The organism is Thermosipho africanus Ob7 (assembly GCF_003351105.1).
Lineage (GTDB): Bacteria > Thermotogota > Thermotogae > Thermotogales > Fervidobacteriaceae > Thermosipho > Thermosipho africanus.
This window is the reverse complement of the sequence record NZ_NKRG01000005.1, coordinates 115,343-173,013: the sequence shown is the minus strand read 5'-3', so window position 1 is coordinate 173,013 and position 57,671 is coordinate 115,343. Positions and strand designations below refer to the sequence as shown.

The window sequence follows — 57,671 nt, the reverse complement described above, 5'->3', positions numbered from 1 at the left end:
TTAGTTTTACAGAAATATTAGGTCCTGAAAAAATGATTTCAGCATATGTAAATCCAAATGTATTTGACAAGCTTTCAAATGAAGACATTGATAGATTAATTGAAAAGTATGGTTTAAATGATCCAATGTGGACTAGATATTTTAAATGGCTTGGTGGAGTTTTAAAAGGTGAATTGGGATGGTCTGTTACAGCCAAGCAACCAGTTGCTGATGCTATTAAAGAAAGAATTCCTTATACGATCGAGCTTGCACTTTATGCATTTATACCGGTTATTGCAGTTGGTATTTGGTTAGGTGTTACGGCTGCGGTTAATAGAGATAAGTTTATAGATCATTTTATAAGGATTTTTGCAATTGTTGGTTGGTCTCTTCCTGATTTTGTTTTTGGGTTAATAGTTTTGATGATTTTCTATTCAGTTCTTGGATGGTTTCCACCAGGAACTTTGAGTGATTGGGCAGATTCAATAGTAAAATCAGATAGTTTTCATAAAATAACGCATTTATTGACAATTGATGCTTTATTGAATGGAAGACTTGATGTTTTCTGGGATGCATTGAGACACTTAATTGGACCTATTCTAACAATTTCTTGGCTTTGGTGGGCGTATTTGTTAAGAATTACAAGATCAAGTATGCTTGAAGTTCTTGGTAAAGAATATGTTAGAACGGCTAGAGCTAAAGGGGTTCCTGAAAAGGAAGTTATACACAAACATGCCAAAAAGAATGCAATGATTCCTGTTGTAACGGTTGCTGGTGCAATGGTTATTGGCTTACTTGCAGGAACTGTTATAGTTGAAGTTATTTTTAATAGAGTTGGAATGGGTAGATTTACAGCACAAGCAGCTACTCAGCTTGATTATGCAGCAATTTTAGGTAGCACTTTGTTTTATTCAACACTGCTTGTTATTGGAAATTTGATAATCGATATACTATACGCAATATTAGACCCAAGAATCAGACTAGGTTAGGGAGGTGGATGTTGATGAATACAGAGTTTAAAAGAACAATGAAAAAATTGTTTAGAAATCCTTCTGCAGTTTTAGGATTTTCATTGTTAATATTTTTTGCGTTGATTGCTGCATTTGCTCCATTACTTGCACCGCCTGTTAATCCAATGTTTCCAGATGAAAATGGAAATCCTATGAAACTTGAAGATCCGTACATAATGCCAATACTTTCTTGGAGTTCAGATCCAGTACCACCAAGCAAAGATCATCCCTTTGGTATGATTGCCGGTAGAGACATTTATTACGGGGTAATTTGGGGTACAAGAACTGCTTTTAAAATTGGTTTAACAGTTGTCACGTTATCAACAATAATTGGTTTAATAATAGGATCAATTGCTGGTTATTTTGGTGGTTGGATAGATGAAATTCTAATGAGAATTACGGATATTTTCTTATCAATACCATTTTTGTTAGCTGCAATGGTATTAACAACAATATTAGGAAGTGGTTTAGATAAAGTTATGATTGCAATGACAGTTTTTGGTTGGATGGCAGTTGCAAGATTAATTAGAGCTAATATATTGCAAGTTAAAGAAGAACAATTTGTTTTGGCTGCAAAGGCTCTTGGAATAAAAAACTTTATTATAATTGTAAGACATGTGCTTCCGAATACAATTTTTCCAGTTTTAGTTCAAGCTACAATGAGATTAGGATCTTTGGTTATTACAGCAGCTGCACTTTCATTCTTAGGGCTTGGTGCTCCAATTGGTTATGCTGATTGGGGTTCAATGCTTAACTATACAAGAAACTATATATTAGGTGCTAGTGGTCAAGCACTAGCTTATTGGTATACCGTTTTTTATCCAGGAATGGCAATGGTTTTGTTTGTATTAGCATGGAATTTAGTAGGTGATGCTTTAAGAGATGTCTTTGATCCGAAATTGAAATAAAAGGAGTGATTGAGTTGGAAAAAAAACCATTATTAGAAGTAAAGAATTTAAAGACCTATTTTCATACAGAAGATGGAGTTGTTAAAGCAGTTGACGGAGTGGATTTTGAAGTTTATCCTGGCGAGACACTTGGAATTGTTGGTGAATCTGGTAGTGGAAAAAGTGTTACCTCATTATCAATTTTAAGATTGTTGGATCCAAATGGTGAAATTTTAGAAGGAAGTCAAATAATTTTTGAAGGAAAGAATCTTTTAGATCTTTCAGAGGATGAGATGAGAAAAATTAGAGGTAATGATATTGCAATGATTTTTCAGGAACCAATGGTAGCTTTAAACCCAGTTTTTACAATTGGTGAGCAGATTATGGAAGCAATATTGTTGCACCAAGATGTTGATAAAAAGGAAGCTAGAAGAATGGCAATTGACATGCTAAGAAAAGTTGGAATACCTGAACCAGAAAAACGTGTTGATGAGTATCCACATGAATTATCTGGTGGTATGAGGCAAAGAGCGATGATTGCAATGGCACTTTCTTGTAAGCCAAAATTATTAATTGCGGATGAGCCAACAACTGCTCTTGATGTTACTATTCAAGCGCAAATACTTGATTTAATGAAGGAATTACAAAGAGAGTATGGAATGGCTATAATTTTAATTACGCATGATGTTGGTGTTATTGCAGAAAATGCTGATAGAGTTGTTGTAATGTATGGTGGAATGGTTATGGAAACTGCTGATGTAAAAGAATTATTTAAAGAAATGAGACATCCATATACTTGGGGACTTTTAAATTCAATTCCAAGATTAGATATAGAACAGGACAAACTCTATAATATACCAGGAATTGTTCCTGATCCATTACATTTTCCACCAGGATGTAGGTTTAATACCAGATGTGAGTTTGCAGATGAAAGATGTAAAAAGGAAATTCCACCTTTATATGAAGTTGGAAAAAATCATTATTCAAGATGTTTTTATTATAAAAAAGTTGAAGAGGCTCAGAAACTCAAAAAGGCTGGTGAAAGTGCATGAGTGAAAAAAAAGTATTAGTTAAAGTTGATAATCTTGTAAAGTATTTTCCAATTCGTGCAGGAGTATTTAAAAGAATAGTAGCATGGGTTAGAGCAGTAGATGACATCAGCTTTGAAATTTATGAAGGTGAGACTGTTGGGCTTGTTGGTGAATCAGGTTGTGGAAAAACTACTGCTGGAATGACGCTTTTAAGACTTTATGAGCCTACATCTGGAAGAATTATTGTAGACGGAAAGGATACAACATATTATTTTATGCCACGTTATAGAGCAAAGAAATATTTAAAGAAAATGTATATAGAGAAATTTAAAAAGGAAGATCCATCAAAATTTACAGGAATTGATAAAGAATATTATGAGTTATATGAGGAACTAGGCGAAAGTGGTTTTTATAGCAAACTTTTAGATAATATAACTGAAAAGAGAAGAGATTTTAGAAGAACGATGCAAATAGTTTTTCAGGATCCATATAGTTCTCTTAATCCAAGAATTAGAGTTAAGACAATTGTTTCTGAAGGGCCTGTATTGCATGGGCTGATAAAAAAATCTGAAGTAGTAGATAAGGTAAAAGAAGTTTTAGAAGAAGTTGGTATTCATGGAGAACATATGTATAGATTTCCTCACCAATTTTCTGGAGGACAACGTCAAAGAATAGGAATAGCAAGGGCATTATTGATGAATCCAAAGTTAATAGTTGCCGATGAAGCAGTAGCAGCACTTGATGTTTCTATAAGATCTCAAGTTATTAACTTAATGCTTGAACTTCAAAAGAAACATAATTTAACATATTTGTTTATCTCACATGACTTATCAGTCATTAAATATATTTCTGATAGGGTAGTCGTTATGTATTTAGGAAAAATTGTTGAAAATGCTTCCAAGAAAGAACTATTTGATAATCCATTACATCCCTATACAAAAGCATTAATGAGTGCTATACCGGTTCCAAATCCTGAATATAAAAAGAAAAGGATAATTTTGACAGGAGATGTTCCAAGTCCAGTAAATCCACCTAGTGGATGTAGATTCCATCCAAGATGTCCTGTAGCAAAGGAAATTTGTGCAAAAGAGGAACCACAATTGAAAGAGGTATCACCGGGTCACTTTGTAGCTTGTCACTTCCCAGGATCATTAAAATAATAAAAAATTCTTTAAAATAGCATCTCACCAGTAAGGTGAGATGCTATTTTTTTAGGAAAAAAATAATTAATAAAGAAAAATTTGTTAGAAAAAGAATAGGAGGTGTATAAAGTGAGAATAAACCATAATTTAAGCGCTTTAAATGCTTGGAGGCAAATTTCATTAACTAATTCAAATATGTCAAAAACGTTGGAAAAATTATCTTCTGGATTAAGGATTAACAGAGCAGCTGATGATGCAGCTGGACTTGCAATAAGTGAAAAGATGAGAGGTCAAATTAAAGGACTTGATATGGCAAGAAAGAATGCACAAGATGCTATATCATTAATCCAGACAGCAGAAGGTGCATTGAATGAAGTTCATTCAATACTTCAGAGAATGAGGGAACTTGCAGTTCAAGCAGCAAGTGATACAAATACTGATGTTGATAGAGAAAATATTCAAGCTGAAATAGAACAATTGCGTCAAGAAATTGATAGAATTGCTCGTTCAACCGAATTTAATACTAAAAAGCTTTTGAATGGAAATTTAGAAAGTTTTAGAGCAAATGCGGAAGCAAATATTGTAAATGGCGGAATAATAGATTTAACAATTAACACTTTAAATCAAAATGCTAAAGAAGGTACTTATTTGGTTGAAGTTGGACAATTTAGAGGTTCACCTACAAGTGCATTGGATGTAAGAATAACTTTAGTAACAACTTCATCTGTTTATAGCACAATTGTTACTTCTTTTGCTCAAGGATATGTTCTAGTAGGTGGTGTTACTCTAAGATGGGATTCAACTGTCTTATCAATTTCGAATTATAATGGATTACCAAGTGGTGAAGTTATTGATGCTGCGGTTGCAAGAATTGAAGGGAAATACACTGGTTCTGATTATTTGGTTTTCCAGATTGGTGCAAATGAGGGTGCGAATATGATTGGCGGAATTGATGCTGTTGATTCAAAAAATTTGGGACTTAACACTAGTTTAATTGATGTTACTTCGCAAGATGGAGCAGAAAGGGTAATAAGTTTAATAGATGCTGCAATTGATAAAGTAAGTGGAATTCGCTCAAAATTAGGAGCAATGCAAAACAGATTGGAACATACAATTGCTAATCTAGGTGTTTCATCAGAAAATCTAACATCGTCTGAAAGTAGAATAAGAGATGCTGATATGGCTAAGCAAATGATGTTCTTTACAAAACAGCAGATATTAATTCAATCAGGTATGGCTATGCTTGCTCAGGCAAATACACTTCCACAAAATATTTTACAGTTACTGAGAGGTTAAAAAGGATAATATTTTATAATTTTACGAATTTATTATTAAATAAGATAAAAAATCACCCTTTTTTATAAGGGTGATTTTTTTATATAATCTTCCTAAAAAGAAGGAGGGATATAATGAAAATTTATGAAATTGTTCCTGTTGCTTTAGGGAAAAAAATGCCTGATGTATTAATAAAGAATGTTAATCTTGTAAATGTTTTTACTGGAAAAATTGAAAAAACTAATATTGCTCTTTATAAAAAAAGAATTGCAGGAATTGGAGATGATTATAAAGTTGGAAAGGAAGTTATTGATGCAAAAGGTCTATTTGCAATTCCAGGACTTATAGATGCTCATGTTCATATTGAAAGTTCTATGCTTTCACCTACTGAGTTTGCCAAACTAATCCTTCCTTTTGGTACAACAACTATTATTGCTGATCCACATGAAATTGCAAATGTTTTAGGAGTAGAAGGTATTGAATACATGATTAAGTCAACTGAAGGTATACCGTTGAATGTCTATTTTGCAATTCCATCTGCAGTGCCAGCAACAAATCTTGAAACATCAGGAGCAACACTTGGTGCTGAAGATATGGTAAGCTTAGTTGAAAAATATCCGTTTAGAATTATCGCTTTAGGAGAAGTTATGAATTATCCTGGTGTTTTAGATTGTGATAGAGATTTAATTACAAAAATTGAGATATTAAGACATAAATATAAAAAGATTGATGGTCATGCACCAGGATTGACGGGAAAAGAATTAAATGCATATATTGATGCTTTTGTTCGATCTGACCATGAATGTGAAACAAAGGAAGAAGCATTAGAAAAACTTTCAAAAGGAATGCAAATATTTATTAGAGAAGGGACGGCAGCCAGAAACCTGAATGCATTACTTCCAGCAGTAAATGAAATGAACCACTTTTTCTTCTCTTTTTGTACTGATGATAGAGACCCAAATGACATAATTGAGAGAGGTCATATAAATGGAATTATTAAAAGTGCAATTGATAGTGGAATTGATCCAATAATTGCAATTAGGATGGCAACAATTAATACTGCTAAATATTTTAATTTGAGAAGTATGGGTGCAATTTCACCTGGTTATAAAGCTGATATTGTTTTTATTGATAATTTGAAAGATTTTAATATTAAGTTTGTTATTAAAGATTCAAAGATTGTAGTTGAAGATAAAAGGATTAATATGAATGTTGAAAGCATAATTCGTAATATTCCAAACACATTAGGCAAAATAAATATTGTAAAAAACTACTCTTTAAGTATTAAAAATAGGAATAGAAAAATACGTGTGATATCTGTAAAATCTGGGACTCTCTTAACAGATGAGCTAATAGTTGAACCAAATGTTGAAAAAGGTTACGTGGTTTCAGATATTGATAGAGATATTATAAAAATAGCAGTTTTTGATAGGCATAAAGCAAGTGGTTATTCAATTGGTTTTGTTCATGGACTTTCAATTAAAAATGGAGCAGTTGCAACTACAATTGGTCATGATTCTCATAATTTAACTGTTGTTGGGACAAATGATGAGGATATGAATTATGCAATAAGTAGAATAAAAGAGTTGAATGGAGGAATTGTTGTTGTAAAAAATAAAAAGCTTATAGCTTCTTTGTCGCTTCCGATAGCTGGATTAATGTCAGACAAAAACTATGGCTTTGTAGTTGAAGAATTAAGAAAATTAAAAAATTCTTTAGTAGAAATTGGTGTAAATAGTGATATTCTAATGCAAATACACTTTTTACAACTTGCTGTAATACCAAAATTAAAGATTACAGATAAAGGATTAATTGATGTTGAAAAACAGAAAATAGTTGATTTATTTGTGGAGGTGTAATTTATGAATGTAATTGGAAAGAAAGTAAAGAGAATTGATGGATTAGAAAAAGCCTATGGAACCTCAAAATACGTAGCAGATTATTATTTTGAAAATATGTTATATGCAGGAGTAGTTTATGCTAATGTTCCACATGGAATATTGAAAAATATAGATATTTCGGAAGCAAAGAAAGTTCCCGGAGTAGTATATATAGCAACATACAAAGATGTTCCAGGAGTTAATAAATTTGGCCATGTTATAGATGATATGAATTTTCTTGTTCCTGTAGGGGAAAAAATTAGGTTTGAAGGAGATGTTTTAGCACTGATTGCTGCTGAATCTATGAATGCAATTGAAGAAGCTAGAAAATTAATAAAAGTAGAAATTGAGGAGTTGCCACCTGTTTTGTCGATTGATGAAGCAATACAGGATAAAATAATTGTTAATGGGAAATCAAATATTGGTTTTCATAGAAAAATTAGAAGAGGAAATGTTGATGATGCTTTTTCAAAAGCTGATCTTATTATAGAAGAAAATTTTGAAACGGGGTATCAAGAACATGCATATTTAGAAACACAAGGAGTTGTTGCAAATTATACTCCAAGAGGGGTAATGGAAATTTATGTTAGTGCGCAATGTCCATTTTATGTTCAAAAAGACGTAGCAAAAATATTAGGAATAGAATTAAATAGATTAAATGTAATACAGACTGAAACTGGTGGAGGATTTGGCGGAAAAGAAGATGTTCCATCATACATAGCATCAAAGGCTGCTCTTTTATCATATATTACAAAAAGACCTGTAAAATTAATCTATACAAGAGAAATGGATATTAAAGAAACAAGTAAAAGACATCCTAGTAAATCATATTATAAAGTTGCATTTGCAAAAGATGGAAAAATTTTGGGAATTAAGACAAAAGTTTATTTAGATATGGGAGCTTATTCAACTCTTTCACCGATAGTTATGTATAGAACAATGGTACATGCAAGTGGAGCTTATTCGGTAAAAAACGTAAGTGTTGATGTATATGGAGTATATACAAATAAAGTTCCTTGTGGAGCTTTTAGAGGCTTTGGTTCACCTCAAGTTTTAGTAGCAATTGAATCGATAATGGATCGCGCGGCAAAAAAGTTAAATATTGATCCGTATGAAATAAGAATGAGAAATGCACTTGATAGAAATAAGGAGACATCAACCGGACATGTACTAACTCAATCAGTTGGGGCAAAAAAAACTTTAGAAAAAGTTTATAAGGCATCAAATTATGAATTTTTAAAGAAAGAAGTTTTAGAGTATAATAAAAATTCTACGTTTAAAAAACTAGGATTAGGTTGGTCTCATATTTTTTATGGTGTAAGTTTAGGAGCTGGCGGTCAACATCTTGATGGCGCTACTGCAACGATTAATGTTCAATCAGATGGTACTATTAATGTAATGATAGGTAATACCGAAATGGGGCAAGGTGCAAAAACTACAATGGCGATAATAGTATCGGAAATATTGGGACAAGATATTTCAAAAATTAGAGTTTTACAACCTGAGACATTGTTTATTCAAGATAGTGGGCCGACTGTAGCTTCAAGGACTACATTCTTTAGTGGTAATGCTTTAAAGATAGCAACTGAGAAATTAAAAGAGAACATAGTTGGATTTTTAGCTTCTTATTTTGGTGTTGGCAAAAATGAAATTATTTTTTTAGACGGGAAAGTGTTTATTAGAGAAAAAGTATTTTCTTTTGAAGAAATTGCAAAGTTATGTAATGATAATAACGTTAAGTTGTCTGAGGTTGGATGGTATAAATCTCCAAAATTACATTTTGATCACGAAAACGGAATTGGTGAGGCGTATATAACATATAGTTTTGCAACGCAACTTTCTCTTGTGGAAGTTGATTTTTTAACTGGAAAAATAGCATTGAAAAAGGCATGGGTTTGTCATGATATTGGAAAAGTTATAAACTTTGAAGGTGCCGTTGGTCAGGTCCATGGCGGGGTAATTCAAGGCATGGGGTACGCTATTATGGAAGAAATCAAGCAAAATAATGGAAAAATCCTTACTACTAATTTTAATAATTATTTGATTCCAACTATTAAAGACATTCCTGAAGAAATTCATGTTTATTTTGTGGAAGAAGAATTTTCAGAGGGACCATTCGGCGCTAAAGGATTGGGTGAACCATCGTTAATGAGTTCACCACCTTCAGTTTTAAACGCAGTTTCTAATGCTATAGGGGTTTTTTTAAATAAGATACCTGTTTCTTTAGAAGAAATAGTAAAAAATACTAAGGAGGGAAAATTATGAAAAGCAAAGTCCCTGTTATTGGACCAACTTTTGAAGAAATGCTTAATCCAGAAAAGATTGATCCAAAAATTAGGAAAAGAGCTATTGAAATGAAGAAAAAAGACCCACTTCATCCAATTAACTTGTTTAATATTACTTGGAAAGATGAAAATAATGAAATTTATTATTTTGAAGTTCCAAAAGAGATTACAGGAGTTGATGCTAATATAATTGTTTTATATGCAAAAGAATTTCCGTCAGGAAGTCATAAAGTGGGTGCAACATACTCAGTGTTGGCAGAAAAAACCGTTTATGGAGAAGTGGATCCATTGAAACATACATTAATTTGGCCATCAACCGGGAATTATGGAATTGGAGGAGCATGGGTTTCATCTAGAATGAATTATAGATCTATTGTTTTACTTCCAGAACTTATGAGTAAAGAAAGATTTGAAATTATTAAAAAATATGGTGCTGAGGTTATTGCAACGCCTGGTTGTGAATCAAATGTTAAAGAAATATATGACAAATCAAAAGAACTATATAATAAAGATCCTGAACACGTAAGAATATTAAACCAATTTGAAGAGTTTGGCAATTATAGATTCCATTACTATGTTACAGGAAATACAATGATTGAATTAGTAAAAAATAAAAAAATTGGAAATTCTAGAATTTCGGCAGTTGTTTTAGGTGTAGGTTCTGCTGGAACGATAGCATCTGGTGATAGAGTAAAACAAGAATTTTCAGAAGCTAAAGTAGTCGCTGTTGAGCCATTACAATGTCCAACGATTTCTCTTAATGGATATGGTGGACATGATATTCAAGGTATTGGAGATAAGCATGTTACATGGATTCATAATGTTATGAATAATGATGCAGTTGTTTTGGTTGATGATATGGAATCAAAGAAAATGCTACAGGTTTTAAGCGATCCAGTGGGAATTGAATTTTTGAAAGAATTTGCTCCAAAGGATATGGTTGATTTTATATCAGATAAATTTGGGATATCAGGAGTTGCTAACTTAATTGGAGCAATAAAAATAGCAAAGTATTATAACTTTACATCTGATGATAATATTTTTATAGTTGCAACTGATTCAATTGAGAGGTATTATTCGGTTATGAAAGATTTAGAGGAAAAGTTTGGAAAACTTGATAGAGCAGAAGCTAAAGCACGAACTGAAAGAATTTTATTATATAAAGAGCCTTCTTGGGTTTTTGAAGGTGATAAATATTCTAGAGAAAGATGGCATAATTTAAAATATTATACCTGGGTTGAGCAGCAAGGAAAAACTGTAGAAGAGTTAAATGCACAGAAGGATCAGAGTTATTGGATTAAGCAACAAGAAAAAGTTTATGAAGTCAATGAAAAAATACTTGAATATAGAAACAAACATTATGATGAACTTATGAAAATATATTTTGAAGATTGAAGGTGATAATGTGAGAAAATTATTTAAAAATATATCTTATATTTACACATTTGATGAAAAAATTGGAGATATTGAGAATGGTTATATTTTAGTGGAAGATAATGTAATTAGAGAGGTTGGAAGAAATTGGGAGAATATTGAAGCAGATAAAGTATATGATTTAGATGGATATATGGTTATTCCTGGTTTTGTAAATACACATCATCATATGTTTCAATCACTTACTAGAGGACTTGCTGCAGACAAAAAACTTTTTGATTGGCTTGTTTTTCACTACGAAATATGGAAATTCATAGATGAAGAGGCAATTTATATAAGTAGTTTAATAGCACTCTATGAAATGATTAAAACTGGTGTTACAGCAACAACTGATCATCTTTATCTTTACCCTTATGGAAATAACAAGCTTTTTGATGCAGAAATCGAAGCTGCAAAATTGATAGGTGTAAGGTTTCATCCTACAAGAGGAAGTATGTCGCTTAGTAGAAAAAACGGAGGTCTTCCTCCAGATAGTGTTGTTCAAACTGACGATGAAATATTGCAAGAAAGTGTTAGAGTTATAGAAAAATATCATGATCCAAGCAAATATTCTATGCTTAGAGTTGCGCTTGCGCCTTGTTCGCCGTTTTCGGTGACACCATACTTGATGAAAGAGACTGTAAAAATTGCTGATAAATATGATGTTTTACTTCATACACACCTTGCTGAAACAAGAGATGAAGAAGAATATTGTCTTGAAAAATTTGGGAAAAGGCCCGTAGATTATATGGAGGAACTTGGTTGGCTTAACAATAAAGTGTGGTTTGCTCACATGGTTTGGTTGAGTAAAGAAGATATGGAAAAACTTTCAAAAAATGATGTTGGAATGGCACATTGTCCTTCTTCAAATATGAGGTTAGGCTCTGGAATTGCTCCAGTAACTGAGTTAAAGAATAAAATCAGAATAGGAATTGCTGTGGATGGTAGTGCAAGTAATGATACAAATAACATGATAATGGAAGCAAGAAATGCACTATTACTCCAGAGAGCAAAATATGGAGCCAATGCTTTAACTGTTAGGGAAGTTTTAAGAATGGCAACAATAGGTGGAGCAAGTGTTTTAAAAATGGATGATTATATTGGAAAAATAGCACCAGAAATGGCCGCAGATTTTATAGGTTTTAAGTTAGATAAGGTTGAATTTGCTGGAGGTTTACATAATCCAATAAATTCTATATTGCTTTGTGACCCAAAACAGGTTGATTTATCTGTAATTAATGGAGAAATGAAAATATTTAATGGTGAATTTACGAGCTTTGAGATTTCTGACTTTTTAGAAAAACATAATATGATCTCAAAAAAATTGTTGAAAAAGGCAGGAATTTTATTAGAAATTTAATTGTAATATAAATGTATACTTTTGTTATTAAATTAGAAACGAGCAGCAAGGCTTGTGAATAAAAGTTTAAAAGCTGCTCGTTTTTTTTTTATTTTAATTTTGAAAAAGAATATTTAAATGTTATAGTAGATAATGAGTTATTTTAGCGGAGCGGAGCGAGAAAAGTGAGAAAATATGAAGATAAGCATATTCCAGTAATGCCTAAAGAAGTTATTGAACATCTTATTTGGAAAAAAGATGGAATATATGTTGACTGTACAGTTGGTGAAGGTGGTCATACTTCCCTTATGGCCTCAGTTTCGCCTAATATTTTTGTTATTGGTTTAGATATTGATTCTGAAGTGTTGACCATTGCAGAAAAAAATCTTTCCAGCTTTAGTAATGTTAAACTCTTCAAGTCTTCCTATGTTGACCTTCCTGTTGTTTTAAAAGCCCTTAATATTGAAAAGGTTTCTGGAATCTTGATTGACCTAGGTATATCAACTTATCAGCTGAAAGCTGAAGGTAGAGGTTTTACGTTTAATAGGGATGAGCCTCTTGATATGCGTATGAATTTAGAACAGAAAAAAACAGCATATGATGTTGTAAATTTTTATTCTGAAAAAGAACTTGCAGATATTATTTTTAAGTATGGTGAAGAAAGATTTTCTAGAAGAATTGCAAGAAGTATTGTAAATAGTAGACCAATTAATTCTACTTTAGAATTAGTTGAAGCAATAAGAAAAGCTTTACCACCTCAGGAAATAAGGAAAAGAAAAAGACATTTTGCCACAAAAACTTTTCAAGCGATTCGAATTGAAGTAAACGGTGAACTAAGTAACATTGAAAATTTTTTAAATAACGTTCCTGATTTGTTAGAAATTGGGGGTAGACTTGCAGTTATTTCATTTCATTCACTTGAGGATAGACTTGTAAAACATTTTATTAAAAATTCAAACAAATTAAGGCAAATAGTTGGTCCAATAATACCTAGTAAAGAAGAAATTGATGAGAATCCAAGAGCAAGAAGTGCAAAATTAAGAATAGCGGAGCGAATTTAGGGGGAGGGATTTTTATGGCAATTAGTGTTCAAGCGAAGCGGAGCAGAGTAGAAAAGTTATCAAAGTTATCCGTATTAGAACTTTTAAAAAAGTTTTTTCTAGTAGCTATCCCAGCATTGCTTATTTTTACGATAGTTTATGTTGTTGTTCATTTTTCCACCCTTAATGTGGAAATCCAAACACAAAAAGAAGCATATCAGAGAGAATTAGTTGAGTTAAACACTAAATTAATTAACCTCAATAAATCGATTGAATCACTTACAATTGGACTTGAAAACATAAGATAATTATATGAAAAATCCGCGAGTAATATTCTTGTATTTTATATTTGTTATTTTAATTTTTGTTGAGATAGTTAAACTTTTTGAGATTAATAAGATTGAAGAAAACACTATAGTTTATGAAAAAATACCTTCATTGAGAGGTAAAATTTATGATTGTAATAACCAACTTCTTGCAACTAGTCTTCCGTTCTATGTTGCATATTTTGATGTTGATTTTTTTAAAAGACTGTATAATCCTTCTTATGATTTAGATATAAAGCTTCTTGAAAGTCGATTTAATGTTAAAATAGACTTTAATAAAAGATTTGTTAAATTAGGAGAATCTTTTGATATAAATGTATTGAAACAAAAAATACCTGTTGAATTAAGAAAGTTTGTTAATATTAGTATAAATGAAAAAAGACTGCGATTGGAAAATTTTGGGTTAGAACAGATAATAGGAATAGTCAGAGACGGCAACGGTGTAAATGGTGTAGAAAAGTCTTTTAATGAGAAATTATCAAAGAAGCAAGATGGTGAGATTAATTTAAAAGTTTCAGGTGGTGTTACAAAAGAAGCATCAATAATTCAATATATTCCACCAATTAATGGTGAAACTCTTGTTTTATCAATAGACACGAATATACAAAAAATATTGTATGAGTTAGCATTTGATTCAAAAATTAATTATCATGCAGAGAATGTAGGAATAATTTTAATGGAAACAAAGACTGGTAAAATAAGAGCTTTAGTAACGACAAATAATTGGCCTGATTATTTTATGGGATACATTGAACCAGGTTCAGCAATGAAACCAATGTTTTATTCAGCTGCACTAGATCTTGGTGTTATTACTGAGGATTCAACATTTGTTTGCAAAGGTTATATTTATCCAGATAGTGAGTTAGATATAAAGATTAATGATATCCACCCTCATGGTTTGATAGATTTGAAAGAAGCAATTTTAGAGTCATGTAATGTTGTCGCAGTTTCAACTTCTAAAAAAATAATCGAAGAATACAATTATGAAACTTTATATAATATTTTTAAAACTTTTGGTTTTGGTGAACAAACTGGTATTGAGCTACCGAATGAAATTGAGGGAGTTTTAAATTCTCCAGATAAATGGTCAAAAATTGAATGGGCATATTTACCAATAGGATATTCAATTGGAGTAACTCCATTACAATTAATAACAGCATTTAATAGTATTTTTAATGATGGTATATTAATAAAACCAACATTAATTGAAAATGGTATTCCTAAAAAATACAGAGTAATGTCTACTAATACAGCTAATAAGATGAAAAATTTTTTGAAAGAAGTTGTAGAAAATGGTACAGGAATTTTTGCAAAAATTCCTGGAATGGATATTTATGGTAAGACCGGTACAAGCGAAATTCCAGGTAAAGAAGGGAGTTATATTATGACATTTGAGGGTAATTTTTCTTTAAATAACATAGATTATACTGCTTTAGTTTGGGTTACAAATCCTGAGGGATATTCACTTTCAAGTTATGTGGCAGCTCCAATATTTAAACAAGTAGTTTTAAAATTAAAGAAATATTATTCAAAAGATAATAGAATGATTTATGTAACACCTGGTTTGGTTCCTAATATTGTAGGATGGAATATTAGGCAAGTATTTGCTTTAGAAAAATATTTTAAAATAAAAATTGTTGGAAAAGGGTTGTATGTAAAAAAACAGTTTCCAGAGCCAGGAAGTTTTAATGAAGAAATAGTTGTTTATTTAGGTGAGTGAATATTCAAAAAAATGCAATATAAGGAAACTTATATTGCATGGTAAAGAAGGAGTGAGAAATTGGTAGTAAAATCTAGATTTGTTATCGTTCCAATGCCAGTTATGCAATTTGTAATGAAAGCAAGGCCAGCAAATGCTGGTAGAGCGTATTTATATCTTTATTCTATGTCGATTGCAGTTGGTAAAAAGGTGACTCCATGGATTTCATATAGAGATTTAGCAGATTATTTCGGTGTTAAATATGGAACTATTGAGCTTTCGATGAGGCTTTTGCAAAGATTAAATGCAATTGTACCAATTGCCAGAAAAAATAAGAAAGGATATGGTCAAAAATATATTGTAAATGTTCCTGAATATGTTAATGGTGAATTTATTTTTGTTGATTTAGAGGAATCATCAATATTTGATGATTTAGTACTGGATGAAAATTCAAAAACATTTGTATCTGTTATAAAAAGGTTTAAATCAAGAAAGGAAAAAGCTATGAAGGATCAATTAAAACTGTTTGATGATTGAATAATTTTGTCAACAAGAAAAACTGCCAAGCAATCGCTTGGCTTTTTTGTTTTTATAAAGTAGTTTGTGTAGATATATTTATATGTAAGATTAAATATAAAAAATATTATCACATATATTTGTTCAACAATATTTTATATCATCCAAAAAATATAGTATAATATATAAAAATAAAAGCAGGAGGCTAAAAAATGGCAATACTGTTATACTTATTTCTCTTTTTTGCAGGAATTTCAGCAGGTTTTATAAATGTTCTTGCTGGTGGTGGATCAATGCTTACACTACCTGTATTAACACTGCTTGGACTTGATATTTCTGTAGCAAATGGTACTAACAGGGTAGGTATTTTACTTCAAAACATAATTGCAACAAAAAATTTTAAAAAACATAGACTTTTTACGTTAAAAGAGGGATTTTCAATTGCTTTGCCTGCAACTATTGGTGCAATCTTTGGTACTTTTACTGTCTTAAATTTAAACAAAGAACTTCTTGAAAAGATTATTGGTACTATTTTTTTGTTTATGAGCTTTTTTATATTGTATAAACCAAAACTATGGGAAGAGGGAAAAAAAGTGAAAAGAAATTATCTAATCACTTTTATAGTATTTTTTGCAATAGGATTTTATGGCGGCTTTATTCAAGCTGGTGTAGGATTTTTTCTAATTCTAGGATTAGTATTGGTTGAAGGAAATAATATTATTAAAACTAATGCTTTAAAAGTATTTGTTGTTTTAAATTATACTGTATTTTCATTTCTTATTTTTTTATTAAATGGGAAAGTTGATATATTAAAAGGTCTTGTTCTTGCAGCAGGAACAATGATAGGTGCTAATTTAGGCACAAAAACAGCACTAAAAACAGGTGCCAAATTTGTTAGAATATTTGTGTTTTTGATGATTGTAATCTCAGCAATAAAATATATATTATAACTTTTTATTCAATGTGTTTTTGAAAAAATGTAAGCTTTTTCTTGCAATTACTCTTCTAAAAAAGTAGGATGATTTATGACCAGAAGGTATTGTAACTTTTCTAGCATTTTGTAATTTATTGTATAGATTATTTGATGCATTTTTAGGCATTATCTTGTCAAACATCCCTTTAAAAAATAAAACTGGCTGGTCTACAAATTTAGCGTATGATATTGGATCGTAGTGAAAGCATCCAGGCTTTAAAGAAAAAATTTCATTTATATTTTTTAATTCATTTAATTTGTTGAAACTTTCTTCTCTTAATTTTACACATTTGGTTTCATCTTTACATCCCCATTCATTGCTATACTTTTTGTATCCTTCTCTTACTGGTTCTAAATATGGCGAGTACCAATTTATCCATCGCCAATCAGCACCTGTAAAACTTAAGACACCAGCTTTTATTCTTTTATCTAAAGCCATACTTATAGTAGCTATCATTCCACCAAAGCTAAAGCCCATTATACCAATAGGTAATTTATTTTCTATCTCTTCAATTAAATCAATTGTTCTTCTAACATCCTTAACTGCTTGGTGGAATCTTACAACACAATGAGCTGGTGAATGATGATAAAACGGTTCGCCGCCTTCCCAATCAGTTTTGGCCCTCTTTTGATGGTATGGATGAATTAAAAAGTATGTTTCAAGTCCCATTTTTGAAAACTTTTCAGCAAACCACATTAAATATGGTATATGACCATTTCCAATGCCATGTAAAAATATTAATCTTCCCAATGGATTTTCTGAATTATATTTGTACACATAGATTTTTTTTGATTCAGGAATGTCTGGCTCATATACTGTATCAAATTTTAGTAGAGAATAGTTTTCATATTTTTCAATTTCAAGATTAAATGGAATTGTTTTATCGTATTCGTATATCATTTAATTCCCCCTTTAAAGCTATTTCTAGTAAAATAATATACCTAAATGTAAAATTTAGCAATTATGAATCTTGAAAAATTTAAGATTTGTGTTATATATAAATGGTAAAATAAATTAGTGGAAAATTAGAAAATTATGAAATTGTGGAGGAATAATTATGCATTATATTACAGCAATAATGTCTGCTTTTTCATCATCAGTAACTTCTATTTTTGGTAAGTTATCATTAAATGTAGGAGCATCTGCGCTTCAGATATTGTTTTTAAGATTCTTTTTTTCACTCATTATTTCAGGACTGTTTTTTGTTTTATTAAAAAAGAAAATTAACATTAAATATTTACTGTTTTTTGGGATTTTTGGAATCGTTAATTATGGAATTGCAGCTTATCTTTTCTTTTATGGGTTAAGATTTCTGAATCCGGCATATGCCACAGTTTTGTTTTTCTCAAATCCAATATTTGTATTAATATTTCAGAAACTAATATATAAAGGTAATTTCAGTGTATTTAATTTATTCGCTGTAGTTTTATCTTTTACTGGGATAATATTATCAAATTTAGCAGAAAAAAGTATAGGTGGATCCGAAAATTTAGTATTTGGAAGCTTATTAGTTATCCTTGCAGCAATTTTTAACGCATTGTTTATTACATTAGTTGGGGATAAAATAAAAAAACTACAATTAAGTCCATTTGAAAGCAGTTTTTATACATTTTTGGGAGTAACAATTTTGTATTTTATAATCTTATTTGCAAATAAAGAATTGTATTCTTTAAAACCAGATTATTACATTTACGGCTTACTACTTGCAGTATTTTCTACATTGATTCCTTTAACTCTAAATTATTTTTCATTAAGAAAAATTAATTCTACAACTTTATCTTTAATAATGCCACTTGAAATTGTTTTTGCAAGTATTTTATCATTTATATTTTTTGATGAAATGTTCAATATTTTAAAGGTTTTAGGTTTTTCATTTGTTGTTGTAGCTCCAATTTTAGAAAGAGTTAAGATAAAAAAGTGAGAATATATAGATTATTAACAAAGTAAAACCTCGCCATTTTTGGCGAGGTTTTTTAGTTAAAGAGGGGATAAACTATTATCTTTGTCTACAAGGTCTGTTTTCGTATCCACCTTGCCTTTGATTGCCTCTTTTTGACCTACCATTTTGAGTTGGTCTACCTACGTTATTTCTTTCACTCACATTACCTCTTTGGTTATTGCCTCTTTTTGCATATGTTGGAAATCCATTCTCTCTAACTACAAATTCATTTCCATCAATTACTGCCTTTTCTAAAACAACAAATGTTTCATCTTGAAGTGTAACTAACTTTCCAGAAACTTCGATAGTTTTACCAGTTTCTAAATAATCTTTGAAAAGCCAAATAGGTCCAGAATGAACTTTGTATTCCTCACCATCAGCATCAATTAGAATTTCAGAGCCTTGACCAGGTACTAAGTTAATTTTTTTAATAACACCAGAGAAAGTTATGTCTGAAATCTTAGCATCTTTTGGTAGATTTTGAAAGAGTGGGATAGAAGAATTCTGTGGTACGTTGTTTGGTTGATTAGAATTACTCCAAGGCCCATATGCAAAGATACTTGCTGATAAAACAAGTAATGATAATAAGATAACACTAAACTTTTTAAACATAATAACACCTCCAAATGATTTGATTGACGTTATTAATGATACTATTAAATACTTAATAAGTACTTAAAGTTAGCTTAGAAGTTGCTTAGAGATTTAAAATGAGATAGGTAGATATATATAAATAGAGTAATAAATAGGGGAATACGCAAATAAAGCCAATTATTTGATGAATATATACATATATATTTGTTCAACGATTTTTAATATCATCCAGAAAACAAAACATTAAAACAGCAAAAACTAATTTATTGACTTATAATAAATTAATTTGCTATAATTTAATTAACTAATAATATCAAGGGGGCGGGTTATGAAAAGGGGAGAAATTGTTGGAGCTACAACCTTATTAGGGTTAGGAATTGGATTTTTTACTAAATCATCTTCTCATTTTGTTGGTTCATTATTAATTGGAATTGGTGTCGGACTTTTAATCGACTATATTACTTTTGTTGTTTCTGAAAGGAAAAAGAAATCTTCCTCCTAATTAGGAGGAATTTTTTTAATTTAATGCATTTGATATAATTAACGTACGGGGATAAGGGGGATTAAAAGAATGAAAAAGATCATTTTTATATTATTTGTTATTATTACAACAACCTTTTTTTCAATTCAGTTCGAGATTAAATTACCTATCTTTGATAAAAATAATGGGGTTTATCAAATTTATACATTTGAACATCAAAATAAACTTGAAGTTACTGTAGTTTTCTGGGATGAAGATCATCCTAATCCATTTATTGATTTTATCTATGATATATATCGTTTTTTTAAATGGGGAAGATTTTATGATATTGAAACATTCTTTATTTTAGATGATAAAGTAATTTTTGAAGATGATTATTGCAATTCTCAATCATATTTTCAGACAGAAAAATTGCATAATTACAAAGAATTATCAACTAATACCTTTGAAAAAGATGGAGAAAAATTGGTAATATACGTTTCTACCTGGAATCATATGTTTTCAAATAAACCTCTTCCTAATACAAGCTATATAACTTATTATCCCACTGTTCTTGTTGGAACTAGAAGTGATGTTGAACAATTTTTTAGTTGGCATAAAAATAAAAAACTTATTACTACGTTTTCTTTTTCTTTAATAGTTGTTATTTTTGCTATTTTAACAATTTTTATTAAGAAAATGCCAAAAAGTAAGGTCATTTTTAAAGTGCTAACAACGTTTACAATATTTCTTATTGCACTATTGAACTCCTCAGGTTCTGAATTCTTAATTGTCACTGGGCTGCTTTTTGGAATGATAGGAGACTTTCTTTTAGAATTTGAAGATAAATTCTTACACGGAATGTTTTCATTTCTAATTGGTCATATCTTTTATTCACTATCCTTTTTAATAAAATTTGGTGTTCCAAGTATTTTAGTATTTTTTATAATACTTCCTATTTTGTTAATTCTCAATTTTGTTATTTTATTTAAAAAAGCTGAAAACTTTAAACTCCCAATTTTAGTCTATACAGTTGCCATTGGCATAATGTTTTCCTTTACATTTGCCCCTGCATTTAAAGACATATATTATTTAAGATGTATGTTGCCACTAGCAGGTGGATTATTTGTTTTCTCCGATTTTTTAATTGCTATTGAAAAGTTTGTAAGAAAAATAAAATATTCTGAGATAATTATATTAGGTACGTATTTTTTAGCTCAGCTTATAATAGCTCTATCTACTATCTTTTAAAATGAATAAATTGGAAGAATTCTTGTGTGTGATACTATGGTTGCATTGCAAAATGCAACAGTTGATGGTTCAATAATTTTTGAAAAAAATAGTTATAGAGAATCAAATGAACCTCATATAGGCGTTTATGTATAAAAAGAAAAAACATATGGAAAAACTTAGAGATAAACTAGAAAATGAAATCCCAAATACTGAAAGGAATGAAAAATTACTAATAAAAGTTTGGGATATAGCAGATATTTTAGTTAATAAATTTTTACTTTAAGGGAGGAATAACATGCAAATAGGAAATTATGTTTGCAAAGAAATAAATGGACTTTTTCTTTGTAGATCAAGCCTTTTATGTCAGTTTAATAAATTATTTCATATAGTTACAACACGAAAAGTAAATAAAAATCAATTTAATATTGATGAGCTTGACATGTCTTTTAATAATGAAAATTTTAAAGATCATTATATTTTACTTTCAGACAATTTAGGACTAGATTTAAACAAATTTATCTTCACAAATCAAGTTCATGAAAACAAAGTTGAATATGTAACTAGTAAAAACTTAAAAGGTGAATTTTATGAAAATGTAATTAGTAAAACAGATGGGCTCATTACTGATGAAAAGGGAATATTTTTAGTTACCAAATATGCAGATTGTATGCCAATAATTGCATATGATCCTATTAAAAATGTTGTAGGTGTTGCCCATTCAGGATGGCGTGGGACATTGATTGATATGCCGAAATATCTTATTATTAAGATGATGAATGAATTCGGCAGCAATCCAGAAAATATTTTTGTAAGTATAGGACCATCTATTGGACCAGAAAGCTTTGAAGTAGGCAAAGATGTAGCAGAAAGTTTTGCAAAAAAGTTTGGTGATATGTTTATCATGGAAAGTAACGATAAATATTTTGTCAATTTATGGAAAATAGCAGAAAATCAAATATATGAAATGGGAGTTAGAAATATAGAAATATCACTAATTGATACTTATAGAAATACAGATTATTTTTATTCCTATAGGAAAGAGAAGACAAAAAAAAGATTTGCTGTGATTGTTGGATTGATACCTTAATATTGAGAAATTACTTATTACACTAAATAAAAAAAGAGTAATTTGTTTATTTTTAATAATAAGAATTCCTTTATTTTTAGGAATATTCTCAAAAATTACATCATTACACAAATATTTGTATTTAAGAAAGAGTACATTCTAATAACAGCACTTTATTTTAAATTTAATATTTGCTGTATATTTTTTATCAAGTTCTTTGATTACTTTTTAAATACTAGTTCTCGTTGTATAGTGTATTTTGACGACCAATTAATGAACCATTTTTATCAATCTTTTTAATTATTTTTTCAAATTCTTCATCACTTTTAGCTTTGTAGTAATATCCATTATTACTTGAAAGCTTATACCCTGGAGCAGGTATATGTAAAGTTTTGCAATCACCACATGTAAATATTCTTGGAACTTTTTTAATTCCATCGTTTGTTTCAAAAGGATAATCATTTGGAAAAACTGTTTTCATCATTAATTTTCCACATTCTGGGCAAATATATGAAGATAGATAGAAATTTTGTGTGTAAAAATTCCAAACAGGCATTATATCATCTGGGATAAAACCAAAAAAAGGGACAGCTATTTCGTATTTAAATATCGTTTTTTTAAAAACCATAATAACCCCCTTAAAATTAAATTTTTATTTGATCATAAATATTATAAACACTTTGTTGCTAATTAACCTTTAAAAATTTGTTAAATTTAATTTTGGAATATCTCTAAAATTTCTCTAATCATTTCGTGATCTTTCAATGTAAATTTTAATTCTACTCTTCGACTTTTTGTATAATTTATTTTTCCATTCTCTATAATCGGATTGTTATATCCTTTTCCAGAAACTACTAATTTTTTGAAAAACAACTCCTGATAGGGTATTTCATCTAAATTTTCTCTTAAATATTTAAAGACTTCAAAGGCTCTTTTCATTGAAAGATCTATGTTATATTCATAAGTTCCAGTAGGATCAGAATTTCCTTCTAAATAAAATTCTGCAATATATGTTTCGTATTCAGGTTTAAGTATAACATTTAAATATGTTTTAATAACCTTTAATAAAATATTTTTACCCTTGGTTGACAGAGTGTAGTCATTATAGTTAAACAAGATATCATTATTAATTATTATTGCACCAGAATTTGGATCAACTTGAATTTCCAAATCTAAATCTTTAAAAGTATTCACTAATTCTTCAACAATTTTTGCTTTTATACCAATTATTTCTTTCAATCTTGTTTCTTTGTTTTGTATCGCATAAGTATATTGAAGCAATGTCAGCGATAATAGTAATACAAATATTAAAAGCAAAGCAGAAAATAAATCTGAGTATGAAATCCAAGGGTTAAATTTCCTATTCATTTTTTCTCTCCTCTTCATCATTAATATTGTTACTAATTTTATAATAGTCTTCCAATAATTGAACCAAAGAATTTTTAAAATCTTTTATTGCAAACTCTATATCATTTCTAATATTGTTTAAAGAATAATTAAAATACTCTAATGACTTTTCAAAATCATCAATTGTATTATTTAAGTAAACAGAAATCTCCTTAAATTTTGAGAAAAATTCTATAGTAAAATTTTCCATTTCTTCAAAAGCATTTTTGTATTTTAAAGACATTTGGTTTGGAATCTGTTGAGTAACTCTATTAATACTCGAAATAAATTCATTAAAGTTAGAATTAAATTCGTCCGTGAATCTTTTAAAATTATTAATCACTTCTAAAACATTCTCATTTAGGCTATTTAGGTCAGCTTTATTTTCAATAATACTCTGGATTAGCGTCTCCACTTTTTCTAACTTATCAACAGTATTCTTTTGTTTTTCGAAAATTTCATTAAAAGTTTCCCTACTTTTTTCAATAATTAATGAAAAGTCTTTAAGAAGTTCTTTTTCATTTTGAATAACTTTTTCCCTTTTTTCAATAAGTTCACTCTGCTGTTTAATAGAATCAAATTGTTTATATAATTCTTCTGAAATATTATGAACAATATTACTAAATCTATTTATGTTTTGCTCAAAAGTGTTATTTAAAGTTTCATTAAGCTGATTAAAACTACTAGAATATTGTTCAACTGTTTGATTTGCTTTTTCTGAGATAGTTTCAAATGGTTTGGCAAGTAATTCTTTAATATCATTTCTTATTCCTATAATTTCATCTAATAATTTTTCCTTATTTGTTTTAGTAATTTTTGACAAATCATTTACTACCGGCTTGTTTATTATTTGTGCCGCAATTGAAAAAATTACACCAATAATTGATGAAAAAAAAGCAGTTCCCATTGATGAAAGTAAAGAATTAATACTATTCTTTAATGAATTTTCATTTTCAAAATCCAGATTGATAATACCTATGATAATGCCGATAAAAGTTCCTAATATTCCTAAAGTAATAAAGAAATTAGGCCAAAAGTTTGTAAAAGAAATAATCTCTTCTTCAGTTAGTTCATTATCCTCTCGATTCAAAGAATTCTGCAATGAACCTTTTTTAAAAAGATAGTATGCAAAAAATAAAAATTCAATTAATATGTAAATAACAGTAAATGGATTTAATAAAACAGTAAAAAATCCTTTTAAAAAGCTAAGAAACATAAAGATCACACCTCCTGTTAACAATTATACCAAAATATAAAATAGTTTTTTATTTTTATAAACATTTCATTGAGTTCATTTTAAGTGCAAATGTTATATAATATAATTGAGGTGGTAAAAATAGAAAATAAAAATAACTTAATTTCTAACAAAAATGATTTTTTTTCAATCGAATTTATAAATAAATTACTAGATAAAAAATTTATAACTAAGAGTTATAAATACTTTTGGTTTTATGCTTTGTTTGAAGAAATTATTGAGGGAAATACCACAATAAAATTTAGAACTTTATCTATAAGAATGATTGCAAATGCTTGGTTAATTTTTAAAACAATTCTTGTAAAAGAAAAAAACAGGGATTTGTTCAATGAAATTGTTGGTTATTTAGATAATAACTATAATATCCCAACTAAAATTTCTAAAAATGAATTAATAAAGAAACTTGATGAAATCTATTATCAAGATAATACATTAAAAAATTTAAGTGAAAGATTACTGTTATATGTTCCTTATAGATTTTTAAGTCCATTTTTTTCAGAAACAAGAGGAATCAATGATACTTTGAAAAATGAGGAAATCGAAAAGTTATCTAAAAAGTCTTTGAATGTTTTGTATAAAATTGATTCTAAATATGAAGTTATTTATATAAACAAAGCATGGTTTGAATTCATAAATAAAAATAAGAATTTTATTTCTAAACTAATATACCAAAAATTAAGCGAGTATTATAATTTTAATTATAGTATGCTTACTACAGAAGATTTTGAAAAAATATTAAATGAGCAATTATTTCAAAACAGCAAAAATAGTTTAGAAAACAATTATTATGATTTAACAATTGAGCCAAAAAATTTGAGGAATTTTATGAAAGAATTTAATGACTTTTACAGTAAATTCAAATCAAGAGTTGAAAAATCAAAATATGACAAACTAAAAGAAATGTTTTTAAAAGATAGTATTGACACTTTGATAGAAAAAATCCCTAAGAATTATTACAAAACCATTTTAAAACTATATAAAAATGAAAATGATTTGAGAACAAAGATTCTAGAATTTATTAGTAATCAAAAATTTGAATTTAAAGAAATTATTGAAGATGAATTTCAAAATTCCTTTTTTACAGATAATGATTTTAAAAATCTTCTTATAAGTTTATATGATGATTTAAAACAAATGTACGAAAATGATCCTATTAAAAAATTGATATATTACATCAAAAACGCAAATGATTCAAACGATATTTCAAAGTATATGATGATAAAAAATAAAAAACTAAAAAATTTTGTAGAAAAAACTTTCAAAGCTTATAAATATCCTTCAAATAGTGAGTTGATAAAAAGTTATGTAAAGTTCTTGGAAGATTTTAATTATTATAAATATTATAAGAAATTAATTTTAGAAATTTTCGAAAGACATGTATTGGAAGTTGATGATTTTAATCTAAGATTTTTAGAATTAATTTTCAAACTAAATGGTTGGGAAACCTACAATTTTAGCGATACAGAATATGTATCTTCACTTTTAACAAAATTAGGTTTACCGTTACACGTGATTAATAAGATAAAAAAATATATTTTAAAAGAACACATTGAAGATTTTTTTAAAAAAGATAATGAAAGATTGGAATTTTGGAGAAACTATACAAACAAAATGATTAATGTAAAAATGAAAAACTACAATAATACCAAAGCCATTATTATGTATTTTTATAAATATGACATTGTAGAATTTGAAGATGTTGGAAATGCCCTTTACATATACAAAAAAGGAATAGTTGATGGATTATATGATTTAAAAAACAGAAATAAATGCTATGAAAGACTACCTCATAGTGGTAAAATTTGGAAAACGAAATTTTATCATAGATTAAAGGAGCTAGGTATATGAAGTATGTTATTCATAAAGATTTTATTGAGATAAAGTTAGGAATAGGAGATAGAAGATTAAAAAAATTCTACTATGTGTTTTTTAATACAAGAAACAATAAGTTTAATTTAACATATGATTTTCTGAATATGCTTTATCAAGAAGATCCTACAATTTTAGAAAAACTGGGCTTTAAAACCGACTATGAAAATTTAACAGTTAAACTTCGATTCGTTAATAAAATAGACTCTTCAACTATTAAATTTAAATATAATGAAGAAATTGATTTAGTCATCAATGAAAGATTTTTAGTAAATTCTAATAAAGGGGTTATTTTATTTTTAAATTCCGAAGTTTATGATGCTTTTTCATTTATTCTTTATAATAATTCGAAAATTGTTGAAAAAATAAATAAACTAAATCAATTGAAGAAAAAATACAATATCTCGTATATAGCACCTAAGAAAATTGAAATTATTAATAAATATAATTTAAAAGTTAATGAGGAATCTGATGGAGAAGTTATAGATTATACAATATTTGGCATTCCAAAAAAAGAAAGTTTTGTATTAAGTGGTTCACTTGTTACAAACAAAAAGGTCTACTACATAGATGAAAGCACAAAAAAAGATTTATTAATCTTAGAAAAATATAGAGATCCAAAAAGTAAAAAGATAATTATAAATGAAAATAATATTGAGAAGTTTCATGAAGATTATTTACATTCTTTTTCAGACGAATTTATTGAAAAACTTTCTGATAGAATAAAATTCCTTACTTTTCAACCTTCTAACATTCTCATACGTAAAAATGTTTCACCAATATCTAAGGAAGAACTATTTAATTATAATATAATTCATTTTCATGATTTACTTAATGGAGGAGTTGAAAATCTAGAATTAACTCCTGAATTAAAAGAAAAAATAGAAAATGCTAAGAAAGAAAATAAAAATTTTGTATTTTATAAAGGTTCCTGGATTAGGCTAGATACAATCCCAGAAGAAGTAGTTGAAGAAATAAAAACAAAAAGTTTTGAGCCACATAAGGAGCCCAAAAGCAAGCTTTTCGATTTAGAAATAAAAGAGAATATTGAGAAATTAGAATATTCAAAGTTTAAAAAAGAAGAAAAAAAGCAAACACAGGAAGAAAAATTAGATTTGAAGTATTTTGAAGGAAAGTTAAAAAAATTTCAAGAGATTGGCGTTAAAAAAGTTATTTCCGCTTATCTAGAGGGCTTTAGAGGTTTTTTACTTGCCGATGATATGGGATTGGGTAAAACAGCTCAAGCAATTGCTTTTATGACATGGCTTTTGGAAGAAAAAAAGTTGTTTCCAGTAATGATTATTGCACCAAATTCTCTTCTTGAAAATTGGAGAAAAGAATTGGAAAGGTTTAGTCCAGAGATTTATAAACATGTTAACACGGAAGATTTGGTTCTTATTAATTACGAAAAGTTGTTAAGAAATGAAAAACTATTAATTAGAGATTGGAATTTGATTATAACTGACGAAGCTCAAAGATATAAGAATTATCGTTCTAAGACTACTAGAATAATTAAAGGTTATAAATTTAAGTTCCATTTAGCTTTGACAGGTACACCAGTAGAAAACAGTATAGATGAACTTTGGAATATAATCGATGCAATAACTCCTGGATTGCTAGGAAAATTGAAAGATTTTAACAATAAGTATAATGTCATTAATTCAGATCCAACCTCAGAAGAGGCTCAAGAAAAGTCATTAGAAATATTGAATAGTATTGATCCTGTGTTTTTAAGAAGAAACAAAGAAGATAAAGAAGTTGAAATTAATTTTCCGAAAAAAGAAGAGTTTTTTATTGAAAGTTATTTAACTCAAACTCAAGAGGACAAATATCTTGATACTTATTTAAAATATAAGAAGAAAAATGCTAATAAAAAAGATTTTTTAGGATTGGCTATAAAATTACTCCAAGTATGTGATTTTGGTGCAGATTATTTTGATGAAAATTTCTACAAACATTCTGGGAAATTGAATAAATTAAAAGATTTAATGATCGAGATTAAAAATAAAAAAGAAAAAGCTTTAATTTTTACAAAATTTATAATGACTCAACAAATAATTAAAGCTTTTTTGAGTAAAGAGTTAGGCATAGAAAGTGAAATTTTGAACGGGACTCTTCCAGTTGAAACTAGAAATTATATTGTTAAACAGTTCAACGATGGAAAGATTGACGTTCTAATTATTAATCCACGAGTTGGTGGAGTAGGTTTAAATCTTGTAGCTGCTAATCATGTAATCCACTATACACCAGAATGGAATCCTGCAGTTACTTCGCAAGCAACTGATAGAGCTTATCGTATTGGGCAAGATAAAGATGTATATGTCTATTATTTCTTTTCTAAGTTTAGGAATAATCATAACAAAACAATAGAAGAATATTTTATGAAATTACTTGAAAGAAAAAAACAAATTAAGAATATTTTACTTGATAATATAATAACTAACAAAGAATTTGAAAATTTGAAGAAGGAATTTTTTGAATAATTCTTGAAGCTGGAGTGTTGAGCTCTTTAAATTTATCTGATTTTTACTATGGACGCGTTCTTTCTATGTTAATTAATAAAGGACTAAATCCGATTTTGATAGAAAACAGCGATGAAAGAAGAATATAAGGATAACATTAAAATTTCTAATTTGCCTCAAAGTAAGTTTGGAAATTTTAACAAAAGATTTATAATATGAGGAAAAATTCGAAATTTTAAAGGAATATGATTTGCCTAATGAATTTTGGAATATGGATTATTATACTTTTTTAGTTGAAAGAAGAAACCTAATGGCTAAAGGATAAAAAAATATTTTGAAAGTCTTTCATGAATCAATAAAAAATGGAGAACTTTTAAAATGAGTAGAACAAGCTTAATTGAGAAAATTATAAGACGTGTGTTATTCCTCAGTTTAATCGTTACACTTGCCCATCTAATAGCTTTAATAATAGTTTTAAAGTTTATAACTCTTATAATTAACAATTATAACAAGCAGGAAAAAATCAACAAGTAAATAATAAATATTAAAACTTTTAAAAAGGGTGATCTATGAGCTTTAAAGATTTGATTTTGAAAAGAACTTATTCTTCTGAAGTTGATGACATTTTAAATGATTTTTACATACCAGTTTTAAAAGAATCAATAAGTTATTTTCGAATATCTGGGTTCTTTACTTCGGAATCATTAGCTATTGCTGCTAGAGGAATATTAGGTTTAATAAAAAATGAAGGAAAAATGAAATTAATTGTATCACCAAGATTGACTTTTGAAGATGTAGAAACTATTAAAGAGGCAAATCAGGATCCTTCAAAATATATAAATTCTATTCTTGAAAAAAATATAGAACTTCTGGAAAACGAATTTGTTAGAGATCATTTATTTGCTTTAGGCTGGATGATAGCGAATAATAAGTTAGAAATAAAAATTGCACTATTGTATAGCCTAGAAGGTAATGTTATGTTATCAGAAGAAATAATTGATTCAGGTTTATTTCATCAAAAAATTGGAATATTTACTGACAAGGAAGGAAATATTATTTCATTTAGTGGCTCTATAAATGAAACATTATTAGGTTGGCAAAGAAATGTTGAGGAATTTAAGATATTTAGAAGTTGGATAGATGTTGAAAATGAATATGTAAAAGAAGATCTAAAAAAATTTGAAAAATATTGGAGTAATAATGCAACTAATTTAAAAGTTATTGAAATACCAGAGGCAATTAAACAAAAATTAGTCAAAATAGTTCCCAAAGATTTTGATATTAACTCTCTTGAAAAATGGTATAAAAAAGATAACGATAATAAATTAAAAAAGATAACTCTTTTTGAACACCAGAATGAAGCAATTAATAGCTGGAAATCTAATAATTTTAAGGGAATTATTTCAATGGCAACGGGTACTGGTAAAACTTATACAGCAATAGGAGCAATTGATAGAATTTTAAAGAATAATCAAAAACATTTTATTGTAATCTCTGTACCTTATTCTCATTTAATTGAGCAGTGGAATAATTCAATTAAAAAATTTGGCTTAGAAGTTAATTTTATAGTAAAGTGTTTTTCTGAAAACAGTAAATGGCATTCTGATCTTAAAAGATATGTAAGAAAGCTTTTACTGGGGCAAATTAAAAACTTATTGGTAATTTCTACACACGATACTTTAGTAAGTGGCAAAATGAAAGATATATTATTAAATATAAAAGCAGATATTAAAACAATTTTGGTTGCTGACGAAGTACATAGTATTGGTTCTTTAAATAGACGAGAGAATTTATCAAATATTTTTCGTTATAGGCTCGGACTTAGTGCCACACCTAAGAGAATGTACGATGACTTTGGGAATAGTTTTTTAAAAGAATATTTTGGTGAAATTGTATATGAATTTTCTCTTTGTGATGCTATTTATAAGATTAATCCTTTAACTTATAATACATTTTTGACTCCATATTATTATTATCCATATTTGTGTACATTAACTGAGAATGAAACAAAAAAGTATAATTACCTAACTTTAAAAATACTTAATTTAGTGAAAAATTCTTTAGATAATATTTTTGATGAAATTGATACTGATGAAAAATTAAAAATGCTTTTAATAAAGAGAAGTAAAATTATTAAAGCTGCAAGAAACAAGATAAAAGTTTTAGAAGATATAATTAGTGATATTGAAAAGAATCATGGAGAAATTAGTCATACAATAATTTTTACAGATGATAAGTTAATAAATGAAACTATTGATTTATTGAATTCAAAAAATATATATGCAGTCAAATTTACTCAAGAATTGTCTAATAAACAAAGGATTGATGTATTGGAAAATTTTGGGAAAGGGATTATTCAGGTACTTGTAGCGATGAAAATACTTGATGAAGGTGTTGATGTGCCAGAATCTAAAATTGCAATTATAATGTCAAGCAGTACAAATCCTAGAGAATTCATACAAAGAATTGGAAGAATTTTAAGGATTTCTGAAAATAAAAAGTATTCTTATATTTACGATATAATCACAAAACCAAAGTTTATAGAAGATGCGGTTCTAAACTTGGAAGACTCTTTGTTTAAAGCTGAAAAGGAAAGGGTAAAAATTATCGCAAAGTGTGCTTTAAACTACAAAGAGGTAATGGACAAAGTGAATGAAATATAAAGAAAAAGGGGGTGGGAACATGCTTAAATCTTCTGCACCAAAATTGTATGAAAGTCTAGAAAAAATGACATTTTCTAAATTTGGAGAAAAAGAAGGGGAAAAAGTATTTAATCTATTATGGGAAATTTTTTCGGAATATACTAATAGATCAGAAAGTGATGAAAATAAGTTTGTAGATTATGCTAAAAAATTAATTGATAATTACTTTGAAAATAGGGGATGATAGTTTTGAGAATTGAGAGTATAAAATTATCAAAATTCAAACAATTTAAAGATTTTAAAATTGAATTTTCTAAAGATAATAATCAAGATAATGACTTTCATGTAATTGTTGCAAAAATGGGTGTGGGAAAAAGTAATTTACTTGAATCTATTAATTGGTGTTTATATGGGAAAGAAATTTTTGGGAAAATAACAAAACCTACTGATCCTGATGTTTTAAATAATAATTGTTTAAATGATGACGGAGAACATATTGTAAGAGTTAATTTGAATTTATCAGATGGAAAAGAAAGTTATTTGATCTTAAGAGAATCAAAGTTTAAAGTAAATGACAAAAAAGCTATTTCTTTAAATGAAAGTCATCTTTCTTTTAGTAAAGAAATGGGAATAATCTTAAAAGATATAGATGCAAAAAAAGAGATTGAAAATCTTTTACCTGAAGATTTAAGAGATCAATTTTTCTTTAAAGGAGAAAGGTTGGATAATTATTTTGATGAAAATAAGGAGTAAAAATATCTTATGTGATTAAAAAGATGTCGGGACTTGATATTTTAGAAAGTTTTAAAGATACTTTAGAAAAAATTAAATCTAGATATTTGAAAGATATAAAAGTAAATGAAAATAATCTTAATAAAAAGAAAGATTTAGAAAAGAAGTTAGATCGTATAAAAGATAACAAAAAAGAAGCAGAAAAATTACTTCAATCTCAAATCTTAGATCTTGAAAAAACTAAGAAAAGGTTGGAAGATGTTAACCATGAATTAGAAAAATTAAAAGAATATGAAGTTTATAAAAAACAATTAGAAAGCATAAAAAATTTGATTCAAGAATTTGAAAATAAAAAACGTGAAATTTTAGAAAAGAAAGCACAAATTGTTTTTGAGTTAAGCACATTAATATTTGGCTGGTCAGCTATTGAGAAAGTTTATCATGAAAATAAAGACATTGAAGTTAATTATGATTATCTACCTACCGAAATCGTAAGAAATGCTTTAAATGAAAATAAATGTCCAATATGTGAAAAGAAATTAGACGAAAATCATAGGAAAGTTTTAGAAAAATATCTTTCACTTGATAAAGAATTTATTATTAGTGTAAAAGATTATAATGATTTAACTAAAAAGATTTTAGAATTGGAAAATGAAAGAAAGAATCTGAACAACCAATTAGGTGAAGTTTTAACAAAAATAGAAGAATACAACAATAAACTAAAAAGTGTGGAAAAAAACCTTTCAGAAATTCATGCTGAAAAACTTATTAAATTATATAATGAAAAAAAAGAACTTGAAAATCAAATTGAAATAATTAACCAAAAAATTGGAGAATTTAATAATCAAATTAAATTCTTTGAAAAAGAGGAAAAAGAAATAGAAAGTGAATTAAAAAACTTAGCTATTGGTGATTCCAATAGAATTTTTGAAAAAATAAAATTTGTTGAAGATTTACAACAAATAATAATTAATGCAATTACAAACAGAAGAGATGAGATAAAAAAAGAAATATTAGAATATATAAAGGAATATTTTGGAAAACTTATGTGGAAAAAAGATCTAGTTAGCGATGTAGAATTTTCGCCAAATTTTTCTTTGAATGTGTATGATAAATATAGAAATATGATTTTAAATCGTTTGTCTGGGGGAGAAAAATCAGTGTTAACGTTATCTTTTGCTCTAGCAATGCATAAAGCTTCAGGAGTAAATGCTCCCATTATTCTGGATAGACCACTAGCAAATATATCTGGTGATACGTATGATAAATTAATTGAAATGTTTTCAAAAATTTCCAAAGAAAAACAAATAATAATTATGATTACTGATAAAGAATACCAACAATCTGTTGAAGTGTTGAATGAACTTGCAACAACAATACATATTTTAGAAATGAATGAAAATTCAGAAGTAAAAATTGCTGAGAAATATGTAAAAGAGGTGATATGATGGAATCAAGTGTGTTGTTGCTAAGGTTAAATGAAGAAAATAATAATAAATTGAATGAAATTATGAATAAGTTAAAAGAAATAACAAATATAACAAAAGCAAAAATGTATTTTTTAGCAGGTGCATATGGCTATTTTTATGATAAAAGAGAAAAAATTCAAGACAGTCCTATTGATGTAACACGTGTAGAATTTCTTGAAAGATCTGAATATAAAGTGCAAAAAATATTATTAAATAGTATTTATCATAGTCAAAAAGAAAATTTAGATGAAAATATTAATAAATATAAACTTTTCGAAGAATATGCAAATGCAGGAGTTAGAAAGTTGTACGATATTTTTACAGAATCTAGTGACATTGAAGAATTTATTGAAAGCTTAGAATTAGAAGTAATAAGAATTATTGAAGCACTAGGAATTTCTACAGAAAAAGAGGAGGAAGAAAAAAATGAACAGATATGAAAAAGAGTTTTATGATGCGTTAAATGATTTATTTATAGGAGAAGAGATAGAAGGAAAGTCAGGATATGTAAATTTAATGAAGATAAAAAGCACATATTATACAAAAAGAGTACAATCCAAACTACAAGAGATTATTAATAATGAATTAGAAATTAATGGTGTAGAAGATTTCAGAGAAGAGTTATTTGAAAAACTATACACATTCTTTAAAAGATATTTTTCAGAAAGTGGATCGATTTATTACACATATACACCATGGAGTGAAAGAATATATGAAAGAGTATATGACCCAGAAAAAGATGTAATACTTTTCTGGAAAACGCATATGTTGTACTATGTCAAGACCGAAAAAAACTACAAAAGTGTTGAGATAAAGATAAAAGGAATAAATGGTGAAGAGATAAAATTTTATTTTGATGTGTCAGAGTTAGAACATAAAAAAGCAAATGAGAAAAAAGAAATAATGTTTGAATTCAAAGAAATAGACAAAGACAAAAAGATAGTATTAAGATGTATATATTCAGAGAAAGGAAGAAAAACAAAAATAGACGAAATAGTAAAGCAAGCAAAAGAAGGATATAAAGACATAACAACAGAAGATGTAGAAAAAGCAATAAGGATATTTAACAAACAAAGTGAAGTAGATTACTTTATAAACAAAGATGCAGAGAAATTTTTAAAAGAACAATTAGACATGTATGTATATCAATACATGTTTGATTCAGAAAATGTATGGAGTATGAAGAGGATAAAAGAGATACAAGTATTCAAAAAAATAGCGAATAAGATAATAGAATTTATAGCACAGTTTGAGAACGAACTGGTAAAGATATGGAACAAACCGAAATTTGTATTTAACAGTAATTATGTAATAACAATAGATAGGATAGTAGAAAAAGAAGGAGGATATGAAGTACTTGAAAAGATATTAAACCATGAGAATATAGAACAACAAATAGAAGAGTGGAAAGAATTAGGAATAGTTGATGAAGGATTCAAAAAAGAAGAAATATATCAACAAGAACAAAGTAATTTGTTTAGTCAAAGAGGGAAGATAAATGAGAAATACAAATACTTGCCGATAGATACGAAATATTTTAAAGACATAGAGATTGAGATATTGGAATTATTTGACGATATAGATGAAGAACTTGATGGATGGTTGATAAAGAGTGAGAATTATCAAGCGTTAAACACGATATTACCGAAATTCAAAGAGAAAGTGCAAACAATTTATATCGATCCACCTTATAATACTGGAAGCGATGATTTTGTCTATAAAGATAAATTTCAACATTCTTCTTGGCTAACTATGATGGAAAATAGGTTAAGCTTGGCAAGAGAGTTGATGAGAGATGATGGAGTGATTTTTGTAAGTATTGACGATAACGAAGTTGCCAACCTAAAGAAACTCATGAGCTCAGTATTTGAAGAAAAGAATTTTGCATCAAATATAATTTGGAAGAAAAAAGCTTCGCCACAGAATGACGCAAAATGGTTATCAGATAATCACGACTATATATTATTATATAGTAAATGTAAAAATTTGTGGCATCCTACACTTTTGCCAAGAACACACAAACAAAATAAAAGATATAAAAATATAGATAACGACCCAAGAGGACCATGGGCTCCAAGTGATTTGTCTGTTAAGACATATAATCCACAATATGTTTTTCCAATTATAGATCCTTTAACTGGAAAGGAATATTGGCCTCCTAAAGGAAGATGCTGGATGACTTCGAAAGAAAGAATACAATATCTAATAGAAGATAACAGAATATATTTTGGTAAAGGTAAACCCGTTCTTAAAAAATTTATTTCTGAAGTGAAAGAAGGTATTGTCCCGTTGACTATATGGGATGACACGCCTTATACCACTGAAGGAATTCGTGAATTAAAAAATTTATTTCTTACGAAAACCACGGAACCTATATACTCAAATCCAAAACCTACAACCTTGATAAAAAAGATCGTCTATATTTCCACTCAAAAAGCATCATTAAATGCTATTATTTTAGACTTCTTCGCTGGTTCAGGCACAACCGCCCATGCAGTAATGAAGCTTAACAAAGAAGATGGTGGTAGAAGAAAGTTTATTTTAATAGAAATGGCTGATTACTTTTATGAAGTCATCATTCCAAGAATAAAAAAAGTATCATATTCATTCAACTGGAAAGATGGAAAACCAACTGACGCTGACGGAATTGGTGTTTTTATTAAGTATTATGAACTAGAGCAATACGAAGAAGTCTTACGTAATGCAAAATATGAACATGGTGATTTAAGTTTACAACCATCACCAGGAAAAGATGTATTCAATGAATACATATTCATGAGATCACCAAAGTTTGTAGAAACTGTTTTGAGAAGAGAAGGAAATGAATACAAAGTTGATTTGTCCAAGCTCTATCCGGAGAAGAAGATAGATATAGTAGAGACATTGTCAAATGTATTAGGGAAGAAAATAAAGAAAATAAGTAAAGAAAGTTTTGAATTAGAAGACATAGGAGAAATAAGGTATGATAATATACCAGTAGAATATATTAAACCTCTTATATGGTGGTGAAAACTATGGCGAGTAAAACAAAAAGTTCGAGCAACATAAATATTTATCCTCTTTTAATGTCTTTTATAGATGAAAAAGCACCAATTTTTGAAGAATTGCCATATGATTGGAGAAATGTAGATTTAGTATCATTTTCAGATACCAAGAAATTATGGGATTTTCAAATTGAAGCATTAAAGTATGCTATACGAGCATTGTATTATTATTATGAAATTCTAAATGCAAATAAACAAAGATTTTGGAATGAATTGGAAGAATATTCTGTAGATTTAGATTTATCATCTATTATGGATATTAGAAATTCTGAAAGTGATGTCTGGAAAATTCTAAATAGATATTTTTATAACGAAGGAGATAAGATACCGTATAGTAATTTTATTAACAGAATGGGATTTTGGATGGCTACAGGAAGCGGAAAATCATTAGTAATAGTTAAGCTAATTGATATTTTAATAACATATATGGAAAGAGGTCTAATACCAAAAACAAATATCCTTTTTTTAACATATAGAGATGATTTAATTAAGCAATTTAAAATTCATTTTGAAGAATTTAATAAATCTCAAAGTGGAAAAATTTTAAAATTATATGAGTTAAAAGATTTTAATAGTGTGAATAATTACAAAAACTTTATTGAATATCCAATTTTTTATTATCGTTCAGATAATATTTCAGATGTTCAAAAAGATAAAATAATTAATTATGAAAACTATGATAATGGTGGAAATTGGTATGTTATTTTAGATGAGGCTCACAAAGGTGACAAAGAGTCTAGTAAATCGCAACAGTATTTTTCTATTTTATCAAGAAATGGATTTTTATTTAATTTTTCTGCAACATTTACAGACGAAAGAGACATTTTAACTACAATTTTTGAATTCAACTTATCATCTTTTATTGAAAAGGGTTATGGAAAAGAAATTAGGATTTTTGATGAAAATTTGAAAATAAAAGATAAAAGTATTAAAGATTTTGATGAGGATAAAAAATACTTGATAATTTTGAAAACATTAATTTTACTTACATACTTAAAAAAGATATCAAAAGAATTAAGAGAGAACCAAGAGCTTAAATTGGAATATCATTCACCACTAGCAGTATTTCTTGTAAATTCAGTTAATACAATTGATTCTGATTTAAAGTTATTATTTAAGCTTATAAAAGAAATTACATCAATAGAAGGTTATGAAAAAATATTGAATTCTCAAATTTTTAAAATGGCTATTGAAAGTTTTAATAACCCTATTAATCCATTTGATGAAAATGAAAGTTTTTCTGGAGCAAATATTGACAAAAATTTTATATCAAACATTACTCCTTTAGATGTATTAAAAGAAGTATTTAATTCAGACGCCCCTGGTGAAATTGAAATAGTTAAATCGAAGTCTGAAAAAGAATTAGCACTTAAACTTATGACAAGTGATAAGCCATTTGCTTTAATAAAAGTAGGAGATGCTAATAAGTTGTTTAAATCACTAGTTGATGAATTCAATTTAAGAGTTCAAGAAACTTTTGTTAATGAAGATTATTTTTCAAATTTAGATGAAAAGGAATACATAAATATGCTATTAGGGTCCAGAGCATTTTATGAAGGTTGGGATTCAAATAGACCTAATGTTATAGTTTTCATTAATATTGGAACAGGTGAAGTTGCCAAAAAATTTGTTCTGCAATCTATTGGAAGAGGTTTAAGAGTTCAACCTGTAAAAAATGGTGATAGAAAAAGATTAGGAATATTGCCAACATTTGGTAAATACAGAAACTTTATATTGCCAATTGAAACGTTATTTGTATGGGGAACTAAAGCAAATGTAATAAAACAAATTATTGAAAGCACGAGAGAAATAATTAAAAATTCTGGTGTAAAAATTGAACTAAAGAAAAATATAGAAAGAATTAATGGAAATAAGTTGTTTGTTCCTTATTATAGAAAGGTAAAAAGAAGTATAAACATCAATGCATTAAAGAATGAAAACATACAAAAATATATTATCAATACTATTGATTATAATGATGTAAAAAATGTACTTAAAAGCATTTCCGATGAACTATTATATTTATTCTATTTTACTAAAGATGATGAACCAATAGAAAAAATAAAATTACTAAGAGAAATATTTGAAGATAAAAATAAAGATAATTTTTTTAAGATTAGAGATAATAAAAAACGATTAGGTTGGCATGAATGCATAAAAGATATTATTAGATATATAAACAATTTTGTTATTATTGAAACGATTTCTGATGTTATAGAAAGTGAGGAACCTATAATTCATTACAAAGGAATCAAGATAAGAATTCCAAAAGAAGAGGAAGTCAACAAAGTAAGGGAAACAATAGAAAAGGTTTATAGTGAACATGATGAAGAAAGAATAAGTATAACGGGAAAAGATAGAGATGAATTAGAATTAGATTTTATTAAAGAGCATTATTTTATTCCTGTAATAAAAGCTCTTGATAGAGAAGTTGTAAAAAACTTATTGGTCAACATTCTTAACGAAAGAAGCGAGATAGAGTTTATTAATGAATTAAAGAAAAAATCTAATTATTTTGAAATTTTTGATTGGTGGTTATTCAGTAAAATAACTCCAAAAATAGATAGTGTTTTTATACCTTATACTGATGACAATGGTATTGTACATAACTTTTATCCTGATTTTGTGTTTTGGTTTAAAAAAGCCAATAATTATTTTGTTGTTTTTGTTGATCCTAAGTCAACTGAATATGCAGACGGGTATAGAAAAATCGATGGATTTGTTAGGTTGTTTTACGAGAATGGAAAACCAAAGGTTTTTAAAAAAGAAGGATTAAAAATTATTTTTGACTTATATTTATTTAATAAGAATTTTGGTAGTCCAGAAAAATATCAAGAATTTTGGGTAGGAAGTGTTGATGAATTTGTAAATAGATTAATTAAAAGATTTGAAACCGAGTTATAGATTTTTATTTTTAACATAAGATTTTATAGCTTCTAGAGAAACGAAAGATAGTAGTAGAATATGTCAAACCTCTAATATGGTGGTAATTAAATTTTCAACAATTAATATTTTAAATGCTAATTGTTTTTACAAAGAAAAGAGAGGTTTTATTATGGGATAAACAAAAAAGAACTTAATGAATTTTTTGAAATTTTAATAGAGGAAATCAAAAATATTATAAATGAATTAAACCATGAATTTGAGCTTGAAAATAAATCTAATGACTTCAATAAAATAACTAAAATTGAAGAAAGAATAACAAAATTTATCTCAATTATTGAAAAATTACAGGAATTAAAAAAAGAATGTGATAATATGTTTAATAATATAGATTTAAAAAAAGAATGGAATAGAATTTTTATGGTTAAAAATTCAAAGATTACTTCTAGGAAGAAATTTGTAAAATTAGAAAAAGGTTTGAAAACACCTGAGAAAGAATTTAGAATTCCAATACTTGAAGCCTTAGTTGAATTAGGTGGAAGGGCAGAGGCAAAAGAAGTTCTCAAAATTGTTGAGCAGAAATTGAAAGGAAAACTTAATAAATATGATTATGAAAATATCCCTTCTAATCCACATAAAATACGTTGGAAAGATACTGCAAGTTGGTGTAGAAATACACTTGTTAATGAGGGACTTTTATCATCAAATTCACCAAAAGGTGTTTGGGAGATAACTGAAAAAGGAAGAAAATATTTAGAAGATTATAAAAAAAGAATAGAAAATAATGATGAAATTATATTGTTTGAAATAAAGAATAATAAAACAAGATATTGAATTTTTCTATTTTCTTAAAATTTTTACATAGACGGCTATAAGGTGATTGTAAAATTATTTTTTTATGATTCAATTCTTTTAAAAATTAGGAATAATTGTACATCTGCCTATAGATTAGACAGATAAGAAATAGAAAATATAGTTTTTCATAAGTGCAAGAAATCTAAAATAAAAAAGTCTTTAGGATTAAGAGGAAATAGCTAAAATTTAATTTTAAAGGGATGGTTTATACATGAAAAAATTAATAGATTTAATAATTGAAGTCTTAGAAAAAAGGAAAAGTACCAGATTTTATAATTCATATTCCAAATACGCAAAATAATTTTGTAGTAATAGAAATGAAATTAGCAAATAATATAAGAAATATTGAAAAGGATTTTCAAAAATTGAATGAATTTAAAAAATTGCATTATAAAAATCTTGTAGAAATTATAATTGGGTTGGAAAGCAGAGTTAGAAAATTAAGTGATTTTAATACTCTAATCTAAATATAGATATAATGAATGAAAGGAGTCTTTAGACTCCTTTTTATTTTTTGTTAGAATTCTAATATGCAATATAATAGTTATTATATTGCAGGACATACATTGTATTGTTTTACACAATTGTTACTTTTTGTTGCTACTGTGTTTCTCATTCTTATTTGATTTTAAAGAATTTAATAGTAACTTAATTTTTTGCCATTTCAATAAGATTCAGTACATAATACAATCGTCTCTGCATTGTCAGAGCAGGGATAGGAGAGTATATCATCAGAGATATTTCCATGTCTTTATCCGTTTAAGCGCATGATTGACAGGAATACTATCTATATGAAAATAAAAAAAGAGGAGTTTTTGCCAGGACCTCTTTTTCTTTCTATAATTATTATAAAAATATCTCTTCTTTCTCACGTGCCGTAAGAAGTCAAATAACTTTAATTCAAAGGGTTTTTACATTTGACTGATTTTCTTGATGAATAAGTGAATCTCATGATCTGTGGTTATCCGAGCCTTTCTAAATCAGATTTTATGATCTCCATTAAAGTACTTTCATCTAATTCAGATTTCATTTTATTACATCCATACAGCACAATTTGTCTATGTGTTCAAGATAGAAAGGCGATAAAATCTCAATTTTAGCCTGATCAACAGGTAGGGTTTTATACCTCCTCTCCATTTTCTATTCATTCTAGCTCCATTTTCTCTATTGTATTATATTTTCTTTTAAGGCAGATTGCTTGGATTTTGTTTAATTTCTGGATGATCGGGTTCACTATACTTCGTAATTTACCCGATTCATTTTTGCGGTTAAATATTAAGCAGTTGCGGGCAATGGTAGGCTATGTTACGTGTCGAAAAAATGGAAACCGAACGTAAGACGATAAATTGGGATAAACTTATGTTAAATATATTTGGTATAGGCAGGCTGGAGACGGTTATTGTTCAAATATTGATTAATATATTTACTAAGGTGTGATTGTTTGAAAGCGAAAGATTATCTACAAGAATTAAACTGTTTGGTGTCTATAGATTATGCCATGGAATATAATTCTGAGTTGTATCTTTAGTTATTATTCGATTAAAATGCAAAAATTCTTTGGGAGATGTTTGATGAAAGATTGTTTTATATCCTTATTCTCCTCGGTCCAATCAAAGCATCTATTCCTATCTCATCAGAAGCAAGATTCGAGACTACTTGTTTTAAGATAATTCTTGCACTAATTCTCCCTTTTTCAAAAGGGAAATGCAGAGCACATCAAAAGTTATTTTGATTATACATTAATTCATTAATAACAATATGGCGTTATTCATTATTTTTTCCTTAAATGTGGTATATAATATAAAGTGATAGAAATGACAGTTAGTGTCAATTAATAATCGGTAAGTTTGAAACGCCCCCGAACTAACGACTGCCGGGAGTGAAAACGCTCTCTTTGAAACGGGAAGCTCATCTTTTAAATGAAGGTTGGTTCACAGTTATAGGAGAAATTATGGTAGTATGTTCTTAGGATGGTTGGGTGTATGTAAAATGTTGTGTAAAGGATAACACTAAGATTATATTTCTTTCGGAAAATCCCTTGTATTGTCTAATCATTGTCGAACCAGATAATAGGTTTATTATACTTGGAGTAGTCATTGATATTAAGATTGAAAAAACCGAAAAGAATGATTAGGAAGGAGTGTAGGTATGAATATTTGGGAAGAAATAAAGGGGGTAAAGTTGATAAATAAAGATTTTCTTGAAACTTATATTCCAGAAAATAGTATTGATTTAATCGTAACTTCGCCCCCATATAATGTTGAAATCCCATATAACTTTCATAATGATAAAATCACTTATGAAGATTATCTTATTTGGACTGAGAAATGGTTAACAAAAGCTTACAAATTAGCAAAACCAGATGGCAGAATGTGTCTGAATATTCCTTTGGACAAAAATAAAGGTGGCAAACAAAGTGTTTATGCTGATATTGTCTATTTAGCCAAAAAAGTTGGTTGGAAATATCAGTCTACAATCATTTGGAATGAAGGAAATATTTCTAGAAGAACTGCATGGGGTAGTTGGCTTTCTGCTTCCGCTCCATACGTAATTGCTCCTGTTGAAACAATCGTAATTCTATATAAAAATGTTTGGAAAAAACAAAGAAAAGGTGAATCTGATATTTTAAAAAATGAATTTATAGAATGGACTAATGGGCTTTGGACTTTTTCTGGTGAAAGTAAAAAGAGAATTGGACATCCTGCTCCGTTTCCTCTTGAATTACCTAAACGTTGTATAAAGCTTTTCAGTTATGTTGGAGATGTTGTTCTGGATCCTTTCTTGGGAAGCGGCACGACTGTAATTGCTGCTTATAAACTAAAAAGAAAAGCTATTGGTGTAGAAATAGATAAAAAATATTTTGAATTAGCAATTGAAAGAGTATCAAAACAATGTTTTACACTGGAAGGGTTTTAATGAACACAAATGATGAATCCAAAATCTTAGAAGGAGGGGTTTTAATGAACACAAACGATGTATCCAAAATCTTAGAAAGTGAGAAAGAGAAATATGTTAGAGAAAAATCCGAAAAATATATTTCAGAAGGTCTTGACAAAAGTACTGCTGTAAATAAAGCTAATCAATCTTGGAGAGCTTATGTGGGCTCAAAAATTCAAGAATATATTTTTAATCAACTTAAATCAGCGTTAGAAAATCAAGGATTAAAAATAATTACTGACAAAGAACTTAAAAGCAAAAATTTACCGGAGGAACTTGAACAAGTAAAAAGACTATTGTCTATAGATTATGGAGATTATTTATTTTTGCCTGATGCTGATATTATAGTTTATAAAAAAATTCCAAAAGAAAGAGGTATTAAAAATATAAAAATTTTAGCAATAGTTTCTGTTAAAAATTCATTTAGAGAAAGAGGATTTGAAACAACATATTGGAAGAAAAAATTAAGCGAATCAAAAATTACTTCACATATTAAAGTATTTATTGCTACTCCTGACAAAGATAATGAAATTTCTTATAGATTATCAAAAAATAATAATCCAAGAAAAATGAGAATAATATTAGAGTATGAATTAGATGGAATTTATTTTTTAAAGGATAATTTTGAAAAAACTGACAAAACAAAGCATTTTGATGAAATCATAAATGATATTTTAAAGCTAGTCTCAAAATAAAATGAATTTGTAGGAAAAATTGTGAAGCATGGGATTTGAAAATGAAGAAATTATTCGGATGATTTATACGCTAATTATAGAATTGATCAGTATAAATAATGCGCAGAAAAGCTTACCAAACAATTAACACTCGAAAAAAGATTAGTAGTACAAGAGTTGGGTAAATTAAATTTGTCCAATATAGTTATTGTGTATGATATTCTTTATGATATTGCGTTCCCTTGTGTCTATTATTATAGTAATGTTTCACTAGATGAAATAAAAATGACAGTTTTTTTTGTATCTTGAATTTCAGGTTTATATGATTTTATGGTGATAACTGCATATTCACAATCTCCTGAGGATTGGTATAATGATTTAGTTTTGCAAGTAAAGAAAAAATTGAAGAAAAAACGACAATGAACATAGTGTGTTCATTTTAAACATACATTGTTAATTACGAGCATACTATGTTCAAAAATAACATGCTCTTTTCACAGAGAACATGGCACGGGATAAACACGTTTACAAAATAATATATAATGAAAAACGTTGTTTTAGTTTACAATCTCAAAGCCGGAAATAGCAAAACGTTTATTGCGTACATATTAAGTATCTACGTCAACTATAAAGATAAGCGCGTGTTGTCGGTTGATTTAGATCAGCAGTTGAACTTAAAAAATCCATGCTTCCCCAAGTATGCTGGAACTTACCTACAACTTTAATATTTCTATGTTGTTTCAGCCTCAATTGTTTGAAGATGATCCTAGTAAAATTATTGCCTATACTTCCATCCAGGATTTGATTTGGTTCCAGCTTCTTTTAAGTTTGCGAAATATGAGATTACTGCCTATATTATTATGAAACCAACCAAACGTTTAATTTTGTTTTTAGACAAGGTTAAAAATGATTATAAATATATCATCATTGACAACCTGCCAGCTTTTAAAATCTTCACCAGTAACAGTTTCCTTGCAATGGATTATGTTATCGTACCAATTATTATTTCAAAATTTTCCTTTATGGGATTGAACATATTACACAACATATTTACATCTGCTAAAAGTTTTAGCAAGTACATGAAATTCTTGCTATTTTTCCTAATTTTGAGGATATGCGCTATCCTGATCACCAGCATAATCTTGAATTTTTATACAAAGCCTATGGTTTGCTTATACCAAAAAAGATATTTGGCATTCGTAGTCTCTATCAAAAAATCATCGATAAAAAATTCGATTTATACAAGGCAATAAAAGAAGATAAGACTCACAAAGATTTAGAGGTTTTAAAGGAGATTGCTGGGAGCTGTTTTTCAGAGCAGAGAATAAAGAAAAACTTTCGGAAACATTAGGCGAAGGTGTGTTATGATGATGAGCTATGGCGAAGAAGATTAAAAAGAAAGATGAAAAGCCAGTCCAAAATGACGAAGACATTGCTAAGATAATTCGGTCAAAACAAGAATTTGAAATGAATATTACCAAAGAACTGTTCAGCGCCAAACTGAATTTAGATGATAGAGAAAAAAATAATGATCTCGAAGATCTAATCGCCGAGAGTGAACAGCACGGTGAAGAATATCAGAGTTATCTCGTACCCTTGAAAATCAACAAAAGTCCGAGAATAGTGGATTCACAGAGAATCTAGGGAGAGGGAAAGTGGGTTCACACAGAACCTACCTGGGTCCAGGGAGAACCTACCTCAATCCCTGGAGAATCTAGGTGAGTCTCACAGACCTAGTTTATTAGGTGAACAAAATGTTACCCAGAATGAACTGACAGAGCTGTTTGTAATTGTGAATCAATTGCAAGCGTTAGTGGCTGAAACAAAATATTTCGTCTTTATTTTTTAATTCTTTTTAGGTGATAAATATTATATTGTATGGCATAAAAAAACAAACAATCCCAAGAATATTATTTTTCTTTTTATGTAGATATATTTATTTAGAAGAGAAATTAATCTTCAAAAAGCTTTAACTGATCTTTTTGAATTTTATCTTTTTTAGATTTGAGCCTCTTTATTATCGAAACAAATACTTTTGAGTTTTCATCAACAATTAGATCATCAAAAATTTCAGATTCATCGGGATCAATAAAAATGAAATTACCATTAACATATTTAGGAACATTTATTAAATATTTCTGTCCATACCCCTTTTTGTTTTTTCTTGCAACTGGAACAATAGCATTAATTTGCATAAGAGCTTTTGCGGCAAGTTCAATTGTACCGTATTTAACTTGAAAAAAGTCTGCCAAGTCTCTAAACGAAACCCAGGGAGTAATCTTTCTTCCTACTGCCAATGACATACTGTACAGGTATAAATACAGTCTTCCTGCGTTGGCCGGCCTTACCTTTAATGCAAATTGTAATACTGGCATTGGAAAAATAACAAATCTCGATTTTACAACCATACACTCACCTCTCTTTTATTTTTGTTCAACAATATTATATATCATCCAAAAAAAATATCAAAATCAACAAACAACAAAACCCTATAACAAATAAAAACCACAATATTAAAAAAACAATTACAATTTCTCCTATCATATTTTCAAAAGTTTCATTATCGAATAAAAAGTCAAGATTTTGTGACAAATCAAAATAATTCCATTTTTTAATAAATTTATCACACTAATAAAAAATGTCATATAAATTTGGAAAAATTATTCAAACATGATATAATTATGATAACCTAATTAAGGGGGTATTAATATATTTTCAAATGAAACTCTTTCTATAGTATTAAGTGGTGCAGCTGGTCAAGGAATTCAAACAGTAGAAAAACTACTTACTAAAATTGCAAAAGAATCTGGATATTATGTTTTTGCAACAAAAGAATATATGTCAAGAGTTAGAGGAGGAAACAATTCTACTGAGATATTGATTTCTTCTAAACCTGTTATGGCATTTAGAAATAAAATTGATATTTTGGTAACTTTAAACAACAACTCTATAGATAGACTTAGGAATAGAATATCTAATAAAACATTTATATTGGGAGAAGAAGCCTATGTAAAAAATGAAATAAACAAATTACCGGTACCAATTTTACAATTAGCAAAAGATGTTGGAAATCCAATATATGCAAATTCAGTTTCTTCTGGTATTTTATCTGGTATTATTGATGCAGATTTAGAAATAGTAAAAAAATGTGTTTCAGACTGCTTTTCTACTAAAAATCCAGAAATAGTCAAAAAAAACATAACAGCAACTGTTAAAGGATATAATTTTGGAAAGTCTTTAAACTTAAGAGTTAACATAAAGAAAAATCCAAAAATTAAAAATCATTATTTAATAAATGGATCACAAGCTGTTTCAAAAGGTGCAATTGCCGGAGGGTGTAATTTTATTTCTTCATACCCTATGTCCCCTGCAACTGCGGTATTTACTGAACTTGCTAAGGCCTCAAAAGAATATAATATAATTGTTGATCAAGCCGAAGATGAAATTGCCGCTGCAAACATGGTAATAGGAGCGTGGTATGCTGGAGCAAGAGGTTTAGTCTCAACATCTGGTGGCGGTTTTGCTTTAATGACTGAAGCAATCAGTTTATCTGGAATGATCGAAACACCTATTGTTGTACATCTTGCTCAAAGACCTGGCCCAGCCACTGGCTTGCCAACAAGGACTGAACAAGGTGATTTAAATCTTGCCTTATATGCGGGACATGGTAGTTTCCCAAGAATTATTTTTGCCCCATCTGGTTTAGATGAAGCATATTATTTGACCGCACAAGCTTTTAATTATGCTGATGAATTTCAAGTACCTGTATTTGTTTTAACTGATCAATATTTACTTGATTCTATTTATAACGTTGAAAAATTTCCAAATGTTGAATTAACAAGGCATATCGTTAAAACAGACGAAAATTATAAAAGATATGAAATTACAGAGGATGGTATTTCTCCCCGCGGAATTCCAGGGTTTGGAACGGGTGTTGTAAGAGTTGATAGTGATGAACATGATGAGTATGGCCATATAACGGAAAGTTCAGAAGTACGAACCAAAATGGTCAATAAAAGAATGAAAAAACTTGATAAAATAATTGAAAAATCTATTGAACCTGTATTATATGGACATAAAGATTATGATTATTTATTTGTCTCTTGGGGCTCTACTTCTCTTATTCTAAAAGAAGCTCTGGAAAATTTAGAAAACAATAGAGTTGCACTACTTCATTTTCCACAAGTTTATCCATTACCAAAAAGTTCTAAAAAATATTTTAAAAAAGCAAAAAAATTGATTTTTGTTGAACAAAACATTACTGGACAATTTGCTGATTTAGTTAAACAAACATATGGAATTAATACTTCTAAAAGAATACTGAAATACGATGGATTTCCATTTTCTGTAGAGGAATTAACAGATAAAATTAAGGGGGAATTATAATGTTAAATGTTAAATTATACGATATACCTGATTCAGACATAGCATGGTGTCCAGGTTGTGGTAATTTTGGGATCTTAAATGAATTAAAATCAGCATTATCAGAATTAAATTTACAACCTAATCAGGTAGTTATTGTTTCTGGTATTGGACAAGCAGCAAAAATGCCACAGTATATTAATGTTAACATGTTTAACGGTCTTCATGGAAGAACTCTTCCGGTAGCAACTGGAATAAAATTAGTAAATCCTTCTTTAACTGTTATTGCTGAAAGCGGTGACGGATGTACATATGGTGAAGGAGGAAATCATTTTATACATACTATTAGAAAGAATCCTAATATAGTTAATTTAGTTCATGATAATATGATATATGGACTGACTAAAGGGCAAGCTTCTCCTACTACCCCTAAAGGTGTGGTAACGTCTTTGCAATTTGATGGAGTTTTTGTTGAGCCATTTAATCCAATTTCTGTTGCTATTGCATTAAATGCATCTTTTGTAGCTAGAACATTTATGGGATATAACGATCTTACAGTTGATCTAATAAAACAGGCTATTCAACATAGAGGATATGCATTAATAGACATACTTCAACCTTGTGTGACTTTTAATAAATTTAATACATATCAATGGTATAAAGAAAATACATACATTTTACCAGATGATTATGATCCCACTGATAAAAATGCTGCCTTTGAAATAGCAATGAATACTGAAAAACTAGCATTGGGTGTAATATACAAAAATTCGGAAAAGGCTGTATATGAAGATTTTCAACCAAAAATAAAATTATTTTGATTGACAATATAGGAGGAAAGATATGCACTTCTTAGCTGCAATCTTATCATCACTTTCGTCATCAGTAACTTCACTATTTGGGAAGTTATCATATGTTTTGGGTGCAACACCAACTCAAATTTTGTTTATTAGATTTTCAATCTCTTTTATTATATCGCTTATTATATTTTTGATTTTTAAGAAAAGTTTCAAAATAAAATATTTTTTGATCTTTGGTTTTTTGGGAGTTTTAAATTATGGTATAGCAGCTTATTTGTTTTTTTACGGGCTTAATTTTTTAAATCCCGCTTTTGCAACAGTGATATTTTTTACTAATCCAATTTTTGTTTTGATCTTTCAATGGGTTTTCCATAAATATAAAATAAATTTTCTCAGTATTATTTCTATATTCATTTCATTTATTGGAGTAGTTTTAGCTAACATAGGAGAAGCAAATCTTGTTAATGATAACACTATAATTATAGGCACTTTAATAGTTTTAGGATCTTCTAGTTTGAATGCTTTATTTATTACTATAACTGGTAGAAGAATTAAAAAAATTAATTCAGGTACAATAGAAAATGTTTTTTATACATTTTTTGGTACAGCCCTTTATTATTTATTTTTTTCTCTAATTACAAAAGAATTGTTTTCTATAAAGTATGAATATTTAAACTACGGTTTTATGTTAGCAATTTTTTCAACATTTGTTCCATTAACATTGAACTTCTTTGCTTTAAAAAAATTGGAATCACACTCTTTAGCAATTATAATGCCTCTTGAAATTGTTTTTGCTAGTTTATTATCTTATCTTATATTTGGTGAGATATTTAATATAATAAAGGTACTGGGATTTATTTTTGTAGGCATTGCCCCAGTAATTGAAAATATAAAGAAAATAAAGGATGGGGAAAATGCATAAAAAGATAAATATATTTAAAATGGCGAAATTACAAGCTTTATTATTTTTTCCATTAGGTATATTGTCAGGTTTTATTTATTCTATTGGTGGTTTAATTTATGATTTACTGAAAACTGGTTCAGTTAATATGGGAACATTCTTAGCATTTTTAGCTATTATTGGTATGCCGCTATTATTTTATGTAATAGGGTTTATATTTGGAATTATAGAAGCATTAATGTTTAATACTTTTTTAGTGAGATTTGTAGATAAAATATATCAACTAAAAGAGTAAAGAGGATTTTATATACAAGTATGATAATGGAACTCTAGGTGAAGATAATTGGGAATCAATTAATAAAATTGTGCTTTATTTTGCATACCATCTTAGAGAGGCAGAAAAAATTACTGATAGCAAAATTCAACCAGTAAAGATTATAAATACTAATTATACGTACAATTTTCCTTGCGGAAAAGTTGAAGTTGAAGGAACAAAGGTTTCAGGAATTTTAGGTATTACACCTGAAGAATTAAAAATGTCCAATAAAATGACAAAATAAAAATTTATGTTGAAGTAAATGCTAATGTATATGATATTTTACACACTGAAAAATAGAATTACTAAACGAATTAGATACTAATGACAATTTTGTCTACAAAAATGTATTTAAAATTGGTTTTTTAATAGAAATAGAATAAAATACTCATGGCGCAGATAAAAGGAGGTTCGTTTTGCGAACTACCTTTTATTTTCAAAAATAAGGCCTTTTCAAAATATAGAAATATATAAAAATATATAACCTAAAAGAAACACATCTTAAAATCGAAAATAAAAAGAGTATCTTTAAAACCTCATAAATAAACGATTTGAAGAAGTTTCTTTGTATAAGAATGGAGGATAAAATACATGAAATTGTACGTCTGTTAAAACTTCATTTTTCTAAAATTCTCCACGCAAAAAATTTTTTCGTTCATTTTCGGGAAATTTCTCAATAGCGTATCTAAGCATTGTACGGGGCATTACTTTGTAATATCTTTTCAAAAACTCTATTTCCAGATTTTTGTCTCTTTTTCCAATTTCTCTCAATGTCCATCCTACAGCTTTATGTATTAAATCATGTTTATGGTTAATTAAAATTTCAGCAATACTAATAGCATCTTTAAAATCGTTTTTTTTGATAAAATAATGAGTTGCTATAATTGCGATTCTCTGTCGCCACAAATTATTAGATTTTGCAAATTCGTACAAGATTTGTCTATCTTTATTATTTAAGTATTGACCTAAAATGTGTGGCGCCGAAGAATCAACAAGATCCCAATTGTTAATTTTATCAATGTTACGAAGGTATATATTAACAACCTTTTCAGAATCTTCTTTAAATTTATGTATAAGGATAAATACTGCAGTAAGACGATGCTCATGATATTCGGATTTCAAAAGTTTTTCAATTTCTTCAAAAGTAAGATTTCGGTATTTTTTTGCAATTTTTCTCAGATAAGGAACACGAATTCCAAGAAATTTGTCTCCTTCTCCATAACCACCAGGATATGCATGAAAAAATTTAGGTAAAAATTTTGATTTTTCCTCTTCAATGTAATTTTCCAGTTCTTTTTTTAAATATTCAATTCTTTCCATATTTTTACCCCTTTTCGTATGAAAATTTTTGTTTTTAATTATAAATAGATTATATCATGAGGAATCCTATAATTAAATAATTTTCATCTTCCTATGCCATTTTGAACTCAAATTGATAAGATTTTTTATGAAAAATGAGCAAATAAATAAATGCAATATAATGTTTCTTATATTGCATTTGTTTTTCTAGAAAAATTTTGTAATTGTAAAATCATTTTATGCCATAGTATAAACAAAAACGGGCTTTGGTATTATACCAAAGCCCTTTCATTATTACACATATTTTATCTTTTATGTAGTTATAATAAACAAACCGTGCAAAAGCACGGTTAGAAGAATCAGTATGCTTGTAAATATATAATTTTTGTTACAAGCGATGCATTTTGAAAAAGGCTAAATATAAAATTTAAATTTTTTCATTTTTACTTAAATATTTTTTCGTTTTCAAAGTTGTATTAGCCTTTTTAATAATCTCTATAGCTTCTTTTTTCAAAGATAAAACTTCTTCAAAAATCATATGAAGAATTGAAATCTGAGAAACAATCGGAGAAATTTTTGGCATACCACGTTCTAATCCGGCAGGAGGAATATAGATAGTTTTATCCACAACTTCAGTAATTTTCGATTCATACCCTCCTGTAATAGCAACAGTGAATGCTTTTGAATCTTTTGCAACTTTCATAGATTTAACTGTATCTCTAATATTTCCACTTGAGGAAATTCCAAAAACTACTGTTTGATTATCCATCCCTGCTGCACTTATAACTTGCATATGAGGATCGTTATAATAATTTGCAAAGAATCCTCCTCTTGTAAATAATAATGCTCCATATTCAGCTACTACACCACTAGAACCTACACCAAAAAAGAATATTTTATTTGATTCAATTACTTTTTTTGCAATTTGTGTTATTTCATTTTCATTTATAATCTTTGATAATTTATTCAATGATTCAATAACTTCTGAAATTACAGAATTAGTTTTAGTTTCTTCAAATGATATCGAAGAAAGTTCTTTTGCAAGTTCTATTTTTAATGCTTGAAACCCTTTATATCCAAGTTTTCGACTAATCCTGGAAATAGTTGCTTCTCCTACTTTTGCAAGTTCAGATAACTCACTTATCGAATGATGTATTACATCATCTGGATAGTTGATAATATATCTTGCAATTTTTCTTTCAGCAGGTTTTAATTGGTCATAAATAGCTTTTAATTTTTCAATAATTCCTAATTTAACATCTTCCATATCTTTTCTATTCACCTTCCTTATTAAATTCATACTTTATCATTTAAAATACCTTGAATAATTTTTTGTAAACTCTCCAAGCTATAAAATTTCTTACCAATTTCAAAATTTTCATTAACAGTTTTTTCATACGCTTCTTTATCAAACAAAATTTCAAACAATTCTTCAGCAGCCTTTATTTCAACTTCTTCATCAACATTAACCAAACCATCTTTTTTGAAATAACTATTTCCAAGACTAATATATTTTAGTCCAGACATTTTTATGTCAGATTCAAAAACTTTGTATTCAAATAAAACTATAGGTTTTTTTACCATAATTGCTTCTAGCAATTGATTTCCCCAACCTTCAAGAATAGATGGATATGTAATAGCATCTGCAATACTATACAAATCCCAAAAAGTCCATACTTTATTTTCAACATTAGGATATAGATCTACTGTACGAATACCATATTTAAATGCCAAATCTAATAATTTGTATTTATAATTTTCACTTTCACACATTCCAGAAAATGCTAAAATTATCTCTCCATTAAATATTTTCCCATTATATAATTTTTTACCAACATATTTTTTAGAAAGTTTTGACATCTGATTAACCAGCTCAATTGCTAATTCAATTGCTTTTCTTTCTGTTATTCTAGTAGCCTGAAGTAGAACAATCGAATTTTCAGATATATTATATGCATCTCTTATTTTTAAATTTACATCTTCATTTGTAAATAGAGGTTCATTGAAATCCATTACATTTGGTACAATTGTAGATTCAACATTCTTTTTCAAATATAGAGCATTCCTAGCAAGTGAATTTATCACAACATGCTTTATATTATCACCAAGTGGAGGACAATACATTTCTAAAAGTTCTTTAATCTTTTCATCTGTATAATTTAAAAAATATTTTCTTTCCCACCAAAAATCGTGGTGATGCCCTATGAATATTTTTTCTGGATGCTCTTTAGCAAATCTAAAGAGAGCAATCACTGATGGCAAAAAAGCTCCTAAAGACCAAATATTATTTGGAATAATTACATCATATTTTTTAAGAACGTGAAAAATGTCATTATACACTTTATCACTTTCTTCAAAAATTATATTCAATAATCCATTGATATCAAAATCTTCAAGTTTTTCAAAAGCATTTTTATTTATTAATCTATACTTTGGATTTTCAAAGCCAATTGATGGAACTACAACATCTACTCCTTCTTTATTATTCCCTGCTACTATATCAACTTCATGACCCATCCTTTTCAATACCTTTCTCCATTTTTCCATTTCAAGTGATACTCCGTCCATTAAACCAGCTCTATAGTGAACCAGTGCAACTTTCATCAAATTCCCTCCAATCTACTTTCTGTATCAACATCAAACAGCATCATTCTTTCATGGTCCAATGTTACCTTAATGATTTGATCAGCAGAATATTTTGGGAAAGCTGGTGCAACGATTTTTACAATTTGATCTCCCAATTCAACTGCAATAACTTGATGAGAACCTTGAGGTTCAACAACTAAAATTTTCTCCCTAAAAATAGCACTTTTTTCATCATCAGTTATAAGTAAATTTTCAGGACGTATTCCTACAATTATCTCGTCTTTATTGTATTTTTCAATTACGTGTTTAATTTTTTCTGGTACTTTAATATCAATATAGTTATTTTTCAAATGTATTTCTCCATTATTTCTAACTATATTCATTTTAAAGAAATTTGTAGGTGGTGTTCCAATAAAACCAGCGACAAATACATTCGCACTGTAAAAGTAAACATCATCTGGAGTTCCAACTTGTTCTATTTTACCATTTCTCATAACAACTATTCTATCTGCCATAGACATTGCTTCTGATTGATCATGTGTAACAAAAATGGTAGTAGCTCCTGTTCTATGATGTATTGCTTTTAACTCTGTTCTCATTTTAACTCTTAATTTCGCATCTAAATTTGAAAGTGGTTCATCCATTAAAAATATTTTTGGTTTTACTGCAAGAGCTCTAGCAAGTGCAACTCTTTGCCTTTGTCCACCGGATAATTGGGAAGGAAATCTTTTTAAAAGTTCTTCGATTTTTACCATCTCAGCAACTTCTTTAACAATTTTATCAATTTCATCCATAGGCATTTTTCTTAATCTTAATGGAAAGGCAATATTATCATATACTGTCATATGAGGCCAAACCGCATAGCTTTGAAAAACCATACTAACTTCTCTCTTTCTAGGCTCTAAATATGTTACGTCTTTTCCATCAATAATCACTTTTCCTTCAGTAACTTCTTCAAGCCCTGCAATCATTCTTAAAGTAGTTGTCTTTCCACATCCAGATGGCCCTAGAAAAACTATGAATTCTCCATTATTTACTTTAAGATTTACATTTTTTGCTCCCCAAACATTCTTTCCATATCTTTTTGAAAGATTTATAAGCTCAAGTGTAGCCATGTATCATCTCTCCTTTTTATAATTGTTTTTATACTTTTACTCCGCCCCACATTTGCAAAATGTACCTTCTAATAATCAGGGTAAAAATAACAGCAGGAAGTGCAAGTGAAACACCTCCAGCAGCAGTCAAATTTATTAATCCTTTTGCACCTACAAGTGTTTGATAGACAACAACTGGGAAGGTAGGATTAAACTGAGTTAAAACAATTGCTTGTGCAGTCTCAGACCAACTACCTATGAAGGCATACATTGCACTTGCTGCCAATCCAGGAAGTGCCAGAGGTAATGTAACTTTAAAAAATGCTCCCCATCTTGTGGTCCCAAATATCATAGCAGCTTCTTCTAACTCTTTAGAAATTCCCATAAAAATACTTGCTGTTATCCATATTGTCATTCCAATTTGCCCAACAGAATAAACTAATGAAAGACCAATAGGTTTATCATAAAATCCCATATTTATGAGAATTATAACCATTGGCATTGCAATTGAAATTCCTGGAAACATTCTTACAAATAGAACACTCAATTTCAGCAAATTCTTCCCTTTAAAATTATACCTTGCAAATGCATAACCTGCCATTCCACCAATAGTTAAGGAAATAAGAACAGTTAAAATTGCTACTTGAATACTTCTAAATAGGGCAGGAAGAGCATCACTTGTTACTCTGAAAAAATTAACATAATTATCAAATAAATGCTTAGAAACTGAAAATTTTACAGAGCCTATTTCATCAAGTCTTTCATTCAACTCTTTTATTTGTTTTTCATATTCTCTCTTTTCATTTTCAAATTCAATAATTTTCTCATTAATTATTGAAATCAAATTATTCATATTAGCTTTTTTTGCCTTTTCTAATTGAGTTTTATATCTTACTAGGTTAACCGTTACTGTATTTAATTTAGACTCTAAACTTGCAATTTTATTTCTTAAATTACTTATTTCTTCACTGTTTTTACTTATCAACTCATTTAACTTTTTAACCTGAATATCAAATATTTCTTTCTTTATAGTTGAATTTGTTTTATTCCTTACAAATTTTTGCAATTCTTCAAAATCATTTGTTTTAATTAGTGTAGAATATTTTTTCTTTGCAGAACTATAAACGCTGATCAAAAATTTTCCGTCAACTATTTCAAGTTTATAATTATTAAAAAAAGAAGGTACTAATTGAGTAGGCCAATCGTAAGCTTCCTGGTCCGACATTAGTGAAATTACTACTAAAAAGTATATCGGTGTTAATATTACAAGAATAATTCCAGCAACAACAAGATAAAAAAGTGTTTGTTTTAAAATTTTATTTACTCTCATATCATTGCTCCTCCCTTTCAAAGGCGCCAGAGACTTTCAAATAAATTATTGAAACAACAGAAACAATTGCAGCAACAATAACAGAGTAGGCAAGAGCAACTCTATAGAAACCTAATAATTGTTCCTCATAAAATACCACTTCTTCTAGTAACACAGGAATTCTTCTATAGCCATAAATCATTACTATTATTAACCACACTTGAATTGCGGATATTATTCTTAAAATTAAAGCAGTTTGAATACTTGGTTTAAGCATAGGCAAAGTTATTTTTCTTAAAACTGAAAATCTTGAACCACCAAAAATGTATCCTGCTTCTATTGCTTCTTTAGAAAGACCTTGAAGTCCAGCAAGAAGAATAACCATCATAAAAGGAATAACTTGCCACGCGTCAATAAGAATTATCAACATTAACGATTGAAAATCATTCCCAGCTAAAAAAGCAATTTTACCATCCGCAGAAATCAATCCTAAATGGTATAACAAACTGTTAACCCATCCATATGTGGCAAAACCACTTGACCACATTGCACCTACTGCAACAGCAGGAAGTGCCATAGGGATTAGTGCTATAGACAATAAAACTTGGGCACCTTTAAATTTTTTGTTAATTATCAATGCAAGCCCAAGAGCAACAACAAATTCAAGAGTTACCGATATGACTACAAAAATAGAAGTATTAATAACTG

The 57,671-nt window shown here is 28.3% G+C and carries 51 protein-coding genes and 1 pseudogene (2 of these 52 running past the window's edge); 40 read left to right on the top strand and 12 right to left on the bottom strand.

Translation table 11 applies throughout. The annotated features are described in order from the left end of the window. From OB7_RS06785 to OB7_RS06720, 14 genes are all read left to right on the top strand, one after another. Positions 1-968: the 3' portion of an ABC transporter permease gene (locus tag OB7_RS06785; protein ID WP_012579307.1), read on the top strand. It extends 70 nt beyond the left edge of the window; only the last 968 of its 1,038 coding nucleotides appear in the window; the start codon falls outside the window, past its left edge; its stop codon occupies positions 966-968. 14 nt (positions 969-982) lie between these two features. Then, positions 983-1,897: an ABC transporter permease gene (locus OB7_RS06780; RefSeq protein WP_012579306.1), complete on the top strand. Its 915-nt coding sequence runs from the start codon at positions 983-985 to the stop codon at positions 1,895-1,897. Between the two features lie 14 nt (positions 1,898-1,911). Then, positions 1,912-2,928: an ABC transporter ATP-binding protein gene (locus tag OB7_RS06775; RefSeq protein WP_004103349.1), complete on the top strand. Its 1,017-nt coding sequence runs from the start codon at positions 1,912-1,914 to the stop codon at positions 2,926-2,928. Beyond that, complete coding sequence (locus tag OB7_RS06770; protein WP_012579304.1) at positions 2,925-4,067, top strand: ABC transporter ATP-binding protein; 1,143 nt, start codon at positions 2,925-2,927, stop codon at positions 4,065-4,067. Before OB7_RS06775 ends, OB7_RS06770 begins: the two co-directional genes overlap by 4 nt. Before the next feature lie 111 nt (positions 4,068-4,178). Continuing rightward, positions 4,179-5,345 (top strand): flagellin N-terminal helical domain-containing protein, encoded by a 1,167-nt coding sequence (locus OB7_RS06765; RefSeq protein WP_114702843.1) that lies wholly within the window; start codon positions 4,179-4,181, stop codon positions 5,343-5,345. Positions 5,346-5,458: 113 nt separating this feature from the next. After that, the gene (gene ade, locus OB7_RS06760; RefSeq protein WP_004103343.1) at positions 5,459-7,183 is read left to right on the top strand and encodes an adenine deaminase; all 1,725 of its coding nucleotides are present in this window, start codon (positions 5,459-5,461) and stop codon (positions 7,181-7,183) included. 3 nt (positions 7,184-7,186) lie between these two features. Then, positions 7,187-9,469 carry a xanthine dehydrogenase family protein molybdopterin-binding subunit gene (locus OB7_RS06755; RefSeq protein ID WP_114702842.1) on the top strand — a complete coding sequence of 761 codons (2,283 nt, stop codon included), beginning with the start codon at positions 7,187-7,189 and terminating at the stop codon, positions 9,467-9,469. Then, on the top strand, positions 9,466-10,884 hold the full coding sequence (locus OB7_RS06750) for a PLP-dependent cysteine synthase family protein (RefSeq protein WP_114702841.1): 1,419 nt from the start codon (positions 9,466-9,468) through the stop codon (positions 10,882-10,884). Before OB7_RS06755 ends, OB7_RS06750 begins: the two co-directional genes overlap by 4 nt. A 10-nt stretch (positions 10,885-10,894) precedes the next feature. Beyond that, positions 10,895-12,262, top strand: a complete 1,368-nt coding sequence (locus OB7_RS06745) for an 8-oxoguanine deaminase (RefSeq protein WP_114702840.1) — start codon at positions 10,895-10,897, stop codon at positions 12,260-12,262. Between the two features lie 164 nt (positions 12,263-12,426). Continuing rightward, positions 12,427-13,302 (top strand): 16S rRNA (cytosine(1402)-N(4))-methyltransferase RsmH, encoded by an 876-nt coding sequence (gene rsmH / locus OB7_RS06740; protein ID WP_004103334.1) that lies wholly within the window; start codon positions 12,427-12,429, stop codon positions 13,300-13,302. A gap of 14 nt (positions 13,303-13,316) precedes the next feature. Continuing rightward, positions 13,317-13,589 (top strand): hypothetical protein, encoded by a 273-nt coding sequence (locus OB7_RS06735; RefSeq protein WP_114702839.1) that lies wholly within the window; start codon positions 13,317-13,319, stop codon positions 13,587-13,589. A gap of 4 nt (positions 13,590-13,593) precedes the next feature. Next, positions 13,594-15,327, top strand: coding sequence for a penicillin-binding transpeptidase domain-containing protein (locus OB7_RS06730; RefSeq protein ID WP_249031047.1), 1,734 nt, complete (start codon positions 13,594-13,596; stop codon positions 15,325-15,327). 60 nt (positions 15,328-15,387) lie between these two features. After that, positions 15,388-15,843 carry a hypothetical protein gene (locus OB7_RS06725; protein WP_004103107.1) on the top strand — a complete coding sequence of 152 codons (456 nt, stop codon included), beginning with the start codon at positions 15,388-15,390 and terminating at the stop codon, positions 15,841-15,843. 191 nt (positions 15,844-16,034) lie between these two features. Next, positions 16,035-16,772, top strand: coding sequence for a sulfite exporter TauE/SafE family protein (locus tag OB7_RS06720; protein ID WP_012579297.1), 738 nt, complete (start codon positions 16,035-16,037; stop codon positions 16,770-16,772). Here the strand turns inward: OB7_RS06720 and OB7_RS06715 are convergent. Next, positions 16,767-17,696 carry an alpha/beta hydrolase gene (locus OB7_RS06715; RefSeq protein ID WP_114702837.1) on the bottom strand — a complete coding sequence of 310 codons (930 nt, stop codon included), beginning with the start codon at positions 17,694-17,696 and terminating at the stop codon, positions 16,767-16,769. The two genes, OB7_RS06720 and OB7_RS06715, sit on opposite strands and share 6 nt — an antisense overlap. Before the next feature lie 157 nt (positions 17,697-17,853). Between OB7_RS06715 and OB7_RS06710 the strand changes: the two genes are divergently transcribed. Continuing rightward, the gene (locus OB7_RS06710; protein ID WP_114702836.1) at positions 17,854-18,717 is read left to right on the top strand and encodes an EamA family transporter; all 864 of its coding nucleotides are present in this window, start codon (positions 17,854-17,856) and stop codon (positions 18,715-18,717) included. A 75-nt stretch (positions 18,718-18,792) separates the two neighbouring features. On the opposite strand, the gene OB7_RS06705 is transcribed toward OB7_RS06710, so the two are convergent. Then, positions 18,793-19,347 (bottom strand): hypothetical protein, encoded by a 555-nt coding sequence (locus tag OB7_RS06705; RefSeq protein WP_004103111.1) that lies wholly within the window; start codon positions 19,345-19,347, stop codon positions 18,793-18,795. Positions 19,348-19,657: 310 nt separating this feature from the next. On the opposite strand from OB7_RS06705, the gene OB7_RS06700 reads away from it, so the two are divergent. The 4 genes from OB7_RS06700 to pgeF all read left to right on the top strand — a co-directional run bounded on the left by OB7_RS06700 (position 19,658) and on the right by pgeF (position 22,109). Then, complete coding sequence (locus OB7_RS06700; protein WP_004103113.1) at positions 19,658-19,831, top strand: hypothetical protein; 174 nt, start codon at positions 19,658-19,660, stop codon at positions 19,829-19,831. Positions 19,832-19,900: 69 nt separating this feature from the next. Next, on the top strand, positions 19,901-21,040 hold the full coding sequence (locus tag OB7_RS06695) for a lysoplasmalogenase (protein ID WP_114702835.1): 1,140 nt from the start codon (positions 19,901-19,903) through the stop codon (positions 21,038-21,040). 127 nt (positions 21,041-21,167) lie between these two features. Continuing rightward, positions 21,168-21,305 (top strand): hypothetical protein, encoded by a 138-nt coding sequence (locus tag OB7_RS09840; protein WP_004103133.1) that lies wholly within the window; start codon positions 21,168-21,170, stop codon positions 21,303-21,305. A gap of 12 nt (positions 21,306-21,317) precedes the next feature. Further along, entirely contained in the window at positions 21,318-22,109 is a 792-nt protein-coding gene (gene pgeF, locus OB7_RS06690; RefSeq protein WP_114702834.1) for a peptidoglycan editing factor PgeF, read from the top strand. 214 nt (positions 22,110-22,323) lie between these two features. Here pgeF and OB7_RS06685 read toward each other — a convergent pair whose 3' ends face one another. From OB7_RS06685 to zorA, 3 genes are all read right to left on the bottom strand, one after another. Continuing rightward, on the bottom strand, positions 22,324-22,716 hold the full coding sequence (locus OB7_RS06685) for a hypothetical protein (RefSeq protein WP_114702833.1): 393 nt from the start codon (positions 22,714-22,716) through the stop codon (positions 22,324-22,326). Positions 22,717-22,802: 86 nt separating this feature from the next. Then, positions 22,803-23,456, bottom strand: a complete 654-nt coding sequence (locus tag OB7_RS06680; RefSeq protein WP_114702832.1) for an OmpA family protein — start codon at positions 23,454-23,456, stop codon at positions 22,803-22,805. Further along, positions 23,449-24,690 (bottom strand): anti-phage ZorAB system protein ZorA, encoded by a 1,242-nt coding sequence (zorA, locus tag OB7_RS06675; protein ID WP_114702831.1) that lies wholly within the window; start codon positions 24,688-24,690, stop codon positions 23,449-23,451. Before zorA ends, OB7_RS06680 begins: the two co-directional genes overlap by 8 nt. Before the next feature lie 84 nt (positions 24,691-24,774). Here zorA and OB7_RS06670 point away from each other — a divergent pair, with 84 nt between their 5' ends. The 16 genes and pseudogenes from OB7_RS06670 to OB7_RS06605 all read left to right on the top strand — a co-directional run bounded on the left by OB7_RS06670 (position 24,775) and on the right by OB7_RS06605 (position 45,940). Beyond that, complete coding sequence (locus OB7_RS06670) at positions 24,775-26,577, top strand: hypothetical protein (protein WP_114702830.1); 1,803 nt, start codon at positions 24,775-24,777, stop codon at positions 26,575-26,577. Further along, a complete protein-coding gene (locus tag OB7_RS06665; protein ID WP_114702829.1) occupies positions 26,574-29,081 on the top strand; it encodes a DEAD/DEAH box helicase in 2,508 nt (835 codons plus the stop codon). The genes OB7_RS06670 and OB7_RS06665 overlap by 4 nt, the downstream gene beginning before the upstream one ends. Before the next feature lie 548 nt (positions 29,082-29,629). Beyond that, positions 29,630-31,723, top strand: coding sequence for a DEAD/DEAH box helicase family protein (locus OB7_RS06660; RefSeq protein WP_114702828.1), 2,094 nt, complete (start codon positions 29,630-29,632; stop codon positions 31,721-31,723). Between the two features lie 19 nt (positions 31,724-31,742). Beyond that, entirely contained in the window at positions 31,743-31,946 is a 204-nt protein-coding gene (locus OB7_RS06655; RefSeq protein ID WP_012579285.1) for a hypothetical protein, read from the top strand. Positions 31,947-31,951: 5 nt separating this feature from the next. Beyond that, a complete protein-coding gene (locus OB7_RS10050; RefSeq protein ID WP_249031046.1) occupies positions 31,952-32,455 on the top strand; it encodes an AAA family ATPase in 504 nt (167 codons plus the stop codon). Positions 32,456-32,466: 11 nt separating this feature from the next. Then, positions 32,467-33,882 carry an SMC family protein gene (locus OB7_RS06650; protein WP_249031045.1) on the top strand — a complete coding sequence of 472 codons (1,416 nt, stop codon included), beginning with the start codon at positions 32,467-32,469 and terminating at the stop codon, positions 33,880-33,882. Next, a complete protein-coding gene (locus OB7_RS06645; protein ID WP_114702827.1) occupies positions 33,882-34,343 on the top strand; it encodes a hypothetical protein in 462 nt (153 codons plus the stop codon). The genes OB7_RS06650 and OB7_RS06645 overlap by 1 nt, the downstream gene beginning before the upstream one ends. Then, on the top strand, positions 34,330-36,912 hold the full coding sequence (locus OB7_RS06640) for a site-specific DNA-methyltransferase (protein WP_114702826.1): 2,583 nt from the start codon (positions 34,330-34,332) through the stop codon (positions 36,910-36,912). The genes OB7_RS06645 and OB7_RS06640 overlap by 14 nt, the downstream gene beginning before the upstream one ends. Positions 36,913-36,917: 5 nt before the next feature. Next, positions 36,918-39,851: a DEAD/DEAH box helicase family protein gene (locus OB7_RS06635; RefSeq protein ID WP_114702825.1), complete on the top strand. Its 2,934-nt coding sequence runs from the start codon at positions 36,918-36,920 to the stop codon at positions 39,849-39,851. A gap of 120 nt (positions 39,852-39,971) precedes the next feature. Continuing rightward, the gene (locus tag OB7_RS06630) at positions 39,972-40,664 is read left to right on the top strand and encodes a winged helix-turn-helix domain-containing protein (RefSeq protein ID WP_012580535.1); all 693 of its coding nucleotides are present in this window, start codon (positions 39,972-39,974) and stop codon (positions 40,662-40,664) included. Between the two features lie 338 nt (positions 40,665-41,002). Further along, positions 41,003-41,152, top strand: coding sequence for a hypothetical protein (locus tag OB7_RS09835; protein WP_012580534.1), 150 nt, complete (start codon positions 41,003-41,005; stop codon positions 41,150-41,152). Positions 41,153-42,833: 1,681 nt separating this feature from the next. Beyond that, complete coding sequence (locus OB7_RS06625; RefSeq protein WP_114702824.1) at positions 42,834-43,601, top strand: DNA-methyltransferase; 768 nt, start codon at positions 42,834-42,836, stop codon at positions 43,599-43,601. Between the two features lie 44 nt (positions 43,602-43,645). Continuing rightward, positions 43,646-44,317 (top strand): BsaWI family type II restriction enzyme, encoded by a 672-nt coding sequence (locus OB7_RS06620; RefSeq protein WP_114702850.1) that lies wholly within the window; start codon positions 43,646-43,648, stop codon positions 44,315-44,317. 521 nt (positions 44,318-44,838) lie between these two features. Beyond that, positions 44,839-45,345, top strand: a pseudogene (locus tag OB7_RS10220) (ParA family protein); the annotation flags it as partial. Between the two features lie 65 nt (positions 45,346-45,410). After that, complete coding sequence (locus tag OB7_RS10045; protein WP_249031044.1) at positions 45,411-45,647, top strand: hypothetical protein; 237 nt, start codon at positions 45,411-45,413, stop codon at positions 45,645-45,647. Positions 45,648-45,673: 26 nt separating this feature from the next. Further along, complete coding sequence (locus OB7_RS06605; RefSeq protein WP_114702821.1) at positions 45,674-45,940, top strand: hypothetical protein; 267 nt, start codon at positions 45,674-45,676, stop codon at positions 45,938-45,940. 308 nt (positions 45,941-46,248) lie between these two features. Here the strand turns inward: OB7_RS06605 and OB7_RS06600 are convergent, their stop codons facing one another. Then, entirely contained in the window at positions 46,249-46,704 is a 456-nt protein-coding gene (locus tag OB7_RS06600) for a hypothetical protein (RefSeq protein WP_114702820.1), read from the bottom strand. Positions 46,705-47,005: 301 nt separating this feature from the next. Between OB7_RS06600 and OB7_RS06595 the strand changes: the two genes are divergently transcribed. The 5 genes from OB7_RS06595 to OB7_RS06575 all read left to right on the top strand — a co-directional run bounded on the left by OB7_RS06595 (position 47,006) and on the right by OB7_RS06575 (position 50,919). Beyond that, positions 47,006-48,682 carry a 2-oxoacid:acceptor oxidoreductase subunit alpha gene (locus OB7_RS06595; protein ID WP_211305597.1) on the top strand — a complete coding sequence of 559 codons (1,677 nt, stop codon included), beginning with the start codon at positions 47,006-47,008 and terminating at the stop codon, positions 48,680-48,682. After that, a complete protein-coding gene (locus OB7_RS06590; protein ID WP_114702818.1) occupies positions 48,682-49,479 on the top strand; it encodes a thiamine pyrophosphate-dependent enzyme in 798 nt (265 codons plus the stop codon). Before OB7_RS06595 ends, OB7_RS06590 begins: the two co-directional genes overlap by 1 nt. Before the next feature lie 22 nt (positions 49,480-49,501). Beyond that, entirely contained in the window at positions 49,502-50,380 is an 879-nt protein-coding gene (locus OB7_RS06585; RefSeq protein WP_114702817.1) for a DMT family transporter, read from the top strand. Continuing rightward, positions 50,373-50,654, top strand: coding sequence for a hypothetical protein (locus OB7_RS06580; RefSeq protein WP_114702816.1), 282 nt, complete (start codon positions 50,373-50,375; stop codon positions 50,652-50,654). The genes OB7_RS06585 and OB7_RS06580 overlap by 8 nt, the downstream gene beginning before the upstream one ends. A gap of 70 nt (positions 50,655-50,724) precedes the next feature. Then, a complete protein-coding gene (locus tag OB7_RS06575; RefSeq protein ID WP_114702815.1) occupies positions 50,725-50,919 on the top strand; it encodes a hypothetical protein in 195 nt (64 codons plus the stop codon). A gap of 380 nt (positions 50,920-51,299) precedes the next feature. Here the strand turns inward: OB7_RS06575 and OB7_RS06570 are convergent, their stop codons facing one another. The 6 genes from OB7_RS06570 to OB7_RS06545 form a co-directional block, all read right to left on the bottom strand. Then, complete coding sequence (locus tag OB7_RS06570) at positions 51,300-51,995, bottom strand: DNA alkylation repair protein (protein ID WP_114702814.1); 696 nt, start codon at positions 51,993-51,995, stop codon at positions 51,300-51,302. Between the two features lie 406 nt (positions 51,996-52,401). Next, the gene (locus OB7_RS06565) at positions 52,402-53,241 is read right to left on the bottom strand and encodes a MurR/RpiR family transcriptional regulator (protein WP_249031043.1); all 840 of its coding nucleotides are present in this window, start codon (positions 53,239-53,241) and stop codon (positions 52,402-52,404) included. 29 nt (positions 53,242-53,270) lie between these two features. Beyond that, a complete protein-coding gene (gene mggS, locus OB7_RS06560; RefSeq protein WP_114702812.1) occupies positions 53,271-54,578 on the bottom strand; it encodes a mannosylglucosylglycerate synthase in 1,308 nt (435 codons plus the stop codon). Further along, on the bottom strand, positions 54,578-55,675 hold the full coding sequence (locus tag OB7_RS06555; protein WP_004103061.1) for an ABC transporter ATP-binding protein: 1,098 nt from the start codon (positions 55,673-55,675) through the stop codon (positions 54,578-54,580). The genes mggS and OB7_RS06555 overlap by 1 nt, the downstream gene beginning before the upstream one ends. A gap of 28 nt (positions 55,676-55,703) precedes the next feature. Continuing rightward, complete coding sequence (locus OB7_RS06550) at positions 55,704-56,984, bottom strand: carbohydrate ABC transporter permease (RefSeq protein ID WP_004103060.1); 1,281 nt, start codon at positions 56,982-56,984, stop codon at positions 55,704-55,706. 1 nt (position 56,985) lies between these two features. Continuing rightward, positions 56,986-57,671: the 3' portion of a carbohydrate ABC transporter permease gene (locus OB7_RS06545; RefSeq protein WP_114702811.1), read on the bottom strand. The gene runs 184 nt beyond the window's last position; 686 of the gene's 870 nt are visible here — the last part of the coding sequence; its start codon lies beyond the right edge, outside the window; it ends in the stop codon at positions 56,986-56,988.

What these genes read in the sequence shown, in the direction of transcription:
- OB7_RS06555 (WP_004103061.1), bottom strand. Translation starts at nt 55,675, where the DNA reads ATGGCTACACTTGAGCTTATAAATCTTTCAAAAAGATATGGAAAGAAT.
- OB7_RS06700 (WP_004103113.1), top strand. Translation starts at nt 19,658, where the DNA reads ATGAAAAGGGGAGAAATTGTTGGAGCTACAACCTTATTAGGGTTAGGA.
- OB7_RS06715 (WP_114702837.1), bottom strand. Translation starts at nt 17,696, where the DNA reads ATGATATACGAATACGATAAAACAATTCCATTTAATCTTGAAATTGAA.
- OB7_RS06640 (WP_114702826.1), top strand. Translation starts at nt 34,330, where the DNA reads ATGAACAGATATGAAAAAGAGTTTTATGATGCGTTAAATGATTTATTT.
- OB7_RS06635 (WP_114702825.1), top strand. Translation starts at nt 36,918, where the DNA reads ATGGCGAGTAAAACAAAAAGTTCGAGCAACATAAATATTTATCCTCTT.
- OB7_RS06550 (WP_004103060.1), bottom strand. Translation starts at nt 56,984, where the DNA reads ATGAGAGTAAATAAAATTTTAAAACAAACACTTTTTTATCTTGTTGTT.
- OB7_RS10045 (WP_249031044.1), top strand. Translation starts at nt 45,411, where the DNA reads ATGCGCTATCCTGATCACCAGCATAATCTTGAATTTTTATACAAAGCC.
- OB7_RS06710 (WP_114702836.1), top strand. Translation starts at nt 17,854, where the DNA reads ATGCATTATATTACAGCAATAATGTCTGCTTTTTCATCATCAGTAACT.
- OB7_RS06660 (WP_114702828.1), top strand. Translation starts at nt 29,630, where the DNA reads ATGAGCTTTAAAGATTTGATTTTGAAAAGAACTTATTCTTCTGAAGTT.
- OB7_RS06625 (WP_114702824.1), top strand. Translation starts at nt 42,834, where the DNA reads ATGAATATTTGGGAAGAAATAAAGGGGGTAAAGTTGATAAATAAAGAT.
- OB7_RS06665 (WP_114702829.1), top strand. Translation starts at nt 26,574, where the DNA reads ATGAAGTATGTTATTCATAAAGATTTTATTGAGATAAAGTTAGGAATA.
- OB7_RS06750 (WP_114702841.1), top strand. Translation starts at nt 9,466, where the DNA reads ATGAAAAGCAAAGTCCCTGTTATTGGACCAACTTTTGAAGAAATGCTT.
- OB7_RS09840 (WP_004103133.1), top strand. Translation starts at nt 21,168, where the DNA reads ATGTATAAAAAGAAAAAACATATGGAAAAACTTAGAGATAAACTAGAA.
- OB7_RS06605 (WP_114702821.1), top strand. Translation starts at nt 45,674, where the DNA reads ATGGCGAAGAAGATTAAAAAGAAAGATGAAAAGCCAGTCCAAAATGAC.
- OB7_RS06655 (WP_012579285.1), top strand. Translation starts at nt 31,743, where the DNA reads ATGCTTAAATCTTCTGCACCAAAATTGTATGAAAGTCTAGAAAAAATG.
- OB7_RS06685 (WP_114702833.1), bottom strand. Translation starts at nt 22,716, where the DNA reads ATGGTTTTTAAAAAAACGATATTTAAATACGAAATAGCTGTCCCTTTT.
- OB7_RS06730 (WP_249031047.1), top strand. Translation starts at nt 13,594, where the DNA reads ATGAAAAATCCGCGAGTAATATTCTTGTATTTTATATTTGTTATTTTA.
- ade (WP_004103343.1), top strand. Translation starts at nt 5,459, where the DNA reads ATGAAAATTTATGAAATTGTTCCTGTTGCTTTAGGGAAAAAAATGCCT.
- OB7_RS06645 (WP_114702827.1), top strand. Translation starts at nt 33,882, where the DNA reads ATGGAATCAAGTGTGTTGTTGCTAAGGTTAAATGAAGAAAATAATAAT.
- zorA (WP_114702831.1), bottom strand. Translation starts at nt 24,690, where the DNA reads ATGTTTCTTAGCTTTTTAAAAGGATTTTTTACTGTTTTATTAAATCCA.
- OB7_RS06620 (WP_114702850.1), top strand. Translation starts at nt 43,646, where the DNA reads ATGAACACAAACGATGTATCCAAAATCTTAGAAAGTGAGAAAGAGAAA.
- OB7_RS06705 (WP_004103111.1), bottom strand. Translation starts at nt 19,347, where the DNA reads ATGTTTAAAAAGTTTAGTGTTATCTTATTATCATTACTTGTTTTATCA.
- OB7_RS06585 (WP_114702817.1), top strand. Translation starts at nt 49,502, where the DNA reads ATGCACTTCTTAGCTGCAATCTTATCATCACTTTCGTCATCAGTAACT.
- OB7_RS06720 (WP_012579297.1), top strand. Translation starts at nt 16,035, where the DNA reads ATGGCAATACTGTTATACTTATTTCTCTTTTTTGCAGGAATTTCAGCA.
- OB7_RS06570 (WP_114702814.1), bottom strand. Translation starts at nt 51,995, where the DNA reads ATGGAAAGAATTGAATATTTAAAAAAAGAACTGGAAAATTACATTGAA.
- OB7_RS06780 (WP_012579306.1), top strand. Translation starts at nt 983, where the DNA reads ATGAATACAGAGTTTAAAAGAACAATGAAAAAATTGTTTAGAAATCCT.
- OB7_RS06735 (WP_114702839.1), top strand. Translation starts at nt 13,317, where the DNA reads ATGGCAATTAGTGTTCAAGCGAAGCGGAGCAGAGTAGAAAAGTTATCA.
- OB7_RS06755 (WP_114702842.1), top strand. Translation starts at nt 7,187, where the DNA reads ATGAATGTAATTGGAAAGAAAGTAAAGAGAATTGATGGATTAGAAAAA.
- OB7_RS06600 (WP_114702820.1), bottom strand. Translation starts at nt 46,704, where the DNA reads ATGGTTGTAAAATCGAGATTTGTTATTTTTCCAATGCCAGTATTACAA.
- OB7_RS06580 (WP_114702816.1), top strand. Translation starts at nt 50,373, where the DNA reads ATGCATAAAAAGATAAATATATTTAAAATGGCGAAATTACAAGCTTTA.
- OB7_RS06695 (WP_114702835.1), top strand. Translation starts at nt 19,901, where the DNA reads ATGAAAAAGATCATTTTTATATTATTTGTTATTATTACAACAACCTTT.
- OB7_RS06565 (WP_249031043.1), bottom strand. Translation starts at nt 53,241, where the DNA reads ATGGAAGATGTTAAATTAGGAATTATTGAAAAATTAAAAGCTATTTAT.
- pgeF (WP_114702834.1), top strand. Translation starts at nt 21,318, where the DNA reads ATGCAAATAGGAAATTATGTTTGCAAAGAAATAAATGGACTTTTTCTT.
- mggS (WP_114702812.1), bottom strand. Translation starts at nt 54,578, where the DNA reads ATGAAAGTTGCACTGGTTCACTATAGAGCTGGTTTAATGGACGGAGTA.
- OB7_RS06590 (WP_114702818.1), top strand. Translation starts at nt 48,682, where the DNA reads ATGTTAAATGTTAAATTATACGATATACCTGATTCAGACATAGCATGG.
- OB7_RS09835 (WP_012580534.1), top strand. Translation starts at nt 41,003, where the DNA reads ATGAAATTAGCAAATAATATAAGAAATATTGAAAAGGATTTTCAAAAA.
- OB7_RS06680 (WP_114702832.1), bottom strand. Translation starts at nt 23,456, where the DNA reads ATGAATAGGAAATTTAACCCTTGGATTTCATACTCAGATTTATTTTCT.
- OB7_RS06770 (WP_012579304.1), top strand. Translation starts at nt 2,925, where the DNA reads ATGAGTGAAAAAAAAGTATTAGTTAAAGTTGATAATCTTGTAAAGTAT.